Genomic DNA, 56564 nt, shown 5'->3' on the forward strand with positions numbered 1-56564 from the left:
TGACACGGTGGTGGTCTTCATCGCAGGGCACGGCGTGCACGCAGGCGATCGTGAAGGCACCTATTACTACGTGGTCCACGCGACGGAGGTGAATCGCCTGGCTGAGACGGCGGTGAACTTCGACGTGGTGGAGGGGCTGGTGCAGGGGATCCGTGCGCGGCGCAGACTGGTGCTGCTCGATACCTGCGAGTCGGGTGAGCTCGACGACGAACGGGATGCGCGCGCTGCGCTTCCAGCGGGCGGTGCTCGAGGCCTCCGCTCGCGCGCCATTCGAGGATTGCGGGTCGACACGGGCGGCAGCGCGGCGCCCGGCGCGAAGGCCGGCCCCGCGCCCACCACGGCGACTAACCTCCGACGCAGCTACCTCAGCCAGCGTGACCGCTACGTCTACAGCGACGTTTCACGACGAAGCGGCGCCATCGTGCTGGCCTCTGCGCAGGGCACCGAGTCTTCGTACGAGAGCCAGGACACCCAGAACGGCTTCTTCACCTACGAGCTCATCGCGAGCCTCTCGGCGAGCTCCGCCGACGTCGATCGCGACGGGTGGCTCAACACCCGCGAGCTCCGCGACTCGGTGAGCCGCGCCGTCTCCCAACGCAGCGCCGGACGCCAGAACCCGACCATCGACCGCGACAACATTCAGCAGCGCATCGCGCTCCCACTAGTCCCGCGCACGCGGTGAGGCCTCTGTTGGATTGGCCTGAACCTGACTAGAACACGTACCCGCCGGCGACCGTGAAGCCGAGGGCGGCACTGAAGTTGTGGGTGATTATTCCGAACGTCGGGCGGGCGGCGATCTCGATGTGGTCCGCGACCACCACGCCGATCTCGAGGAGGGCCTGGAAAAGCGGCCCCGCGTTCCCCCCCCGCCGACCACACCGCCAAGCCTCGCGCCCGTGCCGAAGAACCAGGGCGAAGCCTCTCCGAAATGAGCTCGGAACGTCGCGTCGGCGTTCGGAATCAATAGGGTAGATGTCGCGGGAACGATGCTCAGCGAGGCGCGCGCCTGAAAGTCCCACAGTCGGGAGATTCCCTTGCGCAGTCCAGCCCCGAGGGTGAGCTCGGGGCGGCCGGGTGGGAACTGTGCCCCATTCGAAGCGAAAAGACCAATGCCCCCGTGCGCCGACCAGCGGAGCTTGAGACGTTCCTCCATGAGCTTGGCCTCTTCCGCCTCGTCTTCCGCTCGCTGCTCCTCCGTTTTGATGCCCTCCTGCTTGGCGCCGCGCCGGATAGCGCGCCCCCATGCGTCGCTCGGGGCGGGCTCGGACACCGCCGGTGGCGACGAAGGTGCGGGTGGCTCCGCGTGGGCGCGGGTCTCGCTCGCAAGCAAGGCCACGCCGGCTGCGAAATGAGCGGCCGCAACGCGCGGAAGGAGACGTGGTTTCTTCATCGTGGCTACCGTGGAGAGCGGTTCGCGCCGCTCGCGGTTGGGACGGAGGGAGGCGCGGTGTTCGCCGTCAGAACGCGAAGCCTGCGCCAGCCGAGAACGTGTAGAAGACGAGGGTGCCTCCGCTTCCGGCGATGAAGCCGACCTCGAACGGTCGCGCGACAGCGAAGAAGCCCTTTCCAGGGCCCCTCTTGATGGGGAAGAAGCGCCCTCGGCGCCAAATCCGAAATGGGCAAGCACTCCCGCCACGGGGGCGCTCCGGGGTCGCGTGAGGCTGAACCACTCACGGCTCCTCCGCAAAGGGTGCGCGGATGCAGACGGGTTTCGGAGGTTGGTCGGGGCCCGCGCCGTCTGCGCAGCGGTAGACAGTGGTGTCCTTCTCGCGCTGCTTGCGCACGACCCAGATGCGCCGCTCCTCCGAGAGTTGCGTCACGTCTTTGGGGTCGGGTGGGGCGCACGCGGCGAGGGAGCCGAGGGCGAGCGTGAGTGCGATCAGCGTGAGCGTTCGGTCGATCCTAAACATGGCGGTCATCTCGGTCTTCGGGGTGGCAGCTTCATTGTGGAGGCGTAGGGGACGCCAGGATCGGAGCTCGTGGCGCGTGGAGTGCCCACCGCCGGGAAGCTGGCCGAGCGCCAACATGGGGCTAAAATACATATGCGCCGCCGCCGATGAAGCCGACGGCGGGGCGGGGGTTGAGAGAGTCCGAGGGACGGACGGACGACAAGCTCGATGTGATCCGCTACCACCACGCCGATCTCGAGGAGAGCCTGGACGAATGGCACCACCGTGAAGTGGGGAATCTCGGAGAATGACGTGCCGGTGGACGACGTCCGCTTCTCCACCAGAGTCCCCGAAACGACCATAGTGCCAAACCTCGCGCCCGTGCCGAAAAACCACGGAGAAGCCGCGCCGAAATGGACGCGAAACGTCGCATCGACGCTGGGGATCACCATCGTGCCTCTAGCCTCCCTGCTAACGTCTTCTTTTTGGGAGGATTCGTTCGGGAGGCGCCTCTCGTCCGAGGCGGGAACGATACTCAGTGAGGCGCGGGCCTGAAAGTCCCATAGCCGGGAGAGGCCCTTCCGCAGGCCGGGCCCGAGAGCGAACTCTGCGCCGCCCAGCTGGAGATACCCCGAGTTCGCCCTGGTGTTGCTCAAAGTATACTGCGTTGCAAACGCACCGACGCCCGCGTGAACGGACCAGCGTAGCTTGAGGCGTTCCGCCATGAGCTTGGCCTCTTCCGCCTCGTCTTCCTCCTTCTGCTCATCCGTCTTGATGCCCTCTTGCTTGGCGCCGCGGCGGATCGCCTGCCCCCACGCGTCGGTCGGGGTAGGCTCGGAGGCCGCCGACTGCGTACGAGGCTGTGACGTCGGCTCCGCGGGTTGCTCGGCGGCTTTCTTCAGCGGGATGTCCGCGTAGGCGTGGGGCACGCTCGTGAGCAAAGCTACGCCGGCTGCGACATGGGCGGCGGCAAGGCGGAGGGCGAGACAGGGTTTCTTCATCGGGGCTTCAGTGAACGAACGGAAGAAGACTCAGGGCTGCTCTGCGAAGGGTGCGCGGATGCAGACGGGTTTCGGGGGTTGGTCAGGGCCTGCGCCGTCTGCGCAGCGGTAGACCGTGGTGTCCTTCTCACGCTGCCTGCGGACGACCCAGATGCGCCGCTCCTCCGAGAGTTGCCACACGTCCTTGGGGTCAGGGGGGGCGCACGCGGCGAGGGCGCCGAGCGTGAGCGTGAGTGCGATCAGCGTGAGCGTTCGATCGATCCTAAGCATGGGCGGTCATCTCGGTCTTCGGGGTGGCAGCTTCAGCTTGGAGGCGTCGGGGACGCCCCCATCGGAGCTCGCGGCGCGTGGAGTGGTGGGCAGCTCGACGATTTGGGTGTCGACGCTGGAGCCGGCGTCTTCGTTCCGGAACTGGCGGTCTCTGCGGATGCCGTCGCGATCGACCGCGGGGCCCACGCCGGGAAGCTGACCGACCGTCCTGAAGAGCTTGTTGGAGCGCTTCCTCGCGGCGCTCTGGAAGTCCTCTTGCGACACGTCTTGCGACTTGCCCGTGTTGCCGAGCAAATCCTGCTTGGTCGTGGGATGAACAGTGAACTCTGCGATGAGCAGATTCGCGTCTTCGCGAAGAATGAAGGTGTCCTCGCCCTCCTCTTCCACGTCCTTTACCGTCCAGCGGACCTCCGTGGTCCCGACGTCGTTGCGCTCCAGGCTGCCGAATTTCCGGAGCTCAGCGTTCGTGGCATTGGCCACCTGCGAAAATGGCGCGAGGAGGATGAAGCGTAGGCGAAGGCGGACCGACTCCAGCGGCGAGCGGGCAACCGGCCGGAAGAGGAAGCCGCAGCCCACGGAGGACAACGCTGAGCCCGCGAAGACCGCGGCCACGGCGAACGTCACCGCGCGGCGAGACACCCTTTCCGCCGCGCTGTCCGCCGCGCTGTCCGCCGCCCTGTCCACCGCGCTCTCAGCTCGCCCCGCCATCGATGCGAGACGCTAGAGCAGCTCGGCGGGCGTGTAAACCACGGACCACATGGATTCAATCCGGCGCGGCTACACACGTCGGGAAGGGCCGTGACCCCACCTTTAGCAGCCCGTTGATTTACTGGTTCAAAGCCCCGGACCTCGGCGGTCCACGGGCTCTTCTTGCCGCGATCTCGTCGTCCGCGTCCTCGACGACCGCGTGGCCGTGGACGCGCAGGAAGGTCCCGCCGAAGGGGGACAGCTGCATGCAGGCCTCGAGCGGCGAGAGCTCCGGTCGTGGATCCACGACCCGCCGTGCGCGCGGTCGTGCAAGACCTCCTCGCGGGCGCGGCGTCGGGCTGGGTCGCTGCGCGCGTCCACGCGACGGTGGTGGAGGCGACGTGCGCCGTGGCCGCGCGAGCCCTCGCCGAGACCGGCCTCCGGCGCGTGGTGCTCTCGGGTGGTGCGCTTCAGAACAGGCTCCTCGAGCGGGGCCTCGTCGCGCGGCTCGGCGCCGAGACCGTCGTCATGGCGAGGGACGTGCCGGTGAACGACGGAGGCCTCGCGCTCGGCCAAGCGTGGGCCACTGCTCGCGCTGACCGGAGCCCGCGAGCGCGGCGGTCGATCGCCCGGCGGGGCTCGCGCGCGAGGACGAACCGGCGGATCACGTGCTCGTCCACGTAGGCTTCGTGATCCGAAGGATCGCCCCCGAGGACCTCGCCGAGACGCTCGCCTTCCTCGAGGCCATGGCGTCCGAAGATCTCGAGGGCCGAGGCCCGTCGTCGACCGCGCCCGACCCGCCAAGGCGCGCTTTGAGGAGCGCGCGGAGCCGAGTATTTCTTTTGGTGCACACGCACCACGGGATCGTCGGCCCCCGGGCTTTCGATGGAGGGGCCACCGCGACCTTGCGCCCCGCCGCGCGGGCGCATGCTACCTTCGCTCCCGCCACCCTGCCCTCGTGCACGGAGATCGTCCCGTGTCGCTATACCTCGCGGCGCTCAGCCCGCTCGCCCGCCACGCCCGCACTTCGGCTCCGCGCTCGCCCCTGCGTCGCTGTCGTCCTATGTGTGCAGTTTGCACTCCCCCCGATCACTTGCGCGAGATGGGGTCCGCGCAGCGGTTACAAATGGCGTGAATCCCCTGCGTTCCCGAGTGGGGTCGTTCGAGATGGAGAGACCGCGGCGCCTACTCAAGGGGCGGCAGCACGACGCAGGACGTACACCGTCCCATGACATTTCGCGTTGACCCGTATGGCCATCATCCCTGGCGTTGGTCCGTCGCTCGGGTGGCTCGGGACATTGCTGCTTACCGAGTAGCTAATGTCGGCCACCCCATCAAAGCCGAGCTTGGCGGCCTTCTTGCGGAAAATATCGAGCACCTCGTCCGAGCACCGATCGAACGCGCTCCCCGGGAACTCGAACGTCCCCATGGCGATGGCGTTTGCGGGGACGTGCTGCCCCGTGGGGCGAATGTCGACCCTTCGGGGATCACGCGGCACGAGGGGCGCGAACCCTACATCGCACAGCCCATCGGGACAAGTTGGAGGGGCGTGAGTGATACACCCCTGCAAACCACCCAGTGCGGCCAGGAGAGTGAACGTCGAGATGCGCTTCATGGTGTGGGCTCCACGAGAATGTAAGTGCGACCCGAGCAGCCTCGCCTGCCATGCACATCAACCGGTCCGATATCACCAACGCCGTCATAGCCAAGCAGAGCTGCCTTGCTACGGAACTTCTCCAGAACCTTAGGCGAGCAGCCAGCATCACTCGCCTCGGGGGAGGTCAGACGGGCCATGTACATGGCGTTTGGTGGCGCCTGTTCGCCCTTCTTCGAGACCAATATCTCGGCCGGAGTGTGTCTTCGTGCCGGGGTGTACGGTATGCCACAGAACCCAGAGTCACACTGGACAGTTACGACCGTGACGCATCCCGAGGTCGCCCCCCCCAGGCAAGCGAAGAGGAATGGCGTCAATCGCATCCCCTGGAGCATTGCCTGCCTCCAGATAGTGCCTGAGTTCTCAAGATTCATGTTCGGTCAGAGGCTATTGGTAAATCAAGAGATGAGCAAGGAAGAAGGCGGAAGGCTGCTGGCCCTGCTGGCCTTGCTCCGACCACCTTCGCCCTGCCCGGGGAGGACGCGGCCGTCCGCGAGGAGCGAGATGCGCTCGAGGCTGAAGGGCGGTCGCGCGCCGTAGCGGCAGAGTCTCTCGAGGCCTTCGCGATCGCCCGCGTGGATGAGAACACCCGCGTGGATGTTGAAGGCGAGACCTCGCCTTCGGCTCGGGCCCGCCTTCGACCTTGGTTCGCCCCTGCGGGGCTCACGTCAGGTTCAAAGCCCCGGACCTCGGCGGTCCACGGGCTCTTCTTGCCGCGGGGTGGTGCGCTTCAGAACAGGCTCCTCGAGCGGGGCCTCGTCGCGCGGCTCGGCGCCGAGACCGTCGTCATGGCGAGGGACGTGCCGGTGAACGACGGCGGCCTCGCGCTCGGCCAAGCGTGGGCCGCTGTGCTCGCGCTGACCGAGCCCGCGAGCGCGGCGGTCGATCGCGCGGCGGGGCTCGCGCGCGAGGACGAACCGGCGTAAGACGAGTGCGCCATGTGCCTCGGAGTGCCAGGAAAAATCCTCACGATCGAGGGCACGAGCGCCGTGGTCGACTTCTGGGGCGTGCGCCGCAAGGTCGGCCTGGAGCTGGTCGACGAAGAGGTCGCCCCCGGCGATCACGTGCTCGTCCACGTAGGCTTCGCGATCCGACGGATCGCCCCCGAGGACCTCGCCGAGACGCTCGCCTTCTTCGAGGCCATGGCGTCCGAAGATCTCGAGGGCCTCTCGCCGGGCGACGCGCGCGCGGACGCTCCGAAGGCGCCCTCGTGAGCGCCAAGCTCGAGTTCCGCGACGTGGCGCGAGGCCGCGCCCTCCAGGCTCGCCTCGAGCGCGCGATGGCGCGGGCCACGCGCGAGGTCACGGTGATGCACGTGTGCGGGAGCCACGAGCAGGCCATCGCGCGCTACGGCCTGCGCGCGCGCTTCCCCGCGGGGCTCCGCGTGCAAATGGGGCCCGGCTGCCCCGTGTGCGTCACCGACGCCCCGGAGATCGACGCGTGCGTAGCGCTCGCAGACGCGGGCCACCACGTGCTCACGTACGGCGACATGCTGCGGGTCCCCGGCCGCGCGCGCTCGCTCGACGACGCGCGGGCCGCGGGCGCTCGCGTCGACGTGCTCTACGCGGCCACGCAGGCCGCCGAGATCGCCCGCGCGAGCGACCACCCCGTCGTGTTCTTCGCCACGGGCTTCGAGACCACGGCGGTGGCCACGGCCGCGGTGCTCCTCGCGGACCCGCCCGCGAACCTGTTCGTGCTCTCGGCGCACAAGTGGGTGCCCGCCGCGATGGAGCTCGTGGCGAGCGCCCCGGACACCCGCATCGAGGGGTACCTGGCGGCCGGGCACGCCGCCACGATCACCGGCCACGGCGTCTTCGAGCCGTTCGCCGCGCGGCACGAGCGGCCCGTGGTGGTCGCGGGCTTCGAGCCCCTCGATCTGCTCGCGGGCCTCGCGCTGCTGGTCGAGCAGGTCCTCGACGGCAAACACGAGGTGGTCAACGCGTTCCCGCGCTGCGTCTCCCGCGACGGCAACCTGCGCGCGCTGGCCGCGCTCTCCCGCGTCTTCGAGCCGTGCGACGGCGAGTGGCGAGGCATCGCGCGGGTGCCTGGCGGCGACCTGCGACTTCGACCCGCGTTCGCGGCCCACGACGCGGCGCTGCGCTTCGCCGACGACCTCGCGCGGGCGCCGGTGGCCACCGAGCGCCCCGACGCCGCCGAGTGTCGCTGCGGCGGGATCATGACCGGCCTCCTCCAGCCGACCGACTGCCGCCTCTTCGGCCGCGCGTGCCGGCCGGAGACGCCCGTCGGGGCGTGCATGGTGAGCACCGAGGGCGTCTGCCGCATCTGGCACGAGCACGGCGTCCGCGCGGGCGCGGCGTCAGCGGGCGCGTCAGCGAGCGTGACCGTGAGCGAGCGCGACGGCGCGGAAGGAGACCGCGTGACCCTCGCGCACGGGGCGGGCGGCCGCGCCATGCGCGCGCTCGTCGAGTCGATCTTCCTCGCGGGCGCGACCCACCCCGAGGCCCTCGCGATGGGCGACGGCGCCGCGCTCCCGTTCGGCGATCGCTGGCTCGTGCTGACGACCGACGCGCACGTGGTGGCGCCGATCTTCTTCCCCGGGGGCGACATCGGCCGCCTGGCAGTGTCAGGAATCGTTAACGATCTCGCGATGATGGGCGCGTGCGATGTGCTGGGGCTCACCTCCAGCGTGATCGTCGAGGAGGGCTTCTCGCTCGACGCGCTCCGGCGCATCCACGGCTCGATGCAGCGCGCGTGTCAGGAGGCGGAGACCCACGTCGTCACGGGCGACACCAAGGTGATGCGGCGCGGCGAGCTCGACGGCGTCGTGCTGTCGACGAGCGGCGTCGGCGTGGCCGACCGCGTCGTGCGCGACCGCGGGCTCGAGCCCGGTGACGCCCTGCTCGTCACCGGCACCGTCGGCGATCACGGGCTCGCCGTGCTCGCCGCGCGCGCCGCCTTGGGGCTCGAGGGCGAGCTCGTGTCCGACGTCGCGCCGCTGAACGGCCTCGTCCGCGCCGCCCTCGCGGCCGGGGGCGCGCGTATCCACGCGATGAAAGATCCGACGCGCGGCGGCGTCACGAGCGCGCTCACCGAGATGGCCGAGAGGGCCGGCGTGGCGATCGTGCTCGAGGAGGCCCGCGTCCCGCTGAGCGACGCGGGGCGCGCCGCCTCCGAGCTCCTCGGCATCGACCCGCTCGCCGTCGCGAACGAGGGCAAGGCGCTCCTCGGCGTTCACCCCGACGCCGTCGACGCGGTGCTCGCGGCGTTGCGGGCGCACCCGCTCGGCCGGCGGGCCGCCCTCGTCGGCAGCGTGCACGCGGCCCAGGGCGACGAGCGCGGGGCGGTCCTGCTCGACACGGGCTTCGGGCGGCGGCGCCTGCTCGAGCGCGACGGCGAGCCCCTGCCGAGGATCTGCTGAGATGCATGAGGTGTCGCTCGTGCACGCGCTCTTCGACCAGCTCGACCGCGCGATCGCGCCGCACCCGCCCCAGGCCGTGCGCCTCGTGACCCTTCGTGTTGGCGAGCTCGCGGGCGTCGAGCCCACGCTCCTCCGCACCGCGTTCGAGGGCTGCCGAAGCGAGCGGGGCTTCGCGGCGGCGGAGCTCGCGATCACCGAGGAACGCGCGGCGTGGACGTGCCGAGAGTGCGGCGCGGCGGTGCCCGGCGGCGGCCCGCTCGGGTGCGCGTGCGGCGGCCACGCGCGCCTCGCAGCGGGCGACGCGCTCGTCTTCGATCGGGTCGAGCTGGAGGTGGCGGATGTGTGACGTGTGCGGCTGCGGAGACCCTCGCAAGATCACGATCGACGTGCACGCGTCGCTGCTCTCGGAGAACGACCACGAGGCGGCGCACCTCCGCGAGCACTTCGCCTCGAAGCGCGTGCTGGCGCTGAACCTCATGGGCTCGCCGGGCTCCGGAAAGACCGCGCTCGTCGAGGCCATCGCGGGCTGGCTGTCCACTCCGCGCGCGCGCCCGCCCCTCCGGCTCGCCGCGGTGAGCGGCGATCTGGCGACGTCCCTCGACGCCGAGCGCCTCGCGCGCGCCGGGGTCCCGTCGGCCGCGATCACCACGGGCTCGGCGTGCCACCTCGACGCGTCGATGGTCCACCACGCGCTCCACGGCCCGCTCGCCGCGGCGGTGGACGACTGCGACGTGTTCTTCATCGAGAACGTGGGCAACCTCGTGTGCCCCGCGATCTACGATCTCGGGGAGGCCGCGCGCGTGGTCGTGCTCTCGGTCACCGAGGGCGTCGACAAACCCCTCAAGTACCCGGTCATGTTCCGCCGCGCCGATCTCGTCGTGTTCACGAAGACCGACCTCTTGCCGCACCTGCCCGGGGTCTCGCTGGGCGAGCTCCACGCGAACCTCGCGCGCGTGATGCCGGCGCCACGCGCCCTCGAGGTGTCGGCCACGAGCGGCGCGGGCGTGGGCGAGCTCGTGGCGTGGCTCGAGGCCCTGCGCGACGCGCGGTGTGGGCGACCGGCCGAGGTGCACCAGCCCGGCCCCGAGCCCGGGTAGGCTGACCACTGAAGGAGCACACCATGGCGTACGACGAGGGGCTCGCAGAGCGCATCCGCGAGGGGCTGGCCGACGAGCGCGACGTCACCGAGAAGAAGATGTTCGGCGGCGTGGCGTTCATGCTCCGCGGGAGCATGTTCGTCGGCATCGTGAAGGAAGACCTGATGGTCCGCGTGGGCGCCGAGGCCCACGAAGGCGCCCTGCGCGAGCCGCACGCGCGGACGATGGACTTCACCGGCAAGCCGATGCGCGGGTACGTGTACGTGGCGCCGCCCGGCTACGCGCGCGACGACGCGCTCCGGGCCTGGCTCGCGCGCGGCCTCGCGTTCGTGAGCGCCCTCCCCGCCAAGGGCGAGGGGAAGCGGCCCGCGAAGGGGGCGGCGGCCTCCCCGGCGGCGCGCCCCCCGCGCAAGGCGCCTGCGAAGGGCACCCCCAAAAAGACTCCGCGGCCCAAGGCACGCGCGACCTGACCTCGACGCGCGAGTCGACAAGCGGCAGGGAGGCCCACTGGCCTGGCGGCGGTCACGAACGCGTTTGCCAGGTGCCCTGAGCGGTGACAACTTGGAGCGCGTGCGCACCAAGAGCCATCGAATGCTCCTCGCGGGGTGCGTGCTCTGGGCCGCGAGCGCGTGCAGCTCCTCTGCCGAGGACCCGAGCTTCTTCGCGGGAGTGTCTCGCACGGGGGGGCCTTTCGCGGACCGGTCCGGGACAGCCGAGCGGCGGGCGACGGTGGCGCGGTACCCGTTCGTCGCCATCGTGCTCGACGAAGGGCGCCACCACTGCTCGGGAACCTTGGTTCGCCCCGACCTCCTGGTCACCGCGCGCCATTGCCTCCTCGCGCGCGACAGGGTCAGCGTCGTCTTCCCTTCGGACGGAGTGTTTCGCTTCGGCGTCGCGCCGGCCGCCGGCAGCGTGGTCGTCGAGACGAAGGACGTTCTCTCATTCGAAGCCGATGCGCCGAGCTCCTCGGGGCTCGCCGAGAATGACATCGCGTACATTACCCTACAGGAGGGCTCTACCCGCGCCGTCGCGGGCCCACTCCCGGCGATCTCGTTCACCCCCCTGCCCCCAGGTCGTGCGCTCGCCCTCGTGGGGTTTCCCGACTATCGGCCCGCGCCCACCAACCGCATCGAGTCCGCGAATTGCTCGACGACCGGCAAGGTGGGCGATCAAGCCCCGTACGGGAAGGGACTGATCGAGACCTCCTGCGCGGCGTCGAATGGCGACTCCGGAGGGGGGGTCTTCGCCTTCACGAACGACGGAGCCCCGGTCCTGGTCGGCGTCGTAAGCCACACCTTCGCCGTCAGCCCCGAGAGCGTCGAGGTCATCGTCCCCACGGGCAAAGACGCCTTCGGCAGCTACGTGCCGGCGAGCATGAGCGCGCTCCCCCGGGCGACGCGCAGGTAGTCTTCGCGCCGTGAGAGCGCCTGGGTGCCCCTCATGGCTCAGCTGCGACGCGCCACGAGATGCACGTCCGGACGCGATCGGGGCCACCGACGACCCGCGCGGGCGTCCGATTGTTGCCCCGAGGGGCAGGTTGCGCTAAGCCACCCGAGATGAAGCGCCTCGTCCCCGTCGCCCTCGCCCTCGTCGCCCTCGCCGCCGCATGCTCGAGCACCCAGCGCCGGGGAGTGTTCGAAGACGGCGTGCCCGAGTCCGGTGTCCCAACGGAAGACGGCGGCACTACCCCGCCCGTGGAAGACGCGAACCTCTTCGGCTTCGACGGAAACATCCCGGACGCGGCGCCGGTCGACGAGTGCAGGAAGATGGACATCGTGTTCGTCGTCGACGACTCGGGCTCCATGTCTTCGGCGCAGGCGAAGCTCAGGTCGAACTTCCCGCTCATGGTGAACGCGCTGAACAACTTCAAGACGAAGTCGAACGCCGATCTCGACTACCGCCTGGCCGTCACCAGCACCGACACGACGCGCAGCGACTTCACGAGGGGCGGCAAGGGCGGGTTCGTATCCACCGCCTCGTGCGCGGCGGGCCCCGCGCGCGCGTGGCTCGAGCGCACCGATCCGAACGTGGCCGACGCCTTCGGGTGCCGCGCCGTGCTGGGTACCTCCGGCAGCGCCACGGAGAAGCCGCTGGAGGCGCTCATGCTCTCGGTCACGGCGCGCACCGCCGACCAGAACAAGAACTTCCTCCGCGACGACGCGCTGCTGGCCTTCTTCATCCTCACCGACGAGGAGGACAGCAGCAGCCCCGCCGTGACGCCGATCAAGCTCATCCAGCAGCTCGACATCGTGAAGAAGGTCCGCGGTCGCTGGGCCGGCGCCGTCATCTCGGGTCAGAAGAGCGGCAGCTGCTCGAGCGGCTCGCACACAGCCTACGAGCGCGCTGCTCCACGAGCTCGTGGTGCGCTCCGAGGACATCAACACGCGCCAGAACAACGTCATTTGGCGCAGCATCTGCCAGAACACGTTCGACACCGCCGTCCAGGACGCGCTCAACACGTTCACGGTCGCCTGCCTGAACATTCCGCCGCTCCCGAAGGGAGCCGGCCGCGTCAGGTGAATCCGCCCCACGACGCAAGCGCGCCGTGGGGCGTGGGTCGCCACTCGCGAAGCCGGGGATCTGCCGGGCCCCTACGGGAGCGTGAGCGTCACGTCGATCGTGTCGCAGCCCTCGGGCTTCTTCTCGTCGTTCTTCAGCTCCCAGTACACCGGGGTCACGTCGCTGCCGCCGTTGTGCGGTGAGTACTCGTGCTCGATCGTGACGGTCACTGGCTTGCCGTCCTGCACGCACGGCAGCCCCGCGGTCTGCGGCCGCCCGCCGGCGCTGTCCACGAAGTGCGCGGTGCCGCGGCAGATCTGCGCCGCGCTCGTGCCCTTGACCTCCGCGCGGAGCTCGAGCTTCGTGGGGCTCTTCGTGAACGTGAACGGCCCGACGTACACCGGGGCGCCGGAGCACGCCGCGCGCAGCGTCGTTGGCGCGCCCGGACGGAGGGCCATGGCGTTGGCGATCGACTTGCCGGAGCGATCCCCGGCGCCCGGCGCGCCCTTGTCGCTCTTCGCGGCCGGCGCAGCCGGCGCGGGCGACGCCGGCGTGGCCGCGGGCGGCGGGGGGACAGGCTCTTGCTTCTTCGTGCAGCCGGCGGCGGTCAGGGCGACGGCGACGGCGGTGAGAGTGATGATGCGCATGGGGCTCCCCAGATCGGTGACAGGCGCCCCATTGTGCCAGAGGTCCAGCGCCGCGGGAATCAGGCGCGCGCGCGACGAGCGCGACGCCCGGCCGAGAAGAGCGCGGCGAGCCCGAGCCCCGCGACGAGCGCCTCGAGCGGCGGGCCGGGCGCGCCCCCACCCGCGTCGCAGGAGCACCCCACGACCTTCGCCGCCGGGCGCCCTTCGCCGAAATCCGGCGCCACGTCGGGGCACGGGCCCTCGGCGTCGGGCGCGACCGGGGGCGCGGCGCGAACCAGCGCCTCGGCGAGCTCGTTCACGTACACCTCGAGCGCGGTGTACTCGCCGTCGAGCGGCCGCTTGGCGTCCTCGGGGTCGGCGGGCGAGAGGCCGCGCGCGCGCTCCCACGCGTCCGCGATCCCGTCGCGGTCGGCGTCCTCCGGCGGCGCGACGGGGGCGAGCCCCGCGAGGAGATCGGGCGGCGGCTTCGCGCCCCAGGCGCCGCAGCGGGTGCGCACGTCCTCGATCGTGCGCCGGGTCACGACGTCCCGCGGGAAGGCCCCCGACCGCGCGAGCACGAGCGGGTACGCCTCCTCGGCCGTGAGCTTGCGTGCAGGATACACCATTCCAGGGAGGGGCCCGTCGAGCCCTGTGTCGACGCCTGCGGGCAGGTCCTCGAAGCTCGGGTGTCGCCCTCGCTCGGCGAACGGGTCGGCCACCCGCCCCACGAGGTTCCCCGGGTCGTCGACCCGGTTGTCGCGCACCACGTAGAGCACGTCGCCGGAGCCCGGATCCTCGTCCTCGAGCACGAACGGCGCGAGCCGCGAGCTGCGGCCCCGCTTCCAGACGTTGCCCACCACGTGGAACGCGCCCTCCGCGGGGTTGTCGTGCACGAAGCCGTCGCGCACGTCGTAGATCACCGAGCCTCGCAGCTCCGCGGGGCCCGTGGCGAAGGCGGGCGCGCGGCGAAAGTGGTGCGCGAAGAGGGTGCGCAGCACCGAGATCCGCGCGCTGTCGGGGCCGGCGATGAAGCCGTAGTTGTGGCGCCCCTCGGGGTGGCCGGTGAGGCTCGACTCCTCCACCGTCGAGTCTTGCAGCGTGAGGTCGCGCGCCTCGTACACGTCGACGGTCTCGTCGGACGCCCACGACGCCGTCACGTGGTCGAGCATGACCCGCGTGTTCCGGGAGAACTGGACGGCGTCGTGGCGCGCGCCGTCCGCGCGGGTCTCGAGCCGCGGCGGCGGGCGGACGCGCAGGTGCCGCACGACGATGTTGCCCACGCTCGCGTCGTAGGCCCCCGCGAGGCGCCCATGCAGCGTGATGCCCGCGCCGGGCGCGGTCTGCCCCGCGATGGTCACGTCGCCCCGGGTCACCTCGACGTCGCCCTCGATCACTCCCGAGACCGCGAACACGACGACGCGCGGCCCCGCGCGGTCGAGCGCCTCTTGCAGCGAGCCGGGGCCTCGCGCGGCGAGGGTCGTCACGATCACCGCCGGCCCGCCGCCCGCCGGGCCCCCCCGCCCGGGGAGCGGGGGGGGGGCCGGGGGCGGCGAGAGCCCCGCCGCCACGGCGGCGGAGAGCCCGCGCGCGCCCGACGGAACGCAGCGACCGAGGGCGCGCACGGGCGCAGGCGTCGGGCGGGCGGGGACGCCCGCGCGCATGGCGCGGCGGGCCGCTCGCGGGCGCGCGATCGACGGTTCCCTGGCGAAACTCGCACCCGCGGATCGGGCGCTGAGACCTTCGAAGGCCCGCGAGGAGCCACCTTGCCGGCCATCACACCCGGCGGGGCCACTCCGTACGAGGAGGGCTGGTCCATCCAGAAGACCCAGCAGGCGGCCGAGATCCCTATCGAGGAGGCGCGAAGAAGGGGCCAGATCCTGGCTTGCAGGAGCACGGCCCCGACTGCCCCAGCCAAGACAAGTTTTGGTACGAGGCCACGGAGGCCATCCCGGGCCCCACCACCGCGCAGATGATGGCCTACGCCAAGAAATACCAGCGGCGAGGGCCCGACCCGGACAGGCGGGGCGCATACACAGGCCGGGCATCGACGCCGACGGCGAGAGGCAGTACCGCAACACCGCCGACCGGGAGAAGCTCTTTCCGCCCGCAACAGGCGGTGCGGGCTGGCCGGTGGGCGCCACAGGAAGGGGGTCGCAGGGAAGCTCGAGACCGCCATCGGCTCATGTGCGCACCGCGCGTCGTGGTCGAACAGAGGTCGACCCAAGGCGCGGCCCGACGCGTCGAGGGCCCGACCCTAAGAAGACCTGGTCAAGCCCTGACACAACACCCCCTCGGACGTGTGCTACGCCCTTGGCGTGACCACCGTGACCACCGGCGTCTCCGACGTCTCCGCGCTCCCCCCCACGCGCCGCCTGAAGTCGTCGATCCCCCGCTACGCGGCGGGGTTCGGCATCATCGCCGCGGTTTCGGTGGTCGGCATGCCGCTGGCGCTTCTGCTGCTGCCCTCGCGCACGCTTCGCATCAAGCTCACCAACGTGCTCGGCAAGATCACGGGGAGCGCCGTCACGTGGATGTCGGGCGCGCGCACGACCTTCGTGAACCGCGAGGGCATCAACGACCAGTTCCCGGCGATCTACGTGATGAACCACACGTCGACGCTCGACATGTTCCTCGCCATCTGGCTGTGCCCCATCGGCGGGTGCGGGGTGACGAAGAAGGAGGTCACCAAGGTGCCGTTCCTCGGGCAGCTCTACAAGCTGTCGGGCCACCTCCTCCTCGACCGCGGCGACAAGAACCAGGCGGTCGGCGAGCTCACCGCGGCGGCCGCGCTCATGAAGAAGCACCGCCTCGCGTGCTGGATCCTCCCGGAGGGCACGCGCAGCCGCGACGGCAAGCTCCGCCCGTTCAAGACCGGGTTCGTGCACCTGGCCATCGCCACGGGGCTGCCGGTGGTGCCCGTGGTCGTGCACGGCGCCGACCGTATCTGGCCGAAAGGTTTCACCTTTCACAAGGGTGAGCTCCCCATCGAGGTGCTGCCGCCGATCGACACGTCGGGCTGGACGGCGGAGACCTCGAAGGAGCACGCGCAGGCGGTGCACGACCTCGTCGCCGAGACCCTCGCTCGTCGGTGCGCGCCCTCGGGCGTCAGCTGAGCATCGGGGCGGCGCTCTGACGCGCCCCTCCGGGCGCGAACAGGCGCGGACGCGGACACTCTCGAGCCCGTGTGCGTCGTGACGATCGTCTTCGACATTCGCGCGAGGTGCTCTAAGACTCGAAGGGTATGCTGAAGCGCCTCGCGTTCGTGCTCACGCTCGCGCCCTTCGTCGGCGCGTGCGAGCCTGGCGTCGCCCCAAGCGAGGACCCGCAGCTCATCGAGCCCACCCCCACCGCGGTGACCCCGCCCGGGCCTCCGCCGGCCACACCAAGCGCAAACGACGGGCGCTGGCTGATGGCCTATTACGTGGGCTACGAGCGCAGCCTGCTGCCCCCGGCGGACATCGAGTGGGCGAACCTCACGCACCTCGCGGTGGGCGCCGTGCTCCCCAAGGCCGACGGCACGCTCGACACCACGTACGCCATCGATCCGGTCAAGGGTCCCGCGATGGCGAAGGAGCTCGTGGACCTGGCGCACGCCAACAACAAGAAGGCCCTCGTCATGGTGGGCGGCGAAGGCACGCACGACGGGTGGGTCGCGGCGGCGGCCGAGAAGCGCCTCCCGACGCTGGTGAGCGCGCTCGTCGCCCTCCGGAAGGCGGTCGGCTACGACGGGTACGACCTCGACTGGGAGCCCGTGCCCCCGGCCGACGAGCCCGCGCTGCTCGCGCTCTTCCGCGCCCTGAGAGCGGCCGATCCCGGCGCGCTGCTGACCATGCCCGTCAACTGGCTCGCGACGGGCACCGCGGCGGTGTCCGGGGTGTACGCCAAGCTCGCGCCCCTGGTCGACCGCCTGAACATCATGACGTACGGCATGGCGAGAGACTGGCCAGGCTGGAAGACGTGGCACTCGTCGGCGCTCGATGGCGCCGCCCCCGGCACACCCTCGTCGGTGAAGTCCTCGGTCACCGCGTACCTCGCCGCCGGCGTCCCCGCGGCGAAGCTCGGGGTGGGCGCGGGGTTCTACGGCACCTGCTGGGGCGGCGGGGTGAGCGCGCCCGGCCAGACGGTCGGCACCTCCAAGGTGCTCGCGAACGATCACGTGATGAGCTATCGGGCGATCGTCGAAGGGTATCTGAAGCCTGGCGCCCGAAAGTGGGACTCGGTCGCGAGCGTGCCGTATCTCGGCTTCGCCGCGCCCACCGGCGCGCAAAAGTGCACGTTCGTGACCTACGAAGACGAGGAGTCCGCGGCGGCGAAGGCCGCGTACGTGAAGACGGCGGGGCTCGGCGGCGTCATCGTGTGGACGCTGAACCAGGGGCACCTGCCGTCGCGCCCTACCGGCGGTCGAAACCCCATGATGCGGACCCTGCACGACGGGATCCGGTAGCGGGCGGCGCGAGCGGGCCCGCGCTACGCTCGAGAGAAGTCCGATGCGCTCCCCCACGCCCACGCCCGCCCCCGCGCGCTCGCCGGTCTACGCCCTCGCCGTCGCGCTCGGCGCGCTCGTCGCGTGCGGCGCGGCCCTCGACCTCCCCCAGGAGCCGAGCCTGACGACCGCGAGCCCGGTGGACGGCGGGCAGGCCCCGCTCCCCCTGCCCAGCCCCCCGCCACCCGACGCGGGGTCCGGTGACGCCGGCCCGACCGACGCCGCGGCCGACGCAGCCGACGCGGCCGACGCCGCGCGCTGCCCCACGGGCATGATCGAAATAGGTGGAAGCTGCATGGATCGGTACGAGGCGCCGAACGAGGCCGGCGCCCGGCCACTCGCGTTCAAGACCGCGCCGGAGGGCGAGGCCTGGTGTGTCGGGCGGGGCAAGCGCCTCTGCACCGAGACCGAGTGGGTGCGCGCGTGCGAGGGCCCGTCGGGCAACGAGTTCCCCTACGGCGACGCGTACCGCCGAGGCGCCTGCAACGACGACAAGAGCTGGCGCGTCCCGAACTGGACGACGCTCGCCACCTACCCCAGCGCCACCGCGAGCGCCGAGGCCGCGCGGCTCTACCAGGCCGATCCGAGCGGCGCGCGCGCGGCGTGTGTGTCTTCGGAGGGCGTCCACGACCTGCCGGGCAACGTGGCGGAGTGGGTGGTACGCACGTTTCCCCACGCGAGCAACCACGAGCACGTCTTGAAGGGCTGCTACTGGGCGGGCTGCTACGGCGGGGCTCACCCGAGCTGCGCCTCGGCGAACTCGGCGCACCCAGGCGCCTTCCGCACCTACGAGGCCGGGTTTCGCTGCTGCCTCACGCCCTGAGCCGCCCGACGACTGCGCCGCTCAGAGAGTGGCGAGGAGCGGCTCGAGGAGGCCTCGCTCGCGGACGCCCTGGCCACGCCTGAACGCCGCGATCTCTTCGTCGCGCACATGCGTGAGGTCTGCAAAGGTCTCGCGCAGCCACTGGAGCGTCCGCAGCGCGAGCGCCGCGTGGCGCGCCTCGTCGTCCGCGACGCCGCGGTAGAGCTCCGCGAGGCGGGGATCCGTCTCGGCGCGGCTCGCCTCGTCGGCGCGGGCCGCCGCGAGCGTCTCGCCCACGGCCCCGCCGCGAAACACGTCGCGGTAGAGCGCCTCGGCCGCCCGTGGCCCCGCGCGGAGCGGCGCCGCAGCGGCCTCGAGGGGACCAGGACGGAGCGCGCCCCCGCCGAGGCGCGCGACCCACGCGAACGTGTCCGACGCGTGGCGCACCTCGTCGGCGAGGGCCCGCGCGGTCTCCGCGAGCAGCCACGTCGGCGCCCCGAGCGCGACGAGCTCGGCCACCGTGCGCGCGAACGCGGCCACGCTCGCGTGCTCCTCGAGCGCCGCAGCGCGAAGCCTCGCGAGCGCCGCGGGCACTCGCTCGTCGGTGGCCTCGAGCAGGCCGCCCTCCACGTCTTCGGCGGGCGCAGCGCCGCGCTCGGGCTCGGCGCGCGCCACGTGCACCTCGCCGTCCACGACGAGCGGCCGCCCCTCGTAGATGATGGGCCCCGCCTGGCACGTCCCGGTCTTCGAGAAGGTCGCGCCGTTGAAGCCGAGGGCACAACTGAGCGGCGGACCGCAGTCCGCGTCAGTCCGGCAGGTCTTCCCGACCACGGGCTTCGACGGCTTCGCCACCGCCTGCGTCGTCGGTGCCGTCGTCGCGACGGTCGTCGGTGCCGTCGTCGCGACGGTCGTCGGTGCCGTCATCGCTGACGGGACGGTGTTCGCGCTCGGCGCGGCGCTCGCGCTCGGCGCCGACGTCGCGAGAGGCATCTCGGGCGAGGGAGATGTTGCGGTGGCGGGCGGTGGCGGCAGCTCGACGGCCGCGGGCGTCTCCGGCTCCTTGCACCCGCCGAGGATCGCGAGGTTAACGAGGACGAGCGTGGGGATACGCGAGGAGGTCCACATGACCGAGAGCATACCCTCTCGGTCTGAGGACAGGACATAGGTGACACCTTAAGGACAGGACATAGGTAACAGGTGCGACGTCCAGGGATGCCCTGGAGGAAGGACGGAACGATGGACCTGAGGGAAGAGCTCGTGTTGCGGGCGAAGGCGCCCGGCGCGTGCATTGCGGCGCCGTGCCGCGAGTTCGGGGTGAGCAGAAGGACCCGCGGACGAAAGCCCCACCCACGCGGTGGCCGTCCGCGCGCATCCCATCCCGCGCACCGCGCACACCGCGCACCGCGCCCCCACGCAGGGCCAGAACAAAATGGGAAAAGGCCCCACCACACTCTTCCGCGCTACCGTTGCTCCCTCTCGGGCCTGGCGGGTTCACGTTTCCGAGTCGGTGAGACCGTGACCCCCTCTCTGTAGTCCTCCCCCGGGGCCCCGTCGAGTGAAATGCACGGGCTCACCGCCCACTCTCCGAGCGGCCCCCCCAACTTGATCTCTCGGCGCAAGGTGACACCATGCCCGCCTCGCCGGGCACCCCGCCAACGCGCGAAAAGGAACCGTCCATGCGCGCTGCCGTCGTCGCCTCCGTACTCGCCTCGTTTGCCTCGTTCGCCGCGGGCAGCACCTTCACGACCCCGGCGCGCGCCGAGACCGCAGCGGGCGCTGAGGACGGGGGCGCGCTCGTCTACGAGAGCGGCCAGGCGCGGCTCTTCGCGGGCACGCCCGCCCGGCTCGACGCGCGCTCCCGCGCCCTCCGCGGCGACGCGAAGGCCCGCGCGGTCCTGAAGGCGCTCGCGCCGGCGTCGCAGACGCCCGGCCTCTCGCTGGTGCGCACCTCGAGCGAGCGCTTCGGGGACGGCGACGAGATCCTCTCGTACGGGGAGGTGTACCGCGGGCTGCCGGTCGTCGGCTACGGCGCCACGGTGCGGCTCGATCGGAGGGGCGAGGCCGTGTTCTCCTCCGTCGAGCTGCCGAGCGCGCTCCCCGCGACCACGTCGCCGCGGCTCACCCGCGCGGAGGCGGCCGACGTGGTCGCGCGCAGGTTCCACATCGCGGTGACCGACGCCGACGCCTACCTGCTCATCACGCACACGTGGGAAGGGCCGCGGCTGGCGTACGCCGTGCTGCCGTCCGCGCCGCTCGCGTCCGGCGCGCGCCCCCGCTTCCTGGTCGACGCGAACGACGGCGTGCTGCTCGAGGCGCGCGACATGCGCACCTTCGTGGACGCGCAGGTGCACGCCTCGAACCCCGAGAAGAGCAAGCCCCTGCAGCTCTTGCCGTTGGCGATGGACCCGGTGGCGGGCAAGCTCGAGAACCCGTTCCTGGCCACGTTCAATTGTGTCGACCGCAAGGAGGTGCGCGACCTCTCGTTCAGCGGCTTCAAGCTGAAGGTCCACGTGTGCAGCCTCGCGCAGCTCGCCGTCCCGAACGCCGCGGGCGCCTTCGTGTACGCCCCCAAAGACGTGCCCGATCCGGGGGCCGCCGAGGACGAATACGCTGAAGTTTCCATGTATTACCACGCCACCCGGGCGTACGAGTTCTTCCGCAAGCTGCAGGGCGTGGCCGACGCGCAGGTGGTCGCCGACAAGCCGCTCCGCACCATCGCGAACCTCCGCCTCGCCGCGGGCATCCAGACCGGCGACATCGCGAGCGCGGGCGATCCGAACAAGCCACTCGAGCCCTTCCAGAACGCGTTCTTCTCCCCGAAGAGCGGCGGCCTGGGCGACATCTTCGGGCAGATTTACGGCTTCTCCGACGGCGCCATGTGGTTCGGCCAGGGCCCGCGCCGCGACTACGCCTACGACGGCGACGTGGTCTACCACGAGCTCGGACACGCGGTGGTCGACCACTCGCTGAAGCTCGGGGCGTGGACCATCGACCCGCGCGGCGCGAGCGCGGCGCCGGGCGCGATGAACGAGGGCCTCGCCGACTACTTCTCGTCGGCCATCACCGGCGACGCGGACGTGGGCGAGTACGCCTCGAAAGACTTCTCCGAGACGGCGCGCGTCATCCGCACCCTCGACAACAAGGACACCTGCGACTCGGCCATCGTCGGCGAGGTGCACTTCGACTCGACCCTGTTCTCCGGCGCCCTCTGGGAGGCTCGCACGAAGCTGCCCGAGGCCGATCGGGAGAAGCTCGACGCGGCGATCTACAAGAGCATGCGCACGAACGCCGGCCGCAGCCGTGCATCTTACATGGATCTCGCCAAGCTGTTCCTCGCGACCGTCGGCGCGGATCTGCCGGCGGCCAAGCCCGTGCTCGAGGCGGCGTTCACCGGGCGCGGCGTGCTCCCGCTCTGCGGGCGCGTGCGCACCTTCGACGGCAAGCCCGTCGAGGCGCCGCAGGGGGGCCCGTACGCCGCGCCGGGCAAGGCCGCGGTGGGCCAGCGCGAGCTCGCCCCGGGCATCGTGCAGCTCAAGGCCGCCATCCCGGCGGGCGCGCTCCGAGCCACCTACTCCTTCAAGGTCATCGACCGCGGCGGCGGCGGCGGCCTGTTCGGCGGCGGCGGCACGCCGTTCACGCCCGTGGTGCTCGTGAAGTTCGACGCGCCCATCACCTGGACCACGACGGCCAGGGTCACGAGCGACGCCGACCTCAACCTGACGCTCGAGGCGAAGGCCTCGTCGATCACCTTCGACCTGCCGGAGGGCGTGAAGGAGGTCTACGTGCAGATCGCGAACAACGGCGATCAAGACGGCTACTACGGCACGCAGAGCGTCGCTTTCGAGCTGCCCCCCGCGCTGCCCGCGCCCGCGCCCGCGCCTCCCGCCGCGCCTCCCGCGGCCGCCGGTCCCACCGAGACCTCGGGCTGCGCGGTGCGCGCGCCGGGGAACGCGGGCTCGCCCAGCGGCCACGCGGGCGCCGCCCTGCTCTTCGCGACCGCCCTCGGGGTCGGGCTCGCCGCGCGCCGGCGCCGCGGATAGCGGATGACGCGCTTTCGGGCATGCGCGGTGGCCGGAGTGCGCTATCAACACGCTGTGAAGTCCGCGACCTTTGGCACGCGCGGTGGCAGTCGGGGACGTGGCGTCCGCGGCGTGCGCTCCGTCGTCGTTGCGGCGGTCCTCGCCGCTGGCGCGTCGCTCGGCCTCGCCTGCTCCGCCGATGAGACGCCCATGTCCGACGACCTCGAGAGCGATCTGACCTCGTTCCGCTCGTCGGCCGACCCCCTGGAAGACCGTGACTTCGCCGACGACCTGGACCGGCGCTTCATTCGCGCGGCGAGCGCGAACCTCGACGAGGCGGCCTTCAGCAAGAAATGGGACGCGTCGCTCGAGAGCTCCGTGCTCTTCATGCGCGCGTACCCCGCGGCTTACCACGCGGATCTACTACAGATTCCAACAAAGCGCATCCTCGGGGCGGAGGGGCTCTGCTTCGGCGATGCGCACCCTGACAACTTCGGCTTCTTGAACGTCGGCGGCGCGACGGTCTTCTCGTTCAACGACCTCGACGACGCCGGGTACTGCCCAATCGCGTTCGACGCGGCCCGCTACTTCGCGGTGCTCCGCCTCTACTTCGACGACAAGGACCTCAGCGCGGAGGTGCTCGAGCAGTACGTCGACACGGTGAAGGACCCGCTGCGCGCGGTGTGGCTGACGAGCTCCGCCGCGCCCGACTGGGCCGCCGTGCGCGCCTCGGTGCTCGCCGACTGGACCCGAGGCGACTCCCTCGCGCTAGGCGGCGAGCTGTCGGCGCTCGAAGGGCCCGAGCGCGAGGCCGTGCTCCGCGTCGCCGGAGCCGACCCCACCCTCTCCACCTACCGCGTGCTCGACCTCGCCGCCTTCGCCCGGAACGCGGGGGGGAGCGGCGGCCTCCGACGCTACTGGCTCCTCGTCGAGAAGGGCAGCGGCGCGGCCACGCGGCGCACGATCCTCGAGCTCAAGGAGACCGCGACGCCCGGCGCCGCCTTCGGACGCCACTCGAAGCAGCTGCCGATCGCCTCGCGCCTCACCACGCTGAAGTCCACGTTCTGGGGCGGCTCGCCGAACGACGACTACTTCCATGTCTCGCTCTTGGGCGGGCGGTTTCTCGTGCGCGACCGCGCCACCAAGAAGAGCGTAAAGCTCGATCCGAAGGGCGGAAAGGCCACGATCGACGTGCTGCGGGCGCAAGCGAGCGTGATGGCGCGGCACCAGTCGAAGTACTGGCGCTCGGTCAAGAAGGACGACCTCCGCGCGTGGCTCCACGCGTCGAGCAAGACGCTCGCGCACAGGTGGCGCGACACGTACGAAGCGGCGCGGTGACGCGCGGCGCCTCGGGCCGTGGACGCGCGCGCGACGGCGCGCGACGTGCCCGCGCCGCGCCCGTGGTCGACGGACGCTCGCCGCCACGCGAAGAGGCGAACCCTTTGCGCTTTTCTGAAAGCCCACTACCGTAACGCCCCGCGCGATGCCCGCGCGCCCGTCAAGGGGGAGCCTCCGTGAATCCGTTGAAAGAAGTCCAGCTCATCCTGCTGCGAGAGCTCCGCAAGAACTTCCGCAGCGTGAAGGGCATCGTCTTGCTGCTCATCTCGCTCATCGGCAGCTTCGGCGCGGCCCTCCTGCTCGTGAAGTTCCAGACCTTCAAGCGCGGGCAGATCGACGAGGCCGCCCGCACCACGCAGGGCTCGGTGGAGGTCACGGCCAGCGCCGTGAAGGAGTTCATCCACGACGGGCGGGTCAAGGCGCTCACGCCGGTCTACGGCGAGACCACCGCCAAGTACATCGCCGACTCGCCCGAGGTGCTCTACGCGGGCCTCATGATCACCATCTGGCTTACGCCGATGCTCATCGCGCTGCTCGGCTTCGACTCGTTCTCCGGCGACATGCAGCACAAGAGCGTGCGCTACTGGACGCTCCGCACCCGGCGCGGCTCGTACTTCGCGGGCAAGTTCTTCGGTCTCTGGAGCACGGTCTCGGCCGTGACCCTCGCCATCCACGCGCTCATCTGGGCGGTGTGCATCTTCCGCGGGGAGGCCACCGCCGCCGAGACGCTGTCGTGGGGCGTGCGGTTCTGGGTGGTGTCGCTCCCCATGAGCGCGGCGTGGTGCGGCATCGCGGTGCTCGTGAGCTCGTTCTTCCGCATGCCGATGGTCGCGCTGCTGACCACGTTCGCCGTGAACTTCGCGCTGTGGCTCGTGTGGGTGATCGGCATCGCCTCCGAGACCAACGCGCTCCTCTATTTCTACCCGAACTTCTACGACAAGCTCCTCCTCTCGCCGCAGCTGTGGACGGCCGCGGGGGGCTTCGGAGCCTGCGCGCTCATGGCCACGCTCTGCGTGGGCGGCGGCACCTTCATCTTCGCCAAGCGGGACGTCTGATGAGCACGACGGAAGAGACCACGACCGCCAAGGGCGACGAGCACGCGCCGCCGCCTCCGGCCGAGGCGGCCGAAGCGGAGGGCGCCGCGACCGAGCCCGTCGACGCGCCCGCCGATAGATCGGATAAATCTGCCGAGGCCCCCAAGCCCTCGAACGGCGACGCCAAGAACGCCAAGGCCGCCGAGCCCACCGCCGCGCAGGCGGCCTCCTACGAGGACAAGGAGTTCGTCGCGCCCGCGCCCAAGAAGAAGGGCAAGAAGACCGCCGAGATCGCGGTGCGCCTCACCAAGGTCACGAAGCGCTTCGGGGTGAAGACCGCGGTCGACGGCATCTCGCTGAAGATCAAGGCGGGCTCGGTGTACGGCCTCATCGGCCCGAACGGCGCCGGAAAGACCACGACGTTCTCCATGATGGCGGGCTTCCTGCAGCCGACCGAGGGCGCGGTCGAGGTGCTGGGGTTCACGCCCTCGCACGTCGACGAGCTGCGCGGCCGCCTCGGCGTGCTCCCGCAAGACGCGCTGCTCCCCAACACCGACACCGTGGGCGAGTTTCTCTCGCACATGGCGGCGCTCCAGGACATCCCCTCCGACAAGATCCGGGCGGAGGTCGAGTCGGTGCTCGCCGAGGTCGACGGCCGCGACTGGATGAAGCTCCGCTGCAGCCAGCTCTCGCACGGTATGGCCAAGCGCGTGCAGCTCGCGCAGGCGCTGCTGGGCGAGCCCGAGGTCGTGCTCCTCGACGAGCCCACGGCGGGCCTCGACCCGCGCGTGGCCTACGAGGTCCGGCAGATCATCAAGTCGCGCAAGGGGCGTTGCACGCTCATCGTGTCGAGCCACAACCTGCAGGAGCTCGAGGAGGTGTGCGACGGCGCGGCCATCCTCGACCGCGGCCGCGTGGTCGCGCACGGGTCGATCGCCGAGCTCACGGCGTCGTCGCAGGAGGTGCACATCAAGCTGGCGCCGGGGCCTGTTCCGCTTCAGGAGCTGCGGGCGCTCCCGATGATCAAGCGGGTCGAGTTCGACGACGAGAAGAGCGAGATCGCCGTCTACTTCGAGCGCGGCACCGTCGACGCCGAGACCGTCATCGGTCAGGTCCTGTGGGTGCTCCTCAACAACCAGGCCCGCATCAGCGGCGTGACCAAGGGCAAAGGCCTCGAGCAGCGCGTCATGGAGCTCACGTAAGTCAGCGGACTGTCTCGCGACGCTGATTCACGCCGGCGCCCGGCCGCGCGGCGGCCTGGTCACTCTTTGCGCTCGAGGGTCCCGTCGGCGTGGCGCGCGAAGCGGCCCTCGGTCGGGCCGTGGTTCGGATCGTCGGCGGGCCACGGCCAGCCCCCGAAGCGCGTGCGGCGGTAGTCCGCGAAGGCCTCCTCGATCTCCGCGCGCGTGTTCATGACGAACGGGCCGTGCTGCACCACGGGCTCGCCGATGGGGCGGCCCTGGAGCACCAAGATCTCGCACGTGTCGGCGCCCGCCCGGAGCTCGACGGGCGCGTCGGTGCGCACCACCGCGGCCGCGTGGGCCTCGAGCCGTTGATGGCCAATCCCGAGCGAAGGCCCTTTGAAGAAGTAGAGCGTGCGGACCGTGTCCTCACGGGCAGTAGGGGGCAGCGTCCACCGCGCCTCGGCCTCCATGCGAATGCACCAGATGGCGACCTCGGCGTCCTCGCGTGAGGCCCACGACTCGGGTGGCGGCGGCGTCGCGCCCGGCGCTTGCCCCGCGAGCGCCCCGGCGATCACGGTGACGGTCGTCGTGCGACCCGCGGCGTCGGTCGCCTGCACCCGCGGGATGCCTTCACTCCAGAGCATCGCAAAGTGGGGCTTCGCGCGCTTCTTCTCCGAAGGCAAGTTGAGCCATATCTGAAAGAGCTCGAGGGGGTTGGGTGCCTCCTGCGACAGCAGCGGGAACATCTCCGAGTGAACGATGCCGTCGCCCGCCGTGAGCCACTGGACGTCGCCCGCGCCGAAGCGGGCCGCGGCGCCTAGCGAGTCGGCGTGGTCGATGAGCCCCGTCCGCACGATGGTGACGGTCTCGAAGCCGCGGTGCGGGTGCTGGGGGAAGCCAGGGACCGTCTCCCCGTGGTACATGCGCCAGCCGTTCTTCGGATCGAAGTCCTGCCCCAGAGAGCGCCCCGAGAGAGAGGCCGCCGGCCCGAGGGCGGCGTTGCCCGGCGGGTACGGATCGTCGTGGTGCACGCAGAAGAGGAACGGGTCCACGGTGACCCAAGGGAAGCCGAGCGGGAGCGTCTCGAGGATGACGTCGTTCACCTGGACACCGTAGCAGCCCTGCGTCGTCGAGGCCGGTGTGCTGACGCTCGACGCGCCCCGTCACCTTCCGGCGCGGTAGCCCGGCTGCTAAGCTGGTGGGTGTGATAACGGTGTTCACACGGAGGCGGGGCGACGAGCCCCGGAAGGAGACCTTCCGCGGCAATCGGCCGGTCAGCATTGGTCGGAGCCCCGACAACGACGTGATGCTGCTCTGCTCGCTGGTGTCGAAGCACCACGCGACGGCGCACGTCGAAGGGGATGCCGTGGTCATTCGCGACCTGGGCAGCGTGAACGGGACGTACGTCAACGGTCTCCCAGCGCGCCAAAGCGTCAAGCTCGCCCGCGGAGATCGCGTGCACATCAGCGATTTCGAGCTGTGGTTTGCCACGCCCGACTCGGCGGGTGAAGCCCCTGAGGACCGGACCATCGCCAGACCCCCCGCGCCCTCGCGCGAGGAGGCCGCCACGCGTGAGGCGCACCTGGCGGAGGCGCTCACGCGCCGCCTTCGCGCCGAGAGCCTGTCGCGCGAGGCCATGCTCCGGGTGGTCGACGCCATGGTCGACATCATCGCGAGCAGCGAAGGCGGCCAAGACAAGCACTGACGGGCTCGCCGCGGGAGGAGGCGGTGTTGGCTCGCGGCCGGTGTGAGCGTGACCGCGCCGCCACGCCACGCCCGCGGCTCAATACATGCGCGCGTCGGGCGTCGCGCGGTGCCACGCCAGCGTCGCGGCGAGGCCGTCGTCGTAGCTCGTCATGGTGAGCTCGGGGAAGCGTGCCCGCAGCTTCGAGCCGTCGAGCAGGATGGGCTGCTGCCAGAGGTGCAGGATGTCGACGAACGCCCGCGCGAGGGGATGCACGAGCGCCGCCGCGCGCACGAGGGCCGTCGGCATGACCGAGAAATTCCCCATGCCAGCGACGCGGATCGCCGCGCTGAGAAACCCGCGCGCGGTGGTGTGCGCCACCCCCGGCAGGTGGAACAGCTCGCCATCGCTGCCGTCAGCGAGCCCCACGGCCACCAGCACCTCGGCGGCGTCGGGCATGTAGACGAGCTCGATGGTCGCGTCCGCGGGGCCCCACCATCGCCCTCGTTGACCCTGCGCGATCGCCTGCAGAGGGCGGCCGGTGAGCGTCTGCACGTGCGGCCCGTAGAACTCGGGCAGGCGGATCATCGTCCAGCGGATCCCGGCGGCGCGGATCCTCTCTTCCTTGTGGCGACGGGCCTCGCCGAGCCGCGAGCACGGCGCGAGCGGCGCGTCCTCTGCCACGAGCTTGCCGGGCGTGCCGCGCCCGTAGACCCAGACGTTGGCCGGAAAGACCAGCCGAGCGCCCGAGGCCTCGCAAGCCGCGAGCGCCGCGTCGAGCAGCCGTGCAGTGAGTGGCACCCAGTCTTTGCCGATGGCGACGTTGGCGAGATGGAAGACAGCCTCGCAACCCTCGGCAGCGCGCCGCATCGACGCGACGTCGAGCGCGTCGCCTACGATGGCGACCGCCCCGTCGGGCAGGCGCGCCTTTCTTTCGTCGCGGACGAGGGCGCGCACCACGTGCCCCCTGGCGAGGGCCACGCGCACCACGTTGGAGCCGAGACCGCCTCCCGCGCCCGTGACGAGGATCGTGCTCATGGAGAGTGTTCTCTTCGCATCTTTGGCGCCGATTCGCGGGATCGCAGGCACTGATGGCCGCGGGCCTCGTGCTGAGTGTGCCCCCCACACGCCCGTATGTATAGAAACACTCACGCGCGCCGCTCGGCCTCGAATCCGGCCGAACGTCAGCGAGACGACAGCTCGACAGTTCGGTCCGCGCCGTCGTGCGCTTCTCGTGGCCGCGATCGGCGGACGCCGACGACGACGGCGGCTGAACGAGCGAGCGGGAGGGTGCAATCGCGCTCAATTGCCAGTGGCTCGGCGCTTGCTAAGCTTGCCGGATGAAATCGCTTCGCCTCCGCACGCTCTTTGCCACGGCCCTCGCCAGCCTCGTCGCGTCGTCAGCCTCCGTCGCGGCCTGCGGCGGAACGACCACGACGAACACGCCCGACGGGGCGGTCGGGCCGAGCCCTACGACGACGACGACGACCACGGCGACGACGCCCCCCGCGCCGGACGGTTCCCTCCCCGACGGCGCGCCGCCCCCTGGCGACTCGTCGACGGCAGACGCGGCGATCGATTTCAAGCCCGCCTCGTGCACTCTCGAGGACCTCACCAAGGGCCTTACGAGCGCCAAGCCCGCGAAACCCTTCAACTACGTGGAGCTTCGGCAGACCACGCTCCGTTTCGATGACGGCGGCTACGTCCCCGACACGTCGACCGCGATCGCCTCGGCGGGCACCCGGTGCGGCGGCGCGCCCAATCCAGCGGCCTGCGACGCCGCCGTGACCAAGGCCTCGTCCACGAAGGACCTCTTCCCGCCCACGGGTGGTCGGCAGATCCCGATGGCGCGCTACCTGGTCGTGCAGAGCGGGGCCGACGTCACGGTCGTGGCCACCCGCGCGGAGCTGCTCGCCTTTCTCGGGCCGATCGACACCGGCAGCGAGGCCAAGCTGCTCGTGAGCGCCGACGGGTACGAGCCGCTCTGCGGCCCCGACAGCGTCCGCGAGGTGGCCGGCGCCTTCGAGGTCGTCGCGCGCAAGTCGACCGAGTGTCTGAACCAGTACATGGGATACGTCCTCACCGTCACGCCGGCGGGCGTCGTGACCGTGAAGACCACCGTCGACCTGCGCGATCCCGACGCGGGCTGCGCGGTAGCGGGCCGCCGCCCGGAGGGCTTCTCGCCGCGCGCCGCGACCGACGAGTCCGAGCTGCTCCAGTACCTCGGCACCATGCGGAGCCTCGAGGCCGCCAGCGTGCCCGCGTTCCTGCGCCTCGCAGACGAGCTCCATGCGCACGGCGCGCCGACGGCGCTGGTGGTCCGCGCGGAGGCCGCTGCGCGCGACGAGGTCCGGCACGCCGCGGGCTTCTCGCACCTGCGCGCCGCGTGCGGCGCCGCGACGACCGACGACGCGCTCGGCGACCTCCCCATGACGCCACGCTCGCTCGAAGCGATCGCCGTCGAGAACGCGGTGGAGGGCTGCGTGCGCGAGACCTTCGGCGCGCTCGTGGCGAGCTACCAGGCCAGGAACGCCACCGACGACCGCGTGCGGCGGCTGTTCACGAGCATCGCCGAGGACGAGCTCCGCCACGCCGAGCTGGCGTGGGACGTCTCCGAGTGGCTCGCGTCGCGACTCGACGACGAGGGCCGCGCGAAGGTGCGTGAGGCGGAGGCTGCCGCCGCGCGGGCGCTCGGTCAGGGCGTCGCACGGAGCGAGCCCGGTCCCGAGCTGCGCGAGCGCTGCGGCCTGCCCACTCGGGCGGAGGCGCGCCAGCTGTACGACGCGGCGTCCGAGCTGTGGGCGGCCTAGCAGCCGTCGATTTGCTCCCGTCGCCCCCGCGCCGCCGCAACGGCACGGGCTGCGTCGCGCTCCTCCGGTGCCTGCTCACCTACAAGAGTACAAGAGTAGGCTCCGCGGGCTCCTCGGATCGCGCCTTGCCCGATGCCGCGCGGACGGCGCGCGGGCTCGGTCCGTTGATCAACGGGGTGCCAGCTATAGCTCGCTAGCTAGCCCAGAGAATTCATGAGGCTTCCGCGCGAGCATCGTGTGGTGATTCCGCTTCGAAACCCTACGTTTTCGCAATTGCAGCGGGGCGCTCGCTTTGATAAGCGGCCTCATGCGATTGGTCGTCTTCGGCGCGGGCTACGTGGGTCTCGTCACCGGGACGGGGCTGAGCGATCTGGGCCACGAGGTCCTCTTGGTCGACATCGACCCCGCGCGCATCGCCATGCTCGAGGAGGGGAAGATCCCCATCTACGAGCCACGGCTGGCAGACTTGGTGCGACGCAACCAGCGGAGCAAGCGGCTGCAGTTCGCGACCAAGGTGAGCGCCCCGTTCGACACCGCGGACGCGTACTTCATCGCGGTCGGCACCCCGCCGAGGCCGGACGGCGCCGCCGACGTGAGCGCCGTGTTCACCGCCGCCGAGACCATCGCGCGGGAGGCCAAGAGCGCCGCGCTCGTGGTCGTCAAGAGCACGGTGCCGGTCGACACGTGTGACGCGCTCCAAGGGCACATCGCGGACGCGCACGCCGAGCTCGAGGTCGTCTCCAATCCCGAGTTTCTCCGCGAAGGCGACGCCGTCGCCGACTTCTTCAAGCCCGACCGCATCGTCCTCGGCGCGCGCAGCGAGCACGCTCGTCGGGTCCTTCGCGACCTCTACGCGCCCCTCCAGCTCTCCGGCGAGCGCGTGGTCGTCACCGATCCGCGCTCGAGCGAGCTCGTCAAGTACGCGTCGAACGCCATGCTCGCCATGCGGGTCTCCTTCATGAACGAGCTGTCCCGACTGTGCCACGCCACCGGCGCGGACATCCACGCCGTCCGCCTCGGCGTCGGTACCGACGCGCGCATCGGCAAGAAGTACCTCTACTCCGGCCCCGGGTACGGCGGCTCGTGCTTCCCCAAGGACGTGCAAGCCCTCGCGGCGCTCGGCAAGGTGCATGGGGTGCCCATGCGGCTCGCCGAGGCCACCCACCTCGCCAACGAGGAGCAGGCCGCCTTCATCGCGACCCTCGTGCGACAGGTCCTCGGTGACCTCCACGGCAAGCGGGTCGCCTTCTGGGGCCTCGCGTTCAAGCCCGAGACCGACGACGTCCGCGAGGCGCCGTCCGTCAAGCTCGCCAACGCCCTGCTCGAGGCCGGCGCGACCGTCGTCGGCCACGACCCGGAGGCCAACGACAACTTCGCGGCCGTCATGGGCGGCCGAGTCGCGGTCACTCTCAGCGACTACGACGCGCTCGACGGCGCCCACGCCGTCGTCCTGCTCACCGAGTGGCGCAGCTACCGCGCGCCCAACTTCGCCGAGATGAAGAGGCGAATGGCCCCAGGGCCGCTCGGGACCCCCCGGTCCTCGTCGACGCGCGAAACATCTGGCGCCCTTTCGACGTCATTCGCGCTGGCCTTCGGTATCAGGGCGTGGGCGTGACTGACAATCCTGTCCGACCCGCCGATAGAGCTTCGCATCGCTGACCGAGGGGGGATCTATGGCCAGGATGGTCGTTACCGGAGGCGTGGGCTTCATTGGGTTTCACGTCACGCGGGCCCTCGCAGCTCGCGGCGACCAGGTCGTGGTCCTCGACGACTTCAGCGATGCGCCCTACCCCGAGGTCGAGAAGCGTCGCAACGCCGCCGACTTGCTCGCCGACTTCCCCAACGCCGTCCGGATCATCGAGGGCTCCGTTACCTCTCGCGCCACGGTCGACTCGGCTCTCGACGGCGCCACCTCGATCGTCCACCTCGCCGGCCTCGCGGGCGTGCGCCCCTCCTTCCTCGACCCCGCTCGCTACGTCGCGGTCAACGTCGAGGGCTCCGTGAACGTCTTCGAGTCCGCCGCGGCGCGCGGCATCCTGCGCGTCGTCGCGGCGTCGAGCTCCTCCGTGTATGGCAACGACACGCCGCTCCCCGCCCGCGAGGACGCCCCCTCGATCGAGCCCGCGTCTCCCTACGCTGCGAGCAAGCGCTCCATGGAGCTGCTGGCCCTCGCCTGCGCGCGACGGGTCCCCGACATGAGCTTCTCCGCGCTCCGGTTCTTCACCGTGTACGGCCCGCGGCAGCGCCCCGAAATGGCCATCACGAAGTTCGCTCGCGCGCTGCTCAAAGGCGACCCGCTGCCCATCTTCGGCGACGGCTCCATGCGCCGGGACTTCACCCACATTAGCGACATCGTCCAGGGCGTCCTCGCCGCCGAGCGGCGCACCTCCACGGGCTTCCGGGCCTTCAACCTCGGCTCGGGTTCTCCGATCACGCTCTCGGACCTGGTCGTGGCGCTCGCCGCCGCCTCCGGGCGCTCCTCGGAGCTCATCCACGAGCCTCAGCCGCTCGGCGACGTGGACGCCACGTTCGCCGACATTGCTCGCGCGGGCGCCGAGCTCGCTTGGCAGCCTCAGGTGCCGTTGGCCTCCGGCCTCGCCACGGTCTTCGACTGGCTCGCCAACCGCCGGTAGCCTCCGACGACATCGCCCAAGGCGCTGCTCAGCTTCGAGGGGCCCGGCAGGCAAGCTTCGCTCGCGCCGAACACCACCCGAAACTGGCAATTCACAGCCGAGAGCAGTGGCGCGGCGGCACGTGGTCGTGGCAATAGGGAAGCGTGCGTCCTACACACTCTCGCCACACGCACCCGTCGCTCGTCTCGGCGGTCGTCGCGCTGTCGTCGCTCGTCGCCACGTCCGAGGCCCGCGCGAGCGGCTCCTGGTTTCCGGTCGAGACCACCCGCGTCCCGGTTGGCTTGAACCTCGGCGCGGCCGGGGGCGGCGGCCAAGGGGTCGGCGCGCTCCTCGGCGGCGAGGCCAGCGTCGTGCAGTGGTCCGACGGGTTCTGGTACGGCGGATACGTCGACATGCTCCACGACTTCGCGCGCAGGTCGAGCCGCCTCAGCGCGGGCGGCGAGATCGGCTATTGGCTCTTCGGAGTCGACGCCGGGTTCGTCCACGACTTCGCCGCCGGCGCCAGCGGCTTCCGCGTGCGCGGGCTCGCCTCGATCGCCGTGGTCTCGCTCTACGGCGGCGGCGGGAGGCTCTACGGCGGCGGCGGCGGCGCGTCCACGGGCTTCGTCGAGGTCGGCGTGCTCCTCAAGTGGGCCATCCTCGAGCGCGCGGACGGCTCGGGGTGGCGGCTCGGGTTTCCCTGACCCACAATCACCACGCGGCGCGCCGCCGCGGCGCGTTCGCTCACCGCGCGGGGCACCCTACGAACGTCTGGGGCCATCGCCCGGCCTCGGGCGTGAGGTGTCCAAGCTCGGCGCCGCTCGTCATCTTCTTCGCGAGGGCGAGGGCGGTCGGCTCGGCCGGCGAGATCACCGCGAGATCGTAGCGGAAGCCGTACGTGTTCGTGGTGGCGAGCGCCGACTCGCTGCAGCGCGCCGCGGTGGGCGAAGCCTCGGCGACGAAGCACTCGGCCAGGAACGCCCGAAACTCCTCCACGAAGGCGCGGTTCGGATCGACCGTGTGCGCGTCGATGTCCTTGTAGTAGCTGCACTCCGAGCGGTTCGCGACGTGGTTCACCTCGTGCACCAGGGTCGCCGCGAGCTCGCCCGGCGCGAGCTCCTCGTCGATTGTAAAATACACACGATTGCCCCACTGGTAGCCCGCGAGCTCCTTCTCCAGGGTGGCCCCGAGGGACGCGTCTCCGAGCCACGTGCGGTCGGCCGGATCGGGCGGGGCGCCCTTGCACGCGGGCAGCTTGTAGTCTTTGCACATGTGCCAGCGATCGATGCCCCGCGCGCCCGCGATGGACCCCAAGAGCACGTCGCCCGCGCCGATGCGGTCCACCGTGAGCCGCGCGAGCTCACGGGAGAGCGCGGGGGCCTCCCGCCGCGCGGCGACGCGCGCGAGCACCTTCAGCGCCTCTTGGATCTTCTGCCGCGCGACGGGCGAGAGCGGGACCTCGGGGTTGGCGTCGACGAAGCGGTAGCTGCGCCGCGCGATGTCGTCCTCCGACTCGGCGACCTCGCTGGTGGCGCCGGAGCACCCGCCCAGCGAGCCGGCCACGCAAGCGGCCACGAGCCCCGCGACGCAGGAGCGAGCGAGCGCTCGGAGGGCGTGAACGTCTAGGCGCATGACGATTCAGGGTACGCCGCACGCCTCGCGCGGTCACGGGATCCCTCGCGCGAACGGCCGTGGTCCTGTACACCGACGGCGCTCGCCCGACCGCTGCGAGAGCGCCGGAGATCCATCCTCCACCTGGAGGGTTGTCCAGGCGACGCCGACCGGGAAAGGTGCTGAAGTGCGCGGATCGCGCCCGTGTGGGGCGCTCCCGTTGCCCTGAGTGAACTCATAGAATGAGGTGTGCGTCCGCTTACCCGCGCGCGCGCGCCTGCGGAGAAGCCATGAAGCACGTATCCCTCCTCGTAGTCTCTCTCGTCCTCGGCGCGACGGGCGTGTTCGCGGGCTGCGTCGGTGACTCCCCCGTCGCGGCCGACGGCGGCGCGCCCACCGCGACCGCGACAGGCACGGGCACCACGCCCGTCCCCGACGCGAGCGTGAAGGACACGAGCGCGCCGGACACGAGCGTGCCCGACACCAGCACGCCCGACACGAGCGCGCCCGACGCGCCGGTCGCGTTCGACCCGAAGGCCGTGCCCGGCCTCGCGCTGTGGCTCGACCCGGCGGAGGGCGTGACCGACACAGCGGGCAAGGTGAGCGCTTGGGCAGACAAGTCCCCGGCGGGCCTCGCGGTCGCCCAGGCCACCGCCGCGAACCAGCCGGCGAAGGGCAACCTCGGGGGGAAGCCGGTGCTCGTGTTCTCCGACTCCACCTGGCTCGCTTCGCCGGCGGCCACCGTCGGCAACAAGCTCGACTTCGGCGTGGGCGACCTCACCGTGGTGGTCGTGTGCAGCATGGAACCGACCACCTCGAACGTACTTGCCGGTGTACTCTACAAGGTTCCCGACGTGGCCGTGCCGCCCTTCGACGGACTCCAGGTCTACGGGAACCTCGCGGGCGGCGGGCGTCCGGGCGCCGGCCTCGCGGGCGAGGGGCTCATCCTGACGGCGAGCGCGGGCAGCACCGTCGCGGACGGGAAGCTCCACGTCCTCGCGATGCGGCGCGCCGGCAACGCGCTCACCCTTCGCCTCGATGGCACGCAGGTGGCCGCCTTGACGGCGACGCCGCGGAGCGTCGACAGCGTGAGCCCACTGCAAGTGGGCGGGCGAGCGGCGATCACGCACAACCTCGCCAACAAGCTGGCCGACGTGCTCATCTACAGGGGCGCGGTGTCGACCACCGACTTCGCGAGCCTCGAGGGCTTCGTGCGGACCAAGAACGGCATCTGAAGACGCGGACCGACGAGCCCTCCTCCACCTGGAGGATTGTCGGCGCTCTGCGCGTGACCAACAGTGCGAGGCGCGGGGATGACCCTCCGCGCCTTCTTCTTTTCGGGAGCTCAAAATGACCCATCGCGCTGCCTATTCGCTCGTCCTCGCTCCGTTCGTCGTCATGGGGGTCGTCGCGGGCTGCTCGGGCACCGACGCGACCGCCGGCGACTCGGGGGCGCCTTCCGCCACGGCCACGCCGACCACGACGCCGACCCCGACACCGACCCCGTCCACACCCCCGACCGACGCCGCCGCGCCCGACACGTCGATCCCCGACACCGGCACCCCCGACGCCCCCGTCGCCTTCGCGCCGAATCAGGTCGCGGGGCTTCAGCTCTGGCTCGATCCCGCGCGCGGCCTCACGCAGGCCGGCGCGAAGGTCTCCGCGTGGGCGGACCAGTCGAGCGCCGGGAACACCGTGTTCCAGGGGAACGGCGACATCCAGCCCAGCGTGGGTCAGGCGGGCTCGAAGCCCGTCCTGGTGTTCGCCGCGCGCACGTGGCTCCAGCGCGACCCCGCGACGACCAAGCTCGACTTCGGCACGGACGACGTGCTCGTCGAGGTGGTCGTGGGGCTCGACTCCCGCACGACGGCGCTCACCGGTGTACTCTACAAGGGGCTCTTCCCGGCGCCGACGTTCGATGGCCTCCAGGTCTTCGCCAACATCTCGAGCGACGGCAAGCCGGGCGCGGGCCTCGACGGCGACAAGCTCAAGCTCCAAGGTCCCACCGCGCTCGCCGCCGACGGGAAGCTCCACCTGATCGGCTACCGCCGCGTCGGCGCCCGCGTCTCGCTCCGCGTCGACGGCGTGGAGGTGGGGAGCGCAACTGTGCCCGCGCGCTCCGTCGACAGCGTGAGCGAGCTCACCGTGGGCGGCCGCCCAAGCGAGGTCCACAACGCGCCGAACAAGCTCGGAGACATCCTCGTCTACCGTGGCCCCGTCGGCGACGCCGACGTCGCCAAGATCGAGGCCTTCCTGAAGCAGAAGGACGGCATCTGACGAGCGCTTTGACGACGGACGAGCGCGGACGAGACTGGTCACCCGATTGACCAGCCGATCGCCCCGACGGAGGGCCGAGCTCCCGCGTCGTGGTCAGTCTTGTCAAAGGCTTGAGCGATCCGCGGGCGCGTTCCTGCTAGCCTCTCCTGGGTGGTCACGCGGGGCGAGTTGGGGACATCCGAGAGGGCGCGGGAGGCGCTCGTCGCGTGCGGGCGGGGCGAGCTCGCGCTCCTCGACGCGCTCTCCGCCTTCGTCGATACCTCGGGCGCGCTCGCGGCCGGCCTCACGGTCTGGAGGTCGGGCGCGTTCGTCAAGCAGACCTGGCTCGGGCTCCCGGCCTCCTTCGAGCGCGCGTACGTGGAGCAGTTCCACGCGGCCGATCCTTGGATCGAAAGGGTGCGCGCGCTCTCGGTGGGGTCGGTCCTCGTCAGCGAGGATCTGCTCCCGCGGCGCCAGCTCGAGGCGGGGGCGTTCCACGCCGAGCTCTGCCGGCCGCACGGGATCCGCGACATTTACGGCAGCCGGCTCGCCCGCGTCGGCCCCTACGACGTGACGCTCGGCGTGCTCCGACCTCGCGACGCGCGCGGCGAAGGAAGGCGCGAGGCCGCGTTGGTGGAGCGCCTCCTGCCGGAGCTCGGGCGCGTGGCCGACGCCGAGGTGGTGGCGCTCCGCCGGGCGATCGCCGACACGTCGCTCGACGGGCTCGCCTTCGCGGTCTTCGTGCTGATGGGCTCGAGGCCGGAGGTCCTGCTCGCGAACGCCGCGGGCCGAGCGCTCGTCGCCTCTGGCATGGTGGAGCTGCTCACCGGAGACATCGTCGTCGACGGCGAGAGCCTCTGCGGGTGGCTCGGCGCGGGGGGGAGCGGACGCAGGACCACGAAGCACCGGGGGGTGCGGGTGAGCGCGGGCCCTGCGCGAGAGCTGCACGGAACCTCGGTGCGAGATCTCTACGTGCACGACCCGGTCAGCGTGAACCACGAGCTCGCGGCGCGCGCGCGGCGCGCCTACGGCCTCACCGAGCGGGAGACCCAGATCGCCCGGCACCTCCTGCTGGGCAGGGCGCCGAAGGAGATCGCGGCGGCGAACGGGGTCTCCGTCGCGACGCTGCGCAGCCAGCTACGACAGCTCTACGCGAAGGTAGGGGTCGAGGGGCAGACGCAGCTCGTGGGGGCGCTTTCGTGCCCCTGACACGGCGCGCGAGCCGCCGGCGGCGGTTCACTCGAGCGCCTCGGTGACGGTCGCGAACGCGGCCGCAGGGGACACCTCCTCGCCCGCCGAAAAGAGGCTGCTGCGCGGAGACACGTCCGCGGGCAGGCAGGCCGAGTCGCCTGGATTCGAGAAGTAGAACTTGGTCCCGGTGAACTTGGCGCCGGCCTTCAGCACCTTCGTGATCGACCGCTTGCAGCCGGTCTCCTCCACGATCGCGATGTGCGTAGCAGGCGCGCTGCAGAGGTCCTGCTCGTAGAGCGGCTGCGTGCAGGCCGGATCCGCGAATTTCTGCTGCGTCTCTCGGGCAGTGACCGTCCGCACGGTGCCGGGGAGGCACCGCTTGACTCCGTCTGCGAAGGAAGACGGCGAGCACGCGACCTCCCCGTCGAGCAGGGTCTGCGCTTGGCCGACGGCCTTGTCGGCGACGGTGTACTCGCGCGAGCGGAGGCGTCCGGAGCCGACGGAGCGGCTCGCCACCGCGGGGAACGTGGCGGGGTCGACCGTCGCCCCCAGTTTGTACGCGGAGCGCGCCGCACCCGGAGGGGCGGGCAGCGCCGCGCACGTCCCGCCGCCCTTGGCGTAGAGCGCGCTCACCGGCTCGCCCAGCGCGCGGTACTCGAGGCGGTAGCCATCGCACTCGCCGGCCCCCTTCTTCGCGAAGATTTGTGCGACGGCGGGCCGCGCCCCGCAGGCCTCCGACTGGTACGAGACCGCGACGGGCTCGCTGCACGCCGCGTCCCCGAACTCCGACTCCGGCGTTGACGACGCCGCGGCCGGTACGCACCCGAGGGCCTCCCCGCTCACGTCCGAGAGCGACTGGAGCGCGCACTCCGCCTTCGACGACGTGATGGCGAGCTGGTAGACGGCCGCCGCGCCGTCGGCCGAGCGGACCTGCGTGACCGTGAGCGGGCCCGCGGCGACCTCGGACGTGGTGAGCTCCGCGAACTTCGCGAGGTCCACCTTGGTCGTCGCGTGCAGCGGGGCGTCGGGAGAGAACGCCTCGCACGCGCCGTTCGACTTCCGGTAGGCCTTCGGGCCCTCGAGCTTCGCGCCGATCTCGTACACCTCGACGCCCTTGCCGCAGGAGTCCGCCGTGGCGGTGAACTTCGACGGCTCGCACTCGGCTGGCGCGCGCGCGGCCAGCAGCGTGCACGCCGCGTCGGCGAACAAGGGATCGCCGCCCACCAGCGGGAGACAGCGGAGCTTGCCGTCGGCCCCTTGGCGCGGCGCGCAGTCTGTGCCTAGCGCGCTGTCGCTGAACGACTGGAAGACCTTGGCGCCCCCCTCACCCGAGAGGACACGCGCCTTCAGGCGGCTCCCCCCACGAAAGAGCGTGAGCCCGCCCGAAGCGTCGTCGGGCGAGGGCGTGGTGCTGGAGCAAGCCGCGAGCAACAAAGTGGCCAAGAGGTAGGGGAGAGCGCGCATGATCGGGCAAGATAGCGCCAGCTGAAGTGTGCGCCGCCGCGTTTAGGCCGGCATCATCCAACTGGAGGAGGCGCGACCCTGGGCCGATGTTCCGGGGAGTGCTACAGCCGGTGGAGGCAAAGCTCCCCTCGAGGTCCCATGGCACGCGCCCGCTCCGTCTCTCCGCTCGCCACGCTCGCCACGCTCGCCACGCTCGCGGCGCTCGGTCCGGTCTTCGCCGCGTGCTCGAACGAGCCGGCGGGCGCCACCGATGGAGGGGCTGTGGACGCCGCCCCGACCACCACGACGACCTCCCCCACCGCGCTCGCCGACGGGGCGCCGCCCCCGCCCACCGACGGGGCGCCACCGCCGCCGCCCACCGACGGAGCGCCGCCGCCCCCGCCCACCGACGGTGGACCGCGGCCCGCGAACGTCGTGGGCAATGGGGGTATCGCCGCGTGGAAGGCGCTCTCGGCGGCCGAGAAGGCCAAGGTCGGGGCCGCGCGCACGTTGTTCCTGCACATGTCGGTGGGGCAAGACCTCGAGAACGGCGTCGAGGCGAACGGCGTCAATTTTCGCACCTACACCGCCTCGAGCACCGCCGCGGCCGGGCTGAACGGGGGAATCTTCCGCTCCGGCTTCGGCGTCGACAACGGCAACCCCACGCGGAAGGTGCAGGTGTGGGAGGCCGAGTCCGCCAAGGCGGCGAACAACCTGAACGTCGCGATCATGAAGTACGGCTACGCCGACGTGACCGCTCCCTTGCTCGCGACCGCAAAGTCGGCATACGCCGCGGCGGTCACGGCGCTGAAGGCCAAGGGCATCAAGGTCGTGCACGTCACACCGCCGCTCGTGTTCGACGCGACCGAGAACCCACCGAAGCTCCAGCTCCGCGACTGGATGTTCGCGACCTTCCCAACAGATCCGATCTTTGACCTCGTCGACGTCGAGAGCACTCACCCGACGACGGGCGCGCGCTGCGAGGTGGGGGGCGTCTGGCAGATATGCCAGGCCGTACGCTCCACGGCCGCGTGCCTCAGCGATCAATCGGGCCCGGGCGGCGACGACCCGAGCCAGGGGCACCTGTGCCCCACGCAGGCCACGCGCATCGCCCCGGCCTTCCTCTATGCCATCTACCTCGCGGTGAAGTGACCACGAGGCGCGCGAGCTCCGCGGGCGGGGCGGCTCAGGATCATCCGGAGGAGTCGGCGGCGGGGAGGGAGCGGCGGCGCGGTGGCGGGGAGGCCGGCGTCGTCCCGAGGGAGGGAGGGGCGCCCCTTTTTCGGCGCCGGCGGGTCCGTCCTCAACTCGGACGGCGTTCCGCGCGGGTGGGGGCGGCGCCCAGCGCGGACAGCGGCGTTGACATGACTGGCGACCGCGCGAGAACGCCGACCCTCAAACAGGGAGGCTCCTCCCGCCGGCGCCGAAACAGAGGCACCCCTCCCTCCCCCCCTCCCTCCCTTTGGCGGCGCCTTGGTGTGGGGAGAGAGGGAGAGGCGCACAACGGGCTACGGCGATTGCCCGACGTGTCTGCCTTCGGGGGACGGGTAAGCGGCCAAGCGCGACGCGAGCGCGTGCTCCATCACTTCGTGGGAGGCAGGCGCTCCCACACCACCGACTGCCCGGCCCCACCGGCCACCTTGCGGGCCATCCACGGGCGGAGCACGGGCATCACGTAGAGCCCTGGTCCCGCGCCTGTCTCCGTCGTCGAGAAGAACGCCACCATGCGCCCGTCGGGGCTGCACGCGGGGTAGCGGTTCTCGCCCTGGCGCTGGGTGAGCCGGCGCAGGCCGCCGCCCCGCGTGTCGGTCGCGACGAGCTCGGCCCCGCCCTGCACCTCCACGGTGAACACGAGCAACAGCCCTTGGGCCGTATCGCAAAACGAAGGAGCGCTCGCCATGAAGCCGGCGGGAGACACCGGCGCGCCGTCGACGTGGACGCGTTGAACGGGCGCGCCACCCACGTAGGCCATCTTGCCGAGCGGACCGAACGCCGGGTGGTGGGCGAGCGGCGACGCCGGCCCCGCGGTGAGCTTCCCCGCGTCGTTCGGCTCGCCGACCATGATGAGCGACTTGCCGTCGCGCATCACGGTGACGGCCGTGCGGGTCCCGTCGGGCGAGAACGCGAGGCCGAGCGCCGAGCCCGGCAGGTTGAACGGCAGGATGGTGCCGGCCACTCCCGTCGCCACGTGGAACGGGGCGTAGTCACGGCTGATGAGGTAGAAGAGCCGGCCGCCGGGGCCGAACGCGGGGGACATGACGGTCGAGTCGGTGGGGCTCTCGAGGGCCTGCCCGAACCCGTCGGCGTCGATGCTCTGCGCCGTCTGCCAACGACCGGCGCGCTGGGCGAACGCGAGCCGGCTCGCGAACGCGCCGGGGCGACCGGTGAGCGCCCCGAGGAGGGCGTCGGTGACGCGGTGGGAGGCGGCCCTCGGGCTCGTGCCCGCGGGGACGGGAAACACGCCGCGGTAGAGCGGCCTCGGCGCCGCGCTCGGGTCGGCTCCTGGGGCGAGCGGCGTGGCCCCGGCGGTCAGGTAGGCCTCGGCCACGAGGGTCGGCGTGCCGGCGGGCGCGCTCGGGTCGAGCGTGAGACGCACGACCGCCTCAGCGCCCTTGCCCCGCCACGCCACGAGGTCGATGAGCGAATCGCGCGTGGCCGCCGGATCGGGGGCCTTGTCGTCGGCGAGCACCTCGTACGCGCCCGACAGGTCGAGATCGTTGCGCACGACGTCGCGCGCGGTCCTGTCGGCCTCGCCCGCGGGCGGCGTGGGCACGAGCCCGAGCTTCGGGCGCGGCGCGATGCCGCCGGCCGAGCCGTCGACCTCCACGGTACCGAGCGCCGAGTCGTCGGGCGGCGAGGAGGGCGGGGAGCTCGACTGGGCCAGCGCCTCGGGGCCGACGGCGGCGAGCACGGCGACCGCGGCGACCGCGAGGGCGGACCGACACAAAGAAGGGTGGACTCGAGGGCTCGTTCGCGTCACTCGCACTGGCTCCGGACTGTGCATCGGAATCCCACCGACAGCGTTTTTCCAAGCATATCTGGATAGTTGGGCGGCGGTGGCGGCAGCTCTCCGCCGCTCGCGCGGACGCGCGCCAAGGTGGCCTCGACCTCGGCGTCGAAGGCCGCGTTCCCGCTGAGCCCGACCACCGAATAGCCACCCATCCGACGATCGTTGCCTATCGACACGATCGCCTCGCCCCGCAGGGTCTTCAGGGTCTCGAAGGGCACTTTCCCCCGGATCTGGAAGTGGGCCAGAAACCATGAGGCGAGCTGCGCGCGGTAGAGGTCGGCCGCGCGCCCCTTCAGCGGATCTGTCTCGGTGCCGTGGTCGGAGCCCGCCGCCGCGCCGAGCGTGGTGGAGGCCCCCGCCTCTCCCGCTCCGCCGTCGCCCTCGGCCGAGGTGGCGACGCTCGGCCCGGCGTCGGTGGCCGCGACGGCGCCGGCGTCGCGCGGGTTCTTCGGGGGTGTGTCGACGTCGGCGTGCGGCGAGGGCTGGGCGGTCTCTTCCTTGGAAACCTTGGCCTTTCGTTCCCACGCCGACGGCAGCTTGCCCGGGTTCTGGCTGCCCTTCTTCAGCAGCGCGACCGGAGTGATCGAGACCGCGAGCGGCCGCGCGTTGTCGTCGGAGATCGCCACGGTGACCGGCGCCGGCGGCGGAAGGAGAAAGAGCGCGACCACGGCGAGCTGCGCCAGCACGGCCGCGCCGGCGGCGACGACCACCTCGCTCGGACGGAACGCGAGGGCCGCGATCACGGCTTCCGCTCCTCCTCGGGCTCGACGAGCAGGTTCAACGACGTGACTCCGGCGGTGCGGGCCGCGGCGACCGCGCGCGCCACCACGCCGTAGCGCGCCTCCTTGTCGGCCAGGATGTACACCTCGTGCTCGCTCTGGACGCGCGCGTTGGTCTGGAGCTCCTGCTCGAGGTTGGCCGTGACGTCGCGCTCGCCGAAGAGGATCTTCTCTTCTTTGGTGATGGTGACGACGAGCTTTGCGTCCTTCAGCGGCGTGTTGGCGGCCTTCACGTCGGGCAGATCGACGTGGAGTCCGGTGGTGAGCAGCGGCGCCGTGACCATGAAGACGATGAGGAGCACGAGCATCACGTCCACGAGGGGCGTCACGTTGATGTCGGTGAAGCCGCCGCCACCGCCGTCCGAGCTGCGGCGCCCGCCCGCGAGCGCCATCTCAGCCACGCTCCGACGGGGAGCGAGTGGACGGCGTCCGCGTCGAGACCGGACGCACCGACACGAGCGGGATGGGGACGTCCGCCTTCTCCTCCGCGATGAGCGCGACCCACTCGGCGGCCGAGGCCTCGAGCTCGGCGACGAGCTCCGCCACGCGCTTGTCGATCGCGTTGTAGAAGACGACCGCGGGGATGGCCGCGGCGAGACCGATCGCGGTCGAGATGAGCGCTTCGCCGATCGCCGGCGCGACCACGGGCAGCGCGGCCGACTTCGCGGCGCCGATACGCACGAAGGCGTCCATGATGCCGTACACGGTGCCGAAGAGGCCGATGAAGGGCGCGGCCGAGGCGATGGACCCGAGGGGCGAGAGCAAGCTCCGCGCGTGGCGGCGCTCGTCGACGATCGCGCGGTCGGCCGCGGCGCGGAGGCGCTCGAGGTTCGTGGTGCCGCGCTCCGAGAGCTCGCGCACGACCCGGGCGCCCGGGGAGTCGAGGCCGCCGCCGGCGAGCTCGAAGAGCGCGGCGCCCGAGCCGAGGCCCTTCGCCGACTTCTCGAATTGTTGCGAGGAGCTACGCAGCCTCGTGAGCTGCTGGAGCTTCAGCGCGGCGATGAGCCATACGCCCACGGAGCAGAGCACCAGCAGCACCACGGTGACCTTCACCGGCCACGACGCGTGCCCGATGAGCTGCACGAGATCGAACTCGATCTTCGTCTCGGCCGGTTCGACTCGAAGTGCTCGAAGCCATCGAAGCAAGGGGGACCTCCGCGACGGACCTGCGCGGCGCCCCTCGCCACGCCCCCGTGCCCTCCGATTCTAGCCGAAAAATGCCCATGGGTCGCGTCACGCGTCCGCGCGACGGACACGAGGCGCCGCGACGGGCGCGCGGCTGGTGGCGACGGCTGGCCGCGTGTGGCTCATGGTACGCTGAGACCGCCGCGATGACGACCGAGCCCCTCTCGTTGCCCCGCCCGCGCGGGTTCGCGCTCCGCGCCGCCTCCGAGTTCTACGCGGGCTTCACGCCCGGCAGCGGTATGGCGACGGTCGACGGCGCTGGGCGAGAACCGAGCCTCACCCTCGCCTTCCGCCTCGACGGCACGTACGAGGCCGTGGCGGTGTGTCTCCGCGAGGAGGGCGATCGCGTGATCCTCGAGCCCGCCGGCACGACCGATCACCGCGCGCTGCGGGCGCAGGTCGCGCGCATGCTCGGCCTCGACCAGGACCCGGACGCGTGGCTCGCCGTGGGCGCGCGCGATCCCGTCGTGGGGCGACTCCAGGCCGAGTTCCCTGGGTTCTTCACCGCCGCCAAGCCCTCGCCCTACGACGCGGCGTGCTGGGGCGTTCTCGCCGCGCGCCTGCCGATGACCCAGGCGGCGACCCTGAAGACGCGCCTGGCCGAGCAGCGCGGCGACGTGGTGAGGCTGCACGGCCGCGCGCACGCCGTGTTTCCGTCTCCCGCGCAGCTCGAGGCGCTCGACGCGTTCCCGGGCCTGCCCGAGCAGAAGCTCGCGCGGCTCCGGGGTGTCGGCGCCGCCGCGCGGGCCGGCAAGCTCGACGCCGAGCGCCTGCGCGCCGCGGACGTGGCCACGGCGCTCTCGGAGCTGCAAGAGCTGCCCGGCGTCGGCCCGTGGACTGCGAGCCATATCCTGTTTCGCGGCGCGGCCCTCCCCGACGGGCTGCCGACCGCCGAGCCGCGGGTGCTCCATGGTCTCGCCGCGGCGTACGGCCTCGATGCGCCAACCGACGAGACGCTCGCGACCCTCGGTGTGCGCTGGCGGCCCTTTCGTATGTGGGTGTGCGTGCTCCTCGCGCGCCACCTCGCGCGAGCGGAAGGTGGGCGAGGGTGGCGCCACCCGGGGCTCGCGAGAGAGCGCGCTGCGGCCGGGCGAAAGCTCCGCCGTACGTAGCGCGTGGACAGGAGATGCCGTACGGTCGAGTCATGAGAAGAGCTGGCTTCGCGGTCCTCTTGTGCGCCCTGCCCGCCGTGTACGCCGCGTGCGAACCGAGCACGCCGGGCGACGGCTCGGCGGACGCCGGGCTCCAAGACGTAGCCGCCCCCGACACGTCGACCCCCCCCGGGACCGACGCCGCGAGCGACACGGCCACCCCACCTCCCGACACGGGGGTGGACGCGGGGCCCCGTGACGCCAGCACCGACTCGAACACCGCGGACGCCAGCGCCGACGCGGGCGGCGACGCCAACACCGACTCGGGGACGGACGCGGCGACCGACGCGGGCGCGATGGACGCGGGCGCGGACACCGCTCCGCCGCCCCTCCCGGTGGCCACCACGATCGACACGGACGTGGATCTCTACGACGCCAACGACACGCACGTGCTCTACCGCAAGGTACCTTTGGGCAACGCGCTCCGCTATTGCGAGTCGCGCGCCTGCGCGACCCCGCGCCAGGTCGGGGTCTCGAACTACAACGCGGGTAAAGACTACTTCGCGGCGTCGACGACCAAGTTCTACGTCTTCCGGGACCACCAGAACTTCCAGGCCTCGCTGCACTCGTTCTTGCCCACCACGTTCCCTGCCGTCGCGACGCAGGAGCAGCTCGTCGGCGCTGGCTGGAACGGGCGTATTTTCGTGTCGGCGTACTCCCAGACTCGGTCGCAAATCTCGGTCACCTACACCAAGACCCCCATCCTCGGCGCGCCGACGACCGCGTTCGGCGTGACCCCCATCGTCACCGACCAAGTGCCCATGACCCGGGGCTCTCATTGGAACTTTGGGAGCGACGCCAGCTTGGGCACGGGCTCGATGGCGCCGACCGTCACGGGCGCTACGCTCCCGGCGCTGGCGACCCCCGCCGCGCGCATCGGCACCAGCGCGCGAGGCGCGACCGTCCCCCACCCGGTCGCGGTCATCCTCCGCGACGGGAACCTCGAGGCGTGCCCCACCGCGGGAAATTGCGCGGCGTGGATCAACCTCGGCCCGCTCGGCGACACGTTCAACCTCGACGGCACGAGCCTGTACGTGGGCGGCCCCACCGGCCTCGGGAAGTGTGCGCTCTCCGAGATCGCCACCCTGGGCACCTGCACCCTCACGCCGCTCGTCGTCGGCGACCCCATCGCCTCCCGCGTGATCCTCACGGCGTCTCAGGTGTGGTTCATCACCGGCGGGACCCTCAAGTTCATTCCAAAGTAGCGACGCGGGGCCAACGGACGGCACGAACCAGGCGCAGGCCCGACCCACTCGTGGAGCCGGGCCCGCGGTAGACTGACGGCCAGGGCCGCACCCGAGGTCGCTGTGCGCGATCGCGCGCTCCGGATATGCTGTTCCGCGCGATGGCCGCCGCGAAGCCCAAATCGAAGCTCTCCCTGTCGCTCGCCAATGTCCGTGATCCGCGCCGAGCGAAGCTCTCCCCCGCGGAGAAGAAGCAGTGGAGAGGGCTCATCGCCCAGGAGGGCCTCGACGACGGCGACGAGGACTCCGTCCAGCTCGTCGACGTCCTGGAGGGCGGCGCCGTGAGGTACCAGCTCTACCTGTGGTCCTTCGGTAGCGCCGCCCTCTTTCCGGCGGGGAAGACCAAGCCTGTCGGCGGCGCAGTGCAGCACACGTTCCGGGCCAACGACCTGGAGCTCTGCGCAGCGCTCGCGGCCGCCTGGAAGGCGAGCGCAAAGAAGCTGAGGCTCCGCGAGGCGCTGAGGTTCGAGCTCGCGAAGGAGCCTCTCCCCCACGAACCTGGAAGTGAGCCCCGGAGGGGCGAACGAAGGTCTATGGCGGCCCCGAGCCGAAGGCGAGGGCGCCCAAGGAACGGGGGGGGGCCCCCGGGGGGGGGGGAGGGGGGGGGGGCCGGAAGGGGTGTCGCCACGGCCACGACCCAGCCCGCGGGCGGTGGGGTGGCCCACGCGATCGCCTCGCTGCGATCGCTCGCGAAGGCGGGCAAGGGCCGCGAAGCGTCCCGGGCCGCCGACGCGCTGAGGGACGAGACCTTCACGGCGTGGCGCCTGTACCCGAAGCTCCTCGTCGACGACCTCTCCGCGGATCAGCGCGCGGTGCTCGAGGTGTTGCTCGATCTGGAGCTCGCGCGAGATCTCGCCAACTGCGGGCTCTTTAATCGCGACGCGCACCTCGCGCGCTTCCTCGGCCGGTCGCGGCCCGGCCCGAGCGACGTCACCCTCGAGGTCGGGGAGCGGACCGTCCCCGTCTGGTGGGCGGTCTCGGCGGTGGGCTCGGGGCACGCGCGGCCCGACGAGGTGCTGAAGGGGTGGAAGAAGGTGCCGACCGTCGCCGCCTTGGCGGCGTGGACAGAGATCGCGCGCGACGGCGCGTACGACGTCCTCACGGTGCGCGCCACGTCGATGAAGGACGCTGGCTTCTCGTCCAAGCCGTACATGGTCGACTACCGCACGCGCGTCGTCTCGCTCCTCGCGGACGTGTCGCTCGCTCTCGGGGCCGAAGGCGAGAAGGCGGCGAGGGCGCTCACCACGAGGCTCCCCTCGTGGGGCGGCGCGTGGCAGGTCTTCGTGGCGATCGCGAGCGGGCTCCGCCACGCGAACGGTGCCCCGCTCGACACCGCGTACGACAAGACCTTCGCGAAGCTCTGGGAGCGCGTGGGCGGCGACTCGTTCCACGCGCCCGCGTTGGCGACCGCGATCGAGGAGGCCCTGCCCCGCGAGCGCGCCAAGGCGTTCGTCGCCGGGCTCAGGCCGCCCCGCGGACGATGACAGGGGCCTGCACGAGGTGGAGCTCCCCCCCAGCTCGCCTTCGAACGACGAGCGCCTGGAGCTAACAACGTCGTCGTCGCGCGCTGCGCCCGGCTACTTCGGGCCCTGCTGCTGGGTCGGCGCGACCGCGAAGACGAGCACGTACTGCTGCGGCAGCGCGACCTCTCGCACCTTGGTGAGGCCCGCGCGCGCGGCCGTGGCGACCACCTCCTCGGCGGCGAGCCTGTGCTCGGGCGGCGGGCCCATGGTGGCGCCCTTCGCGAAGTCGACGATCGCGACGCGGCCGCCCGGGCGCAGGCGCTCGCGGAGCTTGGCGAAGTACGCGTCGCGCGCGTCGATGTGGTGGAGCGTGTCGACGACGAGGATGACGTCGACCGCCTCCGGGATCTTCGGATCGTGCGGCGCGGCCTGAATGGCCACGATCCCGGGCAAGGCCTCTCGCTTCGCGCGCTCGGCGAGATACCGCACCATGTCGGCCTCCACGTCGATGGCGAACACCTTCCCCTCGGGCACGCGACGGGCCAGGCGGACGGAGAAGTACCCGGTGCCGGCGCCCACGTCCGCCACCAGGCTCTTGGGCGTGAGCTCGAGCGCGTCCAGCACGGTGTCCGGTCTCTGCCATTCGTCGCGCTCAGGCGCGTCGAACACCTTCGTCCACCCCTCGGCGCCGTCGAATCGCTTGTGGAGCCCCTGCCCGTGGTGACTGTGGCCGTGCGGCGCGGGGCCGTGAGGCGGAGGCGGCGGCGGGGAGAGCGGCGACGGCGGCGAGGCGCAGCCGGCCGCGGCGAGCCCGACGAAGCAGAGCGGGGTGACGACTCGACGCCTCATGATGCGATCTCCACTTGCGGAACCCCTAGCACGCCGAGAGCGCTCAGCGCACACGGCCGCGCGACGCGGGCGAGGGCCTCGATCCCGGATACCATGGGGAGATGCGACGCCGACTGCCCCTCCTCCTCGCGTTCACCGCCCTGCTCGCGCTCGCCGCGATCTCCCGCTCCGCGCGCGCCGACAGCACGATCACCCTGGAGGGCGACGTGCCCACGGGCGGCCCCGAACATTTCTTCGTGCCCTTCGAAGTGCCGGCGGGCACGAAGGAGCTCGAGATCGAGCACGACGATCTCTCCGCGACGAACATCCTCGATTTCGGGCTCGACGACGCGCAGGGCTACCGCGGCTGGGGCGGCGGCACAGACGAGCACGTGGTCCTGAACGAGCGCGCCGCGAGCCGCGCCTACGTCCCGGGCCCGCTCGATCGCGGAGGCTTTCGGGTCGTCGTCGGCAAGGCCAAGCTCGTCGCCTCTCCCGCGAAATACCGGATCAAGCTCACGTTTCGCGACGCGCCCACGCTCGCGCCTCAGCCCGAGCGAAGGCCGTACGCCCCGTGGCCCGCGCTCGCCACGGGCGCGCGCTACTACGCGGGAGACTTCCACGTGCACTCGCGCGAGAGCACCGACGCGAAGCCGACCCTCGACGAGATCGCGGCCTTCGCGCGCTCGCGCGGCCTCGACTTCGTCGAGATAAGCGACCACAACACGGTGACCCAGCACGACCTCTTCGCGGACGCGCAGGCCCGCCAGGCGAGCCTGCTCTTCGTGCCCGGGATCGAGCTCACCACCTACGCTGGCCACGCGAACGCGATCGGCGCGACGCGCTTCGTCGACCACCGCCTGGGCCAGCCCGGGGTGACCATGGGCGGCGCCGTGGACGCGGTCCTGGCGCAGGGGGCGGTCTTCTCCATCAACCACCCCCTGCTGGATCTCGGCGACGTGTGCATCGGCTGCGCGTGGAAGCACGACGTCGCACCCGACAAGGTCGGCGGCTACGAGCTCGGCACCGGCGGTCAGAAGGAGGGCGCGCGCCTCTTCCTCGACGTCACTCTCGCGGCGTGGGAGGCGCTGCTCGACCGTGGCTCGCACGCAGCGGCGATGGGCGGCGGCGACGACCACGCCGCGGGCAAGGCGACGGGCGCGTTCGCGAGCCCGCTCGGCAGCCCGACCACGCTCGTCTATGCGACCGAGCTCTCCGCCCCGGCCATCGTCGACGCGGTGAAGCGCGGGCGCACGGTGGTGAAGCTGCAAGGCCCAGAGGACCCCATGGTGGAGCTCTCCACGGAGGGCGGCGGGCTCCCCGGCGATCGCCTCCGCGCGCGGAGCGTGCGTGTGCGCGCCAAGGTCACGGGCGGGCGCGGACACCGAGTGCGCTTCGTGCGCGACGGCGCCGTGGACACCGAAGCCGAGATCACGAGCGATCCCTTCACGCTCGAGTCCACCGTGAGCGAGGCGACCCTCTCGACCGCGAAGCCTGGGCGAGAGCTCCGCGTTCGCGCCGAGGTGGTGGTCGACGACCGACCGCGCACGATCACGAGCCACCTGTTCTTCACCTACGACCCCGCCGGCTCCGCGGCGGCCGAGCGCGACGCGGTCGCGCCAGGCCCCGGGTCGGGCTGCGGCGTGGCGCCCGCGGGCGGAGGCGTGTCGCTCGCGATCGCGTCTTCGGCGGTCGCGCTCGTGGCCTATCGCCGGCGGCGGCGCGCGCTCGGGGCCGCCGGCGCAGACCGCGCGGCGTGAGCGGCGATCTTGACAGCGCGTGTCCGCGAGGCCTCCGCCACGAGGTCTCCATCGTGTTCCCGCGACCGGCCCGTTCACTACCCATCAAGGGGATGTTCGTCGGCGAGTGCTGGACGATCGCGGGATCGTGGGATCGCGGGATCCTGAGGGGTTATGGGTGCACGACGCACCCGCCGACCACCTCGCCGCTCCACTTCGCGCGCATCGCCTCTTTGATCTCGGCGAGCGGGAACGTGTGGGACACGTGCGGGGTGATGCGCCCCTCCCCCGCCCACGCGAGCACCTGCGCGAGGCGCGGGGCGCGGATCGACGGATCGCGGATCGTGGAGATGACCGCAGGGCAGCCGAGCACGTCGACGCCCTTCATCATGATGAGGTTCGTGGGGAGCTGGTTCGCGTTCGGCGCGCCGCGCCCGCCCTTGCCTCGGGACACGCTCGGCGTCGACGCCCACCCCACGAGGAGGAAGCGCGCGCCGAACGCCACGCAGCGGAGGCTCTCCACCGAGATGGGCCCGCCCACACCGTCGTACACGACGTCGACGCCGCGACCGTCGGTGAGGGCTCGCACCCGGTCGCGCAGCGAGCTGAGCCCGTCGGGAGCGTCGTCGGGGCCCACACGCAGGAGGTGATCGGCGCCGTGCGCGGCGACGAGATCGAGCTTGGCGGCCGAGCGCCCCGTCGCGATGACGGTCGCCCCGAGGAGCTTCGCGATCTGCACCGCGGCGAGGCCCGTGGCCCCGGAGGCGCCGTGGATGAGCACGGTCTCGCCCGCCTGGAGGCGCCCTCGCGCGATGAGGCAGTGGTAGGCGGTCTCGTAGTTGCCGAGCAGGTTGCAGGCGGCGTCGAGGGAGAGGGCGCCCGGTACGCGCAGGATGGCCTCGCGCGGAGCGACCGCGTACGTGGCCCATCCACCCCAGCGCTGGTAGTCGCCGAGCGTGCGCGGCCCCGCGAGGAAGGGGTCGACCAGCACCTCCTGACCCAGGGTCAGCTCGGGCTGCCCAGGCGCGTTCGCCTCGGGACCGAGCCACGCGATCGCGCCAGCGTACTCGAGCCCCGGCGTGTACGGCGGCTTGGGCAGGTGCTGGTACTGGCCGCTCGTCATGATGAGGTCGACCCAGCCGACCGAGGCGCTCTTCACGTGCACGATGACGTCGCGCGGCGAGAGCGAGGCGACGTCGATGGGCGGCATCGGCTCGAGCGCGATGCGCTCGATGGCCTCGGGCGGCGTCTCGGCGAGCTCCGTGACGACAGCGCGGACGGCGGCGGGGGCGGGCGCGCCCTGCGAGGAGTCGTACATTGGCGCGAGCGTATCGCGGCACGAGCGCCTCGCAAGCGCGTCGCGAGCGCGAGCGCGCGAGGCGAGCGCTGCTAGGCCAGCGCTGCTAGGCTCGAAAGATCCGCGCCGACTTCCGCCGCACCGAAGGAGCCCACTCGCCCGTATGAACGATCCCCGCCTCGCACGCCTCGCTCGTTCGTCCCGCTCCCCCTCGCCCGGCGCGCGCGCCTGGGCCGCGCTGCTCGTCGCCCTCGCGGCGTGCGCGCCCCTCGCCGCGTGCGGCGACAGCGACCCGCCGATCGACGAAGCCGACGCCGCCGACGCGGCGCCCCCCACGGACGACGCGACGCCGCCACGCGACACTAGCCCGCCGACCGACGCGAGCCCGCCCGATGGCGGGCGCGACGGGTCCACCGACGCGACGGCCGACGGCGCCCGCGACGCGACCGCCGACGCGCGCGACGCGGCCCCAGGCACCTGCGCCACGGACGACGACTGCGAGGGCCGCTGCGTCGGCGGGACCTGCGCCGCGCCCACGCACACCGACGGGAAGGTCTCCCCGAGCCTCGGCGAGACCGACATCGACTGCGGCGGCCCCACCGCACCGACCAAGTGCGGCGAGGCCAAGAGCTGCGCCCTCGACCGCGACTGCTCCACCGCGGTGTGCAGCACGGGGAAGAAGTGCGTCGTCGGCGCCTCGTGCCGCGGCGGCCCCAACGGGCCCTCGGGCGTCGACACGTGCGGCACCGGTGAGCCCGGGACGGCAGGGGCCGTCGTCGAGAGCTGCTGTCGCTCGCTCCCGCTGCCCACGCGCACGACCCGACGCCTCGACCGCTACGAGATCACCGGGGGGCGTGTGCGCGCCTTCCTCGACGGCCTCGCCGCGGCCAATGGCGGCGTCGCGAACGTGCGCGCGTACGCCCTGGCGTACGCCGCGGCCAACCCCACCTCGCAGCTGGCCGAAGTGTTGAACGGCTACCCGGGGCTCCTCGACGTGCTGCCCGATCGCGCCGGCCCGAGCGCGCGCTTCCCCATGCCGGTGCACCTCGGCGCGTTCCCGCTCGACCCCATCAACGCGCTGGATGGGTGCTTCGTCGGCGACGGCGGCTACGGCCACGCCACCTACTGGCAGCCCTCGACCCACATCAAGCCCTATGGCATCGGCTACGTCGACGGGACGGGCTTCGCCGACGGCGTGCGCAAGTACAGCCGCGAGGAGCTCGACAAGAAACCTGTAAACTGCATGATGCCCCTCCTCCTCGCCAGCTTCTGCGCGTGGGACGGCGGCGAGCTCGCGCGCACCGACGACTTCCGCGAGGTGTGGGGCCGGCGCCCCGAGGTGATCGGCGCCACCACGGTGTACATCCCGTGGGCCACGCTGCTCAACGTGGGCCAGTTCAACTGGCGCAACGGGCACGGCACCACCTGCAACCCCGCCTGGCCCGGCTGCGTGAACCCACAGCGCTATTTCTACGTCTTCCCCACCATCCGTCCGGACGGTCAGGGTCACCTGCCGGCCGACGACGACACGCCGGCGATCGCGGCGCCCGGGCGCTTCCCGCTCGACGTCACGGCCATCAAGTCCGCGGGCGGCGACGGGTGGTACGACATCGGCGGCAACCTCATGGAGGCGGCGTGGCCCACGTCGCAAGGAGCGATCAACCCGGGCGCGAGCCAGGTGACCGACGTGTGCGACGTGACCGCGGGCCCAGGGTTCGGCGAGGAGGCGTGCGTGCGACGCGGCAACAACGGGGTGCTCCGCTACGCGGGCCCGCTCCCGCACGTGGCGCTCGTCGGCTCCAGCTTCGAGGGGCACTCGCGCAGGAGCGAGCGTTACCTGTCGGCGGCCGCGCCGAACGAGACGCTCATCGTCGCTGGCGACCTCAAGCCCGCGACGTTCCAGTACGGAAAGGTCGGCGCGAGGTGCGCTCGGTAGCTGCGCGAGGCGCCCGCCTCTCGCGCTCCGCGATCCGCGCGCGCACGCGAGCGCGGCGGGTGCACGGGCCGTCGACCCTCGTGTAGGCTCGGGCTGTGCTCCGCCGAAGTCGTCTCCCCTCCTCTGTCGCGGCTGCTGCGGCCTCGCTCTTCCCGCTCTGGTGGACCCTCACCGCCTGCGGCGAGCCGCCCCCGCCTCCGCGCGCGCCCGAGCCAGCTCCCACGCCGGCGCCTCCGCCCAAGCCCGCGCCCGCTCCGGCGGCCCCCGTCACGGTCGAGCCACCCAAGCTCACCGCGGCGCCGCTCAACGCGCCTGCGCGGTTCGCGTGCAAGCTCGCCCCCATGGTGTGGTCCGCCAAGACGCTGAAGCTCCAGCGCGCGCCCGGAGCGAAGCCGTTCGCGAGCTTCACCCAGTCGGCGGCGCTCGCCGCGACGATCCCAGCGGGCGAGGCGAGCGCGGAGGGCCTGTACCTCGAGGCCAAGCTCGGCGGGGTCGACGCGCGCGGCTACGTCGAGGCCGACGCCGTCCCGCTCTACCCGGCGGGCGCGATCGCGCTGCAGGGTGTGGCGGTCATCGCGCCCGGGCAAGCGCTCGCGTGGCAGAAGGCCGAGGTCGACGCGGTCAGCTTCACTGTGCCGCTCGACCCGCGCGTCGCGCTCGGTCCCTCGGCGGCCACGTCGATCACCACGAGCCAGCCGTGCGCCTATTTCGGCACCAAGCCCGCCGCGTTCGACCCGCTCACGGTGACGGGCTCGACCTCCCGGGAGGTCAACATCCCGAAGCAAGCCAAGATCCCGCTGTCCACGCAGCCGGGTGGACCACCCGCGGTCGTGTTCGATTTTACCGCGCGCACCGAGAACCTGGACGTCCTCGCGCGGAACGGGCTCGAGGTGCTCGTCGGCTACAAGACTCCGGGGTACGTCCTCTACGGGTGGACCGCGCGCAGCCTGCTCGTCGGGCGAACGGAGACCGTTCAGCGCCCCCCGGTGCTGGCGACGCCGCCGCCGAGCGCCGCCCCGCGGAACACGTCGATGGGCTGGAAGAAGAAGCAGTGCGACGCGGCGCTCCCGCTCGTCGCGTCCCGCGGCGACGAAGCCTTCGTCTTCGCGACGGTCGCCGCCGGCACGCCGGTGGAGACCGCGGGCACGGTGCGTGGCGTCACGCTCGTGGCGCTCCCGGGGTCGGATCTCCTCCCCGCCGACGACGTCACCTTCGGCGTGGATCCTGCGGGCCTGCAGGGGTGCCGGGACCTCCCGTAGGCGCTGCGGCCTCTAGTTGCACAATACACACGTGCAGAGTGCATCCTCATGCCCCGGCGAGCCTCGGCCCGGGATTGGTTCGGCGCGAGGGAAGATTCGACGCCCGCCCGCCGTAGAGGCATCCCATGGACTCTCTCCTCGAGCCCCTGCCTTCGACCGCCGCTCTCTCCGCGACCGGGCTCCCCGGCCCGTGGGCGTGTATGGAGTGCGGCCATCGGCAGGCGGACGCGGCCGCGTGCGAGGCGTGCGGCGACTCCCCGCTCCTCGACCTGCGCCTGCGCCTCACGCGCGAGACCCTGGCGGAGGTCGACGATCGTCGTCGCGCGAAACGGGGCGATCGAGTGCGCTACGCTTCGGTGCCCGTGGGCGTCGTGGTCGTGCTCCTCGCGTGCGAGCTCGTGCCAGGGGTGTCAGCCGTGCTCGTGCGCATCCTGCCCTTCTTCTTCGGCTACATCGCCGCGATGATCGGCGTCGCGCTCGGCGCGATGTTCGCGGTGAACGCGGCCCTCCCGTTCAGGGCGCGGTTCCCCTACCTCGCCGACTACGGACGAGAGTCGTAATCGCGGGCGAGCGCCCGTCTTCGCGCGTCACCGCTCCGCGGCTCAGCGAAAGCGCGCTTTGCGCACGGAGAGGAGCCACGCGCGCACCTCGGCCTCGTTCGGGGGCTCGGCGGGGAGCGGGCTCTTCTCCGCCGCCGCGTCGAGGCGCGCGAGCGTGGCGTCGACCCGCGCGCGCCATGCCTCGAGCTCGAGGGGCTCGAGGCTCACGCGCTCGCCGGCGCGCTTCTGCTCCACGAGCTCGGCGGCCTCCTCGAGGCCGTACACAGGGAGCAGCCGTGGGAGGCTCGCCTCGAGCGCGCCAGTCTCGAGGAGGTGCACGCCCGTGAGCGCGGTCCGGAGCACGTAGAGGAGCTTCTTCACCGAGGCGCCGTGCGCGAGCGCGCGGAGCTGGTTCTGCGCGAACCCACGGTAGTGCCGGTGAGCGCGGCGGCTGAGCGAGCGCTCGGCGAGGGGGCGGAGCTCGGCGAGCAGCGGTGACGCGTAGCAGACCGTGCGCCCGAGCACTCGCTCGAGGAAGTTCCCGTTGCCTTGCAGGATCCCCGCG

52 protein-coding genes and 1 pseudogene (2 of these 53 running past the window's edge) are annotated in these 56564 nt (G+C 71.8%); 33 read left to right on the forward strand and 20 right to left on the reverse strand.

All coding sequences use genetic code 11. The annotated features are described in order from the left end of the window. A protein-coding gene (locus IPQ09_15420; protein ID MBL0195585.1) for a caspase family protein crosses the window boundary here: on the forward strand, positions 1-682 show its end. Its footprint begins 2753 nt before the window's first position; the window shows 682 of its 3435 coding nt (coding positions 2754-3435); its start codon lies off the left edge, out of view; it ends in the stop codon at positions 680-682. A gap of 988 nt (positions 683-1670) precedes the next feature. On the opposite strand, the gene IPQ09_15425 is transcribed toward IPQ09_15420, so the two are convergent. From IPQ09_15425 to IPQ09_15440, 4 genes are read right to left on the reverse strand one after another with little or no spacing between them, the layout of a single operon-like run. Further along, complete coding sequence (locus tag IPQ09_15425; protein MBL0195586.1) at positions 1671-1910, reverse strand: hypothetical protein; 240 nt, start codon at positions 1908-1910, stop codon at positions 1671-1673. A gap of 5 nt (positions 1911-1915) precedes the next feature. Beyond that, positions 1916-2890, reverse strand: a complete 975-nt coding sequence (locus IPQ09_15430) for a hypothetical protein (protein ID MBL0195587.1) — start codon at positions 2888-2890, stop codon at positions 1916-1918. 30 nt (positions 2891-2920) lie between these two features. Continuing rightward, on the reverse strand, positions 2921-3160 hold the full coding sequence (locus IPQ09_15435) for a hypothetical protein (GenBank protein ID MBL0195588.1): 240 nt from the start codon (positions 3158-3160) through the stop codon (positions 2921-2923). A 6-nt stretch (positions 3161-3166) separates the two neighbouring features. Next, positions 3167-3799 (reverse strand): hypothetical protein, encoded by a 633-nt coding sequence (locus IPQ09_15440; protein ID MBL0195589.1) that lies wholly within the window; start codon positions 3797-3799, stop codon positions 3167-3169. Positions 3800-4144: 345 nt separating this feature from the next. On the opposite strand from IPQ09_15440, the gene IPQ09_15445 reads away from it, so the two are divergent. Next, positions 4145-4531, forward strand: coding sequence for a hypothetical protein (locus tag IPQ09_15445; GenBank protein ID MBL0195590.1), 387 nt, complete (start codon positions 4145-4147; stop codon positions 4529-4531). 505 nt (positions 4532-5036) lie between these two features. On the opposite strand, the gene IPQ09_15450 is transcribed toward IPQ09_15445, so the two are convergent. Together IPQ09_15450 and IPQ09_15455 are read right to left on the reverse strand one after the other, a co-directional pair. Continuing rightward, on the reverse strand, positions 5037-5345 hold the full coding sequence (locus tag IPQ09_15450; GenBank protein MBL0195591.1) for a hypothetical protein: 309 nt from the start codon (positions 5343-5345) through the stop codon (positions 5037-5039). 554 nt (positions 5346-5899) lie between these two features. Further along, positions 5900-6100: a transposase gene (locus IPQ09_15455; protein MBL0195592.1), complete on the reverse strand. Its 201-nt coding sequence runs from the start codon at positions 6098-6100 to the stop codon at positions 5900-5902. A gap of 111 nt (positions 6101-6211) precedes the next feature. On the opposite strand from IPQ09_15455, the gene IPQ09_15460 reads away from it, so the two are divergent. From IPQ09_15460 to IPQ09_15495, 8 genes are all read left to right on the forward strand, one after another. After that, positions 6212-6427, forward strand: a complete 216-nt coding sequence (locus tag IPQ09_15460) for a hypothetical protein (GenBank protein MBL0195593.1) — start codon at positions 6212-6214, stop codon at positions 6425-6427. A gap of 12 nt (positions 6428-6439) precedes the next feature. Next, positions 6440-6715, forward strand: a complete 276-nt coding sequence (locus tag IPQ09_15465; GenBank protein ID MBL0195594.1) for a HypC/HybG/HupF family hydrogenase formation chaperone — start codon at positions 6440-6442, stop codon at positions 6713-6715. A gap of 1040 nt (positions 6716-7755) precedes the next feature. Next, positions 7756-8880 (forward strand): hydrogenase expression/formation protein HypE, encoded by a 1125-nt coding sequence (hypE, locus tag IPQ09_15470; protein ID MBL0195595.1) that lies wholly within the window; start codon positions 7756-7758, stop codon positions 8878-8880. A 1-nt stretch (position 8881) separates the two neighbouring features. Beyond that, positions 8882-9226, forward strand: a complete 345-nt coding sequence (locus IPQ09_15475; GenBank protein MBL0195596.1) for a hydrogenase maturation nickel metallochaperone HypA — start codon at positions 8882-8884, stop codon at positions 9224-9226. Beyond that, a complete protein-coding gene (hypB, locus tag IPQ09_15480) occupies positions 9219-9977 on the forward strand; it encodes a hydrogenase nickel incorporation protein HypB (protein ID MBL0195597.1) in 759 nt (252 codons plus the stop codon). Before IPQ09_15475 ends, hypB begins: the two co-directional genes overlap by 8 nt. 23 nt (positions 9978-10000) lie before the next feature. After that, entirely contained in the window at positions 10001-10447 is a 447-nt protein-coding gene (locus tag IPQ09_15485; GenBank protein ID MBL0195598.1) for a TfoX/Sxy family protein, read from the forward strand. Between the two features lie 100 nt (positions 10448-10547). Next, positions 10548-11384 (forward strand): trypsin-like serine protease, encoded by an 837-nt coding sequence (locus tag IPQ09_15490; GenBank protein ID MBL0195599.1) that lies wholly within the window; start codon positions 10548-10550, stop codon positions 11382-11384. Between the two features lie 149 nt (positions 11385-11533). Then, a complete protein-coding gene (locus IPQ09_15495) occupies positions 11534-12679 on the forward strand; it encodes a hypothetical protein (GenBank protein MBL0195600.1) in 1146 nt (381 codons plus the stop codon). Here the strand turns inward: IPQ09_15495 and IPQ09_15500 are convergent. Together IPQ09_15500 and IPQ09_15505 are read right to left on the reverse strand one after the other, a co-directional pair. Next, complete coding sequence (locus IPQ09_15500) at positions 12569-13123, reverse strand: hypothetical protein (protein ID MBL0195601.1); 555 nt, start codon at positions 13121-13123, stop codon at positions 12569-12571. The two genes, IPQ09_15495 and IPQ09_15500, sit on opposite strands and share 111 nt — an antisense overlap. A 59-nt stretch (positions 13124-13182) precedes the next feature. Beyond that, positions 13183-14763 carry a pectate lyase precursor gene (locus tag IPQ09_15505; protein MBL0195602.1) on the reverse strand — a complete coding sequence of 527 codons (1581 nt, stop codon included), beginning with the start codon at positions 14761-14763 and terminating at the stop codon, positions 13183-13185. Between the two features lie 654 nt (positions 14764-15417). Here IPQ09_15505 and IPQ09_15510 point away from each other — a divergent pair. The 3 genes from IPQ09_15510 (at position 15418) to IPQ09_15520 (ending at position 18408) form a co-directional block, all read left to right on the forward strand. Beyond that, positions 15418-16215: a 1-acyl-sn-glycerol-3-phosphate acyltransferase gene (locus tag IPQ09_15510; protein MBL0195603.1), complete on the forward strand. Its 798-nt coding sequence runs from the start codon at positions 15418-15420 to the stop codon at positions 16213-16215. A 128-nt stretch (positions 16216-16343) separates the two neighbouring features. Beyond that, entirely contained in the window at positions 16344-17546 is a 1203-nt protein-coding gene (locus tag IPQ09_15515) for a glycoside hydrolase family 18 protein (protein ID MBL0195604.1), read from the forward strand. Positions 17547-17589: 43 nt separating this feature from the next. After that, entirely contained in the window at positions 17590-18408 is an 819-nt protein-coding gene (locus IPQ09_15520; protein MBL0195605.1) for an SUMF1/EgtB/PvdO family nonheme iron enzyme, read from the forward strand. Between the two features lie 21 nt (positions 18409-18429). On the opposite strand, the gene IPQ09_15525 is transcribed toward IPQ09_15520, so the two are convergent. Then, positions 18430-19512, reverse strand: coding sequence for a ferritin-like domain-containing protein (locus IPQ09_15525; GenBank protein MBL0195606.1), 1083 nt, complete (start codon positions 19510-19512; stop codon positions 18430-18432). A gap of 551 nt (positions 19513-20063) precedes the next feature. Here IPQ09_15525 and IPQ09_15530 point away from each other — a divergent pair. The 4 genes from IPQ09_15530 to IPQ09_15545 all read left to right on the forward strand — a co-directional run bounded on the left by IPQ09_15530 (position 20064) and on the right by IPQ09_15545 (position 25980). Then, complete coding sequence (locus IPQ09_15530) at positions 20064-22427, forward strand: hypothetical protein (protein ID MBL0195607.1); 2364 nt, start codon at positions 20064-20066, stop codon at positions 22425-22427. A gap of 111 nt (positions 22428-22538) precedes the next feature. Further along, entirely contained in the window at positions 22539-23744 is a 1206-nt protein-coding gene (locus IPQ09_15535; GenBank protein MBL0195608.1) for a DUF2252 family protein, read from the forward strand. A gap of 176 nt (positions 23745-23920) precedes the next feature. Next, the gene (locus tag IPQ09_15540; GenBank protein ID MBL0195609.1) at positions 23921-24799 is read left to right on the forward strand and encodes an ABC transporter permease; all 879 of its coding nucleotides are present in this window, start codon (positions 23921-23923) and stop codon (positions 24797-24799) included. Then, positions 24799-25980, forward strand: coding sequence for an ABC transporter ATP-binding protein (locus IPQ09_15545; GenBank protein MBL0195610.1), 1182 nt, complete (start codon positions 24799-24801; stop codon positions 25978-25980). Before IPQ09_15540 ends, IPQ09_15545 begins: the two co-directional genes overlap by 1 nt. A gap of 59 nt (positions 25981-26039) precedes the next feature. On the opposite strand, the gene IPQ09_15550 is transcribed toward IPQ09_15545, so the two are convergent. Next, positions 26040-27065 carry a pirin family protein gene (locus IPQ09_15550; GenBank protein ID MBL0195611.1) on the reverse strand — a complete coding sequence of 342 codons (1026 nt, stop codon included), beginning with the start codon at positions 27063-27065 and terminating at the stop codon, positions 26040-26042. A gap of 101 nt (positions 27066-27166) precedes the next feature. Here IPQ09_15550 and IPQ09_15555 point away from each other — a divergent pair, with 101 nt between their 5' ends. Next, a complete protein-coding gene (locus tag IPQ09_15555) occupies positions 27167-27667 on the forward strand; it encodes an FHA domain-containing protein (protein ID MBL0195612.1) in 501 nt (166 codons plus the stop codon). Positions 27668-27745: 78 nt separating this feature from the next. Here IPQ09_15555 and IPQ09_15560 read toward each other — a convergent pair whose 3' ends face one another. Continuing rightward, entirely contained in the window at positions 27746-28684 is a 939-nt protein-coding gene (locus IPQ09_15560) for an NAD(P)H-binding protein (protein MBL0195613.1), read from the reverse strand. 302 nt (positions 28685-28986) lie between these two features. Between IPQ09_15560 and IPQ09_15565 the strand changes: the two genes are divergently transcribed. From IPQ09_15565 to IPQ09_15580, 4 genes and pseudogenes are all read left to right on the forward strand, one after another. Then, complete coding sequence (locus IPQ09_15565; protein MBL0195614.1) at positions 28987-30456, forward strand: ferritin-like domain-containing protein; 1470 nt, start codon at positions 28987-28989, stop codon at positions 30454-30456. 307 nt (positions 30457-30763) lie between these two features. After that, positions 30764-32115, forward strand: a pseudogene (locus IPQ09_15570) (UDP-glucose/GDP-mannose dehydrogenase family protein). Positions 32116-32129: 14 nt separating this feature from the next. Further along, positions 32130-33089: an NAD-dependent epimerase/dehydratase family protein gene (locus IPQ09_15575; GenBank protein ID MBL0195615.1), complete on the forward strand. Its 960-nt coding sequence runs from the start codon at positions 32130-32132 to the stop codon at positions 33087-33089. 143 nt (positions 33090-33232) lie between these two features. After that, complete coding sequence (locus tag IPQ09_15580) at positions 33233-33772, forward strand: hypothetical protein (GenBank protein ID MBL0195616.1); 540 nt, start codon at positions 33233-33235, stop codon at positions 33770-33772. Positions 33773-33812: 40 nt separating this feature from the next. Here the strand turns inward: IPQ09_15580 and IPQ09_15585 are convergent, their stop codons facing one another. Further along, positions 33813-34700 (reverse strand): hypothetical protein, encoded by an 888-nt coding sequence (locus tag IPQ09_15585; GenBank protein ID MBL0195617.1) that lies wholly within the window; start codon positions 34698-34700, stop codon positions 33813-33815. A 269-nt stretch (positions 34701-34969) separates the two neighbouring features. Between IPQ09_15585 and IPQ09_15590 the strand changes: the two genes are divergently transcribed. The 3 genes from IPQ09_15590 (at position 34970) to IPQ09_15600 (ending at position 38144) form a co-directional block, all read left to right on the forward strand. Continuing rightward, positions 34970-35914: a hypothetical protein gene (locus IPQ09_15590; protein MBL0195618.1), complete on the forward strand. Its 945-nt coding sequence runs from the start codon at positions 34970-34972 to the stop codon at positions 35912-35914. Between the two features lie 115 nt (positions 35915-36029). After that, on the forward strand, positions 36030-36956 hold the full coding sequence (locus tag IPQ09_15595) for a hypothetical protein (GenBank protein ID MBL0195619.1): 927 nt from the start codon (positions 36030-36032) through the stop codon (positions 36954-36956). A 150-nt stretch (positions 36957-37106) separates the two neighbouring features. Further along, entirely contained in the window at positions 37107-38144 is a 1038-nt protein-coding gene (locus IPQ09_15600; GenBank protein MBL0195620.1) for a helix-turn-helix transcriptional regulator, read from the forward strand. A 27-nt stretch (positions 38145-38171) separates the two neighbouring features. Here the strand turns inward: IPQ09_15600 and IPQ09_15605 are convergent, their stop codons facing one another. Beyond that, positions 38172-39590, reverse strand: a complete 1419-nt coding sequence (locus tag IPQ09_15605) for a hypothetical protein (protein ID MBL0195621.1) — start codon at positions 39588-39590, stop codon at positions 38172-38174. A 138-nt stretch (positions 39591-39728) separates the two neighbouring features. Between IPQ09_15605 and IPQ09_15610 the strand changes: the two genes are divergently transcribed. Further along, the gene (locus IPQ09_15610) at positions 39729-40721 is read left to right on the forward strand and encodes a hypothetical protein (protein ID MBL0195622.1); all 993 of its coding nucleotides are present in this window, start codon (positions 39729-39731) and stop codon (positions 40719-40721) included. A 430-nt stretch (positions 40722-41151) separates the two neighbouring features. Here IPQ09_15610 and IPQ09_15615 read toward each other — a convergent pair whose 3' ends face one another. From IPQ09_15615 to IPQ09_15630, 4 genes are read right to left on the reverse strand one after another with little or no spacing between them, the layout of a single operon-like run. Then, positions 41152-42516: a PD40 domain-containing protein gene (locus tag IPQ09_15615; GenBank protein ID MBL0195623.1), complete on the reverse strand. Its 1365-nt coding sequence runs from the start codon at positions 42514-42516 to the stop codon at positions 41152-41154. A gap of 29 nt (positions 42517-42545) precedes the next feature. Then, positions 42546-43322, reverse strand: coding sequence for a hypothetical protein (locus IPQ09_15620; GenBank protein ID MBL0195624.1), 777 nt, complete (start codon positions 43320-43322; stop codon positions 42546-42548). Further along, complete coding sequence (locus IPQ09_15625; GenBank protein MBL0195625.1) at positions 43319-43750, reverse strand: biopolymer transporter ExbD; 432 nt, start codon at positions 43748-43750, stop codon at positions 43319-43321. Before IPQ09_15625 ends, IPQ09_15620 begins: the two co-directional genes overlap by 4 nt. Before the next feature lies 1 nt (position 43751). Next, positions 43752-44504 carry a MotA/TolQ/ExbB proton channel family protein gene (locus tag IPQ09_15630; GenBank protein ID MBL0195626.1) on the reverse strand — a complete coding sequence of 251 codons (753 nt, stop codon included), beginning with the start codon at positions 44502-44504 and terminating at the stop codon, positions 43752-43754. A gap of 185 nt (positions 44505-44689) precedes the next feature. Between IPQ09_15630 and IPQ09_15635 the strand changes: the two genes are divergently transcribed. From IPQ09_15635 to IPQ09_15645, 3 genes are all read left to right on the forward strand, one after another. Beyond that, a complete protein-coding gene (locus tag IPQ09_15635) occupies positions 44690-45655 on the forward strand; it encodes a DNA-3-methyladenine glycosylase 2 family protein (protein ID MBL0195627.1) in 966 nt (321 codons plus the stop codon). Positions 45656-45687: 32 nt separating this feature from the next. Continuing rightward, a complete protein-coding gene (locus IPQ09_15640; GenBank protein ID MBL0195628.1) occupies positions 45688-46899 on the forward strand; it encodes a hypothetical protein in 1212 nt (403 codons plus the stop codon). Positions 46900-47039: 140 nt separating this feature from the next. Further along, on the forward strand, positions 47040-48422 hold the full coding sequence (locus tag IPQ09_15645; protein MBL0195629.1) for a hypothetical protein: 1383 nt from the start codon (positions 47040-47042) through the stop codon (positions 48420-48422). Positions 48423-48515: 93 nt separating this feature from the next. On the opposite strand, the gene IPQ09_15650 is transcribed toward IPQ09_15645, so the two are convergent. After that, entirely contained in the window at positions 48516-49250 is a 735-nt protein-coding gene (locus IPQ09_15650; GenBank protein ID MBL0195630.1) for a class I SAM-dependent methyltransferase, read from the reverse strand. Between the two features lie 101 nt (positions 49251-49351). Between IPQ09_15650 and IPQ09_15655 the strand changes: the two genes are divergently transcribed. Further along, positions 49352-50989, forward strand: a complete 1638-nt coding sequence (locus IPQ09_15655) for a PHP domain-containing protein (protein ID MBL0195631.1) — start codon at positions 49352-49354, stop codon at positions 50987-50989. Between the two features lie 151 nt (positions 50990-51140). Here the strand turns inward: IPQ09_15655 and IPQ09_15660 are convergent, their stop codons facing one another. Further along, the gene (locus tag IPQ09_15660; protein MBL0195632.1) at positions 51141-52286 is read right to left on the reverse strand and encodes an NADPH:quinone oxidoreductase family protein; all 1146 of its coding nucleotides are present in this window, start codon (positions 52284-52286) and stop codon (positions 51141-51143) included. Positions 52287-52428: 142 nt separating this feature from the next. Here IPQ09_15660 and IPQ09_15665 point away from each other — a divergent pair, with 142 nt between their 5' ends. The 3 genes from IPQ09_15665 (at position 52429) to IPQ09_15675 (ending at position 56020) form a co-directional block, all read left to right on the forward strand. Continuing rightward, positions 52429-54201: a hypothetical protein gene (locus IPQ09_15665; protein ID MBL0195633.1), complete on the forward strand. Its 1773-nt coding sequence runs from the start codon at positions 52429-52431 to the stop codon at positions 54199-54201. A gap of 95 nt (positions 54202-54296) precedes the next feature. Then, the gene (locus tag IPQ09_15670; GenBank protein MBL0195634.1) at positions 54297-55460 is read left to right on the forward strand and encodes a hypothetical protein; all 1164 of its coding nucleotides are present in this window, start codon (positions 54297-54299) and stop codon (positions 55458-55460) included. A gap of 125 nt (positions 55461-55585) precedes the next feature. Continuing rightward, complete coding sequence (locus tag IPQ09_15675; protein ID MBL0195635.1) at positions 55586-56020, forward strand: hypothetical protein; 435 nt, start codon at positions 55586-55588, stop codon at positions 56018-56020. Positions 56021-56062: 42 nt separating this feature from the next. Here IPQ09_15675 and IPQ09_15680 read toward each other — a convergent pair whose 3' ends face one another. Continuing rightward, positions 56063-56564: the 3' portion of a nucleotidyltransferase domain-containing protein gene (locus IPQ09_15680; protein ID MBL0195636.1), read on the reverse strand. Its footprint extends 236 nt past the window's final position; only the last 502 of its 738 coding nucleotides appear in the window; the start codon falls outside the window, past its right edge; its stop codon occupies positions 56063-56065.

Source organism: Myxococcales bacterium, assembly GCA_016720545.1.
Lineage (GTDB): Bacteria > Myxococcota_A > Polyangia > Polyangiales > Polyangiaceae > JAAFHV01.

Excerpts from the sequence above, each read along its gene's own strand:
- IPQ09_15425 (MBL0195586.1), bottom strand. The coding sequence starts at position 1,910 with ATGTTTAGGATCGACCGAACGCTCACGCTGATCGCACTCACGCTCGCC.
- IPQ09_15430 (MBL0195587.1), bottom strand. The coding sequence starts at position 2,890 with ATGAAGAAACCCTGTCTCGCCCTCCGCCTTGCCGCCGCCCATGTCGCA.
- IPQ09_15435 (MBL0195588.1), bottom strand. The coding sequence starts at position 3,160 with ATGCTTAGGATCGATCGAACGCTCACGCTGATCGCACTCACGCTCACG.
- IPQ09_15465 (MBL0195594.1), top strand. The coding sequence starts at position 6,440 with ATGTGCCTCGGAGTGCCAGGAAAAATCCTCACGATCGAGGGCACGAGC.
- hypE (MBL0195595.1), top strand. The coding sequence starts at position 7,756 with ATGGTGAGCACCGAGGGCGTCTGCCGCATCTGGCACGAGCACGGCGTC.
- IPQ09_15475 (MBL0195596.1), top strand. The coding sequence starts at position 8,882 with ATGCATGAGGTGTCGCTCGTGCACGCGCTCTTCGACCAGCTCGACCGC.
- hypB (MBL0195597.1), top strand. The coding sequence starts at position 9,219 with ATGTGTGACGTGTGCGGCTGCGGAGACCCTCGCAAGATCACGATCGAC.
- IPQ09_15485 (MBL0195598.1), top strand. The coding sequence starts at position 10,001 with ATGGCGTACGACGAGGGGCTCGCAGAGCGCATCCGCGAGGGGCTGGCC.
- IPQ09_15495 (MBL0195600.1), top strand. The coding sequence starts at position 11,534 with ATGAAGCGCCTCGTCCCCGTCGCCCTCGCCCTCGTCGCCCTCGCCGCC.
- IPQ09_15500 (MBL0195601.1), bottom strand. The coding sequence starts at position 13,123 with ATGCGCATCATCACTCTCACCGCCGTCGCCGTCGCCCTGACCGCCGCC.
- IPQ09_15505 (MBL0195602.1), bottom strand. The coding sequence starts at position 14,763 with ATGCGCGCGGGCGTCCCCGCCCGCCCGACGCCTGCGCCCGTGCGCGCC.
- IPQ09_15515 (MBL0195604.1), top strand. The coding sequence starts at position 16,344 with ATGCTGAAGCGCCTCGCGTTCGTGCTCACGCTCGCGCCCTTCGTCGGC.
- IPQ09_15520 (MBL0195605.1), top strand. The coding sequence starts at position 17,590 with ATGCGCTCCCCCACGCCCACGCCCGCCCCCGCGCGCTCGCCGGTCTAC.
- IPQ09_15525 (MBL0195606.1), bottom strand. The coding sequence starts at position 19,512 with ATGTGGACCTCCTCGCGTATCCCCACGCTCGTCCTCGTTAACCTCGCG.
- IPQ09_15530 (MBL0195607.1), top strand. The coding sequence starts at position 20,064 with ATGCGCGCTGCCGTCGTCGCCTCCGTACTCGCCTCGTTTGCCTCGTTC.
- IPQ09_15545 (MBL0195610.1), top strand. The coding sequence starts at position 24,799 with ATGAGCACGACGGAAGAGACCACGACCGCCAAGGGCGACGAGCACGCG.
- IPQ09_15560 (MBL0195613.1), bottom strand. The coding sequence starts at position 28,684 with ATGAGCACGATCCTCGTCACGGGCGCGGGAGGCGGTCTCGGCTCCAAC.
- IPQ09_15565 (MBL0195614.1), top strand. The coding sequence starts at position 28,987 with ATGAAATCGCTTCGCCTCCGCACGCTCTTTGCCACGGCCCTCGCCAGC.
- IPQ09_15575 (MBL0195615.1), top strand. The coding sequence starts at position 32,130 with ATGGCCAGGATGGTCGTTACCGGAGGCGTGGGCTTCATTGGGTTTCAC.
- IPQ09_15585 (MBL0195617.1), bottom strand. The coding sequence starts at position 34,700 with ATGCGCCTAGACGTTCACGCCCTCCGAGCGCTCGCTCGCTCCTGCGTC.
- IPQ09_15590 (MBL0195618.1), top strand. The coding sequence starts at position 34,970 with ATGAAGCACGTATCCCTCCTCGTAGTCTCTCTCGTCCTCGGCGCGACG.
- IPQ09_15595 (MBL0195619.1), top strand. The coding sequence starts at position 36,030 with ATGACCCATCGCGCTGCCTATTCGCTCGTCCTCGCTCCGTTCGTCGTC.
- IPQ09_15605 (MBL0195621.1), bottom strand. The coding sequence starts at position 39,590 with ATGCGCGCTCTCCCCTACCTCTTGGCCACTTTGTTGCTCGCGGCTTGC.
- IPQ09_15610 (MBL0195622.1), top strand. The coding sequence starts at position 39,729 with ATGGCACGCGCCCGCTCCGTCTCTCCGCTCGCCACGCTCGCCACGCTC.
- IPQ09_15625 (MBL0195625.1), bottom strand. The coding sequence starts at position 43,750 with ATGGCGCTCGCGGGCGGGCGCCGCAGCTCGGACGGCGGTGGCGGCGGC.
- IPQ09_15635 (MBL0195627.1), top strand. The coding sequence starts at position 44,690 with ATGACGACCGAGCCCCTCTCGTTGCCCCGCCCGCGCGGGTTCGCGCTC.
- IPQ09_15640 (MBL0195628.1), top strand. The coding sequence starts at position 45,688 with ATGAGAAGAGCTGGCTTCGCGGTCCTCTTGTGCGCCCTGCCCGCCGTG.
- IPQ09_15645 (MBL0195629.1), top strand. The coding sequence starts at position 47,040 with ATGGCCGCCGCGAAGCCCAAATCGAAGCTCTCCCTGTCGCTCGCCAAT.
- IPQ09_15650 (MBL0195630.1), bottom strand. The coding sequence starts at position 49,250 with ATGAGGCGTCGAGTCGTCACCCCGCTCTGCTTCGTCGGGCTCGCCGCG.
- IPQ09_15655 (MBL0195631.1), top strand. The coding sequence starts at position 49,352 with ATGCGACGCCGACTGCCCCTCCTCCTCGCGTTCACCGCCCTGCTCGCG.
- IPQ09_15660 (MBL0195632.1), bottom strand. The coding sequence starts at position 52,286 with ATGTACGACTCCTCGCAGGGCGCGCCCGCCCCCGCCGCCGTCCGCGCT.
- IPQ09_15665 (MBL0195633.1), top strand. The coding sequence starts at position 52,429 with ATGAACGATCCCCGCCTCGCACGCCTCGCTCGTTCGTCCCGCTCCCCC.
- IPQ09_15675 (MBL0195635.1), top strand. The coding sequence starts at position 55,586 with ATGGACTCTCTCCTCGAGCCCCTGCCTTCGACCGCCGCTCTCTCCGCG.